Origin of the sequence: Janthinobacterium sp. LS2A (assembly GCF_036543145.1) — a bacterium.
GTDB lineage: Bacteria > Pseudomonadota > Gammaproteobacteria > Burkholderiales > Burkholderiaceae_D > Janthinobacterium > Janthinobacterium aestuarii.
The window spans coordinates 166806-217920 of sequence record NZ_JAZHPB010000011.1 but is presented as its reverse complement, the minus strand read 5'-3'; the positions used below and the strand labels follow the sequence as shown (position 1 = coordinate 217920).

Here is a 51115-nt window from a genome sequence, read left to right as displayed (position 1 = left end):
TTCGCGCAAGACCTGGCGCGGGTGCAGGTAGTTGCCCGGCTCTTTCTTTTGCTCTTCGATCATGTCCAGGCTGTACGCATCTTTTTCGTGCGTCCAGTTCGTCAGCTCCTCTTCCCACGCCGCCTTTTCCGCTTGCACGGTGGCGTAGCGCTCGCCGCGCGTGGCGTCGCAGTCGAGTGCCTTGCCATCGAGGCGAGCCAGGATGGCCTTGGCGGCCGCCTTGGCGTCGCCGCAGATACCCACGGAAATCTTTTTGACCAGGCCCAGCATCTTGTTGTCCGCGTCGATCTGGATGATCTTGGCGTTCTTCGGCCAGTAATCCATACCGTGCTGCGGCAAGGTACCGAACGGGCCCAGGCGCGAGCCTAAAGCGACGACGACGTCGGCCTTGGCGATCAGTTTCATCGCTGCCTTGGAACCTTGGTAGCCGAGCGGACCGCACCACAGCGGATGGCTGGCGGGGAAGGAGTCGTTGTGCAGGTAGCTGTTGACGACGGGGGCACCGAGGCGCTCGGCCAGCGCCTTGCACTCCTCGATGGCTTCACCCATGACGACGCCGCCGCCCGAGATAATCACGGGGAACTTGGCTTTCGCCAGCAGTTCGGCCGCATCGTTGAGGCTTTGTTCGCCGCCGGCACCACGGTCCAGGCGGTTCGGCTTTGGAATTTCGGCCTTGATTTCGCCATAGAAATAGTCGCGCGGGATGTTCAGTTGCGTCGGGCCCATTTCCGACATGGCGCGGTCAAAGCAGCGTCCCGTGAATTCCGCCATGCGGGCAGGATTGGTCACGTGACCCTGGTATTTCGTGAACTCCTCGAACATCGGCAGCTGGTTCGCTTCCTGGAAGCCGCCCAGGCCCATGCTCATGGTGCCCGTTTCCGGCGTGATGATGACGACGGGCGTATGCGCCCAGTAGGCGGCGGCAATCGCCGTCACGCAATTGCTGATGCCGGGACCGTTCTGGCCGATGACGACGCCATGGCGGCCCGAGACGCGGGCATAGCCGTCGGCCATGTGGCCGGCGCCCTGCTCGTGCACGACGGGAATCAGGCGGATGCCGGCCGGGGCGAAGATATCCATCGGGTCCATGAAGGCCGAGCCCATGATGCCGAACATGTCGGTCACGCCATTGGCGGCCAGGGTTTCCACGAACGCTTCGGAAGGCGTCATTTTTTGCGGGCCTACTGGAACGGCAGCGGCGGCGGCTTTTTGGTCGGACAAATCGGTCATGGCTCAGTCTCCTTACGGTTTTATGAAAAATCGGTATATTTTGTTCCGATATTTGAAATACGTGTTCAATTTAACGGTTGCGAAATGTGCTGTCAATGAAAATTCATGAAAAATCGGACTGTTTCATTCCTGAATCCGGAATCCATGCATGTGCACCACTGCTGAAACAACAATGGCGGCTTATCCGCAACAGACAAGCCGCCATCTCTACCCGCGTCGCCGTGCTTAGAACTTCAAACGCATGCCGGCCGTAAAGGCGCTCGAGTTATGCCCAGGCAAGGGCACGCTGCCGCCGCTCGATGCATCGCCGACGAAATTGGTGCCCGCGCCATCGTTGTTGATGCGGCCGTACGAGGTGTACAGATTCGTGCGCTTGGACAAGGCATAGGTGTAGCCGATGGCCAGCTGGCGCCCGCCGCGGCGCGCATTCGTGCGGTCATCCTTCTTGATGTAGGACGCCATCACGCTGCCCGCCGCGCCCACGGGGGCCGACGCGCCCAGCATGTAGCTGCGGAAATCCGTGCCCGCGTCATCCTTGTCCGTCTCATACGCGGCGTGCAGCTTGGCGGGGCCGAAGTCGTAGGTGCCGCCCAGCAAGGTGACCTTGGCCGTGTTCAGCGGCGTGTCCTTGCGGTTGTCGTGGGCCAGGGTCAGCACCAGCGGGCCGTTGGCGTAATCGATGGAAAAGTCGATGGTGCGCCCCAGGGTGTTGCTGTCCGGCTTTTCGCCGAGGCCAACCATCACGGCGGCCGACAAGCCGTTTACCTTCGGCGTCTCGTACATGATCGAGTTTTTCGTGCGCAGGCTGGCCACGCTCATCAGGTTGATCGAGGCGCCCGTCATGCCCGTCTCGAAGGGGTCGATATTGTCCAGCGCGGTAAACAGCGGGTTGTGCTGCAAGCCCAGGTTCACGGCGCCGAAGCCGCCCGACAGGCCCACGTAGGCCTTGCGCCCGAACAGGGCGCCCTGGCGGTTGGCGCCCGTATCCACGTCGAGACCATTTTCCAGCACAAAATTGGCCTTCAGGTTGTTGCCCAGGTCTTCCGTGCCCTTGAAGCCGATGCGGCTGCCCGATTGCACGCCGGTGGCCAGCTTGGTGACGGACCCGTCCGCGCCGCCGTGTTCGGACGTCAGGCCCGCATCGAGCAAGCCGTACACGGTGACGGACGATTGGGCGCTGGCGTTGCCGGCGAAGAAGGAGGCCAGGATGGCTGCCGCTACGAGTGTGTGTTTCATGTCATCTCCAGGTATTGTGGTTTTTATAAACGCTTGAAACGATAGTCAACTACCTTGCTACAAATCGGGCTCAGGCGATCAGCCCGGCCATCGGCGACGACGGCGAGGCGCTCATGACGCCTGCTCTCCGGGGCATGCGTCCGGCCAGATAGGCCTCGCGTCCGCCCTGCACTGCCAGTTTCATGGCGCGCGCCATGCGTACCGGTTCGCGCGCCGCCGCGATGGCGGTATTCATCAGGATGCCGTCGCAACCGAGTTCCATGGCGATGGCCGCGTCCGACGCCGTGCCGACACCGGCGTCGACCAGCACGGGCACACGGGCTTGCTCGATGATCAGGGACAGATTCCACGGATTCAGAATGCCCATGCCCGAGCCGATCAGGGACGCCAGCGGCATGACGGCGATGCAGCCGATGTCTTCCAGCATGCGCGCCTGGATGGGGTCGTCGCTGCAATACACCATCACCTGGAAGCCGTCGCGCACCAGTTCCTGCGCCGCCTTTAACGTTTCCGGCATGTTCGGGAACAGGGTCTTTTCATCGCCGAGCACTTCCAGCTTGCACAGCTGGTGCCCGCCCAGCAGCTCGCGCGCCAGCTGCAAGGTATAGACGGCGTCGCGCGCGTTGTAGCAGCCGCCCGTGTTGGGCAGGATCGTGTATTTCGATGGCGGTATGAAATCGAGCAGGTTCGGCTCACCCTTTTCCTGGCCGATATTCACGCGCCGGATGGTGACGGTGACAATCTCGGCGCCGCTCTCTTCGATGGCCAATCGCGTTTCCTCGAAATCCTTGTATTTACCCGTGCCCACCAGCAGGCGCGACTGGTAGGTGGTACCGGCCAGGGTCAGCCCGGCCGGTGGCTGGCTGGGGGTGGCGTCGTCTCTCATCTTGATCTCCTAAGTTAAAGCTGGGGTCAGTCCCGTCGGGATTGAAATGTGCCCCATTGGGGTACATTTCCCCGGCGGGTCTGACCCCGGAATGCCTCTGCCGCAGACTGCGGTGCCAAACGTTGCCCGCAAAACGCAAAATCGACTTCCGGCCGCCGCCCGGACACGAGGTCGGCGATCGCCCTGCCCGCGCCGCATCCCATGGTCCAGCCCAGGGTGCCGTGGCCCGTGTTGAGGAACAGCTGGCGGTAGCGCGTGGTGCCGATATACGGCACGTTCGATGGCGTGAGCGGGCGCAGGCCGGCCCAGTAGACGGGGTCGCTGTAATCGCAGGCGTGGGGAAACAGCGCTTGCACTCTGCGCGTGATGGCGGCACAGCGCACAGGGTTCAGTTCTCGCGTGTAGCCGTTCAGTTCGCACGTGCCCGCCACACGCAGGCGCTCGCCCAGGCGCGAAAACACCAGTTTGTGCCCATCGTCCGTCAGCGAGACGGTCGGTGCGCTGGCGGGGTCGCGTATCGGATAGGTGGCGGAATACCCTTTGCCCGGATACAGCATCAGGCGGATGCCGAGCGGCTGCAGCAATGGCGCGGAAAAACTGCCCATGGCCACCACCACGGCATCCGCGTATTCCAGGCGGTGGCGGCCTTGCGCATCGATGCATTCCACGCCCGTGATGCGTTCGCCATCCGCCAGCAAGCGCGTCACCGTCGTGCCGTACTGAAAATCCACGCCGGCTGCGGCCGCGCGGGCGGCCAAGGCCGTGGTAAACAAATGCACATCGCCCGACTCGTCGCTGGCCGTAAAATCGCCGCCGACGATGTGCTGGCGGGCATGGGCCAGGGCCGGCTCGATATGGATGACTTCATCGGCGCTGACCGTGTTGCGCGGGCAGCCCAGCTCGCGCAAGAGCGCGGCGCCCGACTGCGATTTGTCGAACTCCTGCTGGTCCGTATAGAAATGCAATATGCCCCGCTCGAGGTGGTCATAGGCTATGCCCGTCTCACGGCGCAAGGCTTGCAGGCTCTGGCGGCTGTACTCGGCCAGGGCGACGATCTGGCGCATATTGCGCGACACGCGCGATGGCAGGCATTCGCGCAGGTAGTGCAAGGCCCACTGCCATTGCAGCGTATCGAGGCGGGGACGGAACAGCAACGGCGCATCGTCCTTGCCCAGCCAGCGCACTACCTTGCACAGGGTGGCGGGATTGGCCCACGGCTCCGCGTGCGAGACGGAAATCTGCCCGCCATTGCCGAAGCTCGTTTCCTGCGCGGCGCCCGCCTGGCGCTCGAGCACGCGCACGTCGTGGCCCGCCTGGCGCAAGTACCAGGCCGATGCCGTGCCGACCACGCCGGCGCCGAGGACAAGGATCTTCATGGCGGGGTCGGCTCGCTCAGCGCGTCAGCAGGACGGCGATGGCAACGAAGGCGGCGATCCACACGGTTTCCATCACCAGCATGATCACGGGGCGCCAGCCCAGCGAGGCCAGCGACTGGAACGACGTTTTGACGCCCAGCGCGGCAATGGCGATGACGAGACAGGCGCGCGAAGCGTTGTTGATCCAGCCATTCACTTCCTGCGGGATCAGGCCCAGGCTGTTCGTGATGACGAGCCAAACAAAACCGATCAGGAAAAAGGGCACGAGCGGCGGCGCATCGACTTCGCTCTTGCCTTCCTTGCGCTTGAACATGATCGACAGGCCCAGCACGACAGGCACGAGGCAAGCCACGCGCGTCAGTTTCACGAAGGTGGCGACGTCGCCCGTATGGTTGCTGACCAGGTAGCCGGCGCCCACCACTTGCGCCACGTCGTGGATGGTACCGCCGATGAACACGCCCGCTTCCGTCGGGTCAAAACCCAGCAGCTTGACCAGCAGCGGGTAGACGATCATGGCCAGGGTGGACAAGGTCGTCACGCCGACCACCGTCAGCAAAGTGAATTTTTCGTTTTCCTTGGTTTGCGGCAGCACGGCGGAAATGGCCAGCGCGGCCGACGCGCTGCAGATGGCGACCGAGCCGCCGGACAATATCCCTTCCGTGATGGGGCGTTTCAGCCACTTGGCCAGCAGATAGCCAAAGCCCAAAGTCGCCACCAGGCCGCCGACGACGATCAGCAACGGCGTCACACCGACCGAGGCGATCTGGTTGAAGGTGATGCGCGCGCCCAGCAGGGCCACGCCCGTGCGCAGCAGCACCTTGCTGCAAAACTCGATGCCGGGCTTGCAGGTGGGGTCCGACGCGAGGAAGTGAAAAGCCAGGCCGAAGAACAGCGCGTACAGCAGTTGCGGCCCACCGTAATTGCTGGAAATGAAGGTGGCCGACAGGGCGATCACCAGCGCGATGGCCACGCCGGGCCAGCTGCGCAGCACGGCGCGGGGACGCCAGATGGCAACGGCGGAAGACAGGTAGGGGATGTTCTTGTCGACAACGCGTGTTATCGCTGAGGAGTTGGTTTTCATGCGGGTCCGCTCATAATGTTTTAAAAATTGGGACATTTCATCTCGTTTTTTAATAATACACGATGAGCTCACGAAGTCCATGCTTTTCCATGAAAATCGAAACGGGATGTTCCGGAAACTGACGTTTTAATGATGTCAGCACCGTAAACGACGAGCGGCGCGGCCCTTTGCAGGGACGCGCCGCTCGCTACTGACGAGTTAAACTTTACTTTTTGTTCATGCGGGTGATCAGGCTGGACGTGTCGTAACGGTTGCCGCCCGCCTGCTGCACTTCGGCATAGAACTGGTCCGTCAAGGTCGTCACGGGCAAGTCGCTGCCGTTGCGCTTGGCTTCAGCGAGGCAGATACCGAGATCCTTGCGCATCAGGTCGACGGCGAAACCGAAGTCGAACTTGCGTTCGATCATGGTCTTGCCCCGGTTTTCCAGCTGCCACGACTGCGCCGCGCCCTTGGAAATCACGTCGACCACCAGCGCCGCATCGAGGCCCGCGTTTTCCGCAAAGGCGATGCCTTCGCTCAAGGCTTGCACGAGACCGGCGATGCAGATCTGGTTGACCATTTTTGTGAGCTGGCCGGAACCGGAGGCGCCCATATAGGTGACGGCGCGCGAGAACAGCGCGATGACGGGCTCGGCGCGCGCGTACGCTTCCGCGTCGCCACCCACCATCACGGTCAGCTTGCCGTTTTCCGCGCCCGCCTGGCCGCCGGACACGGGTGCGTCGAGGAAGAACACGCCCTTTTCTTTTGCCGCCGCGTGGATGGTGCGCGCCGCTTCGGCGGAAGCCGTCGTGTGGTCGATCAGGATGCTGCCCGGCGCCATGGCGGACAGCAGGCCGCCCTCTTCCAGGATCACTTGATACAGGTCGTTATCGTTGCCGATGCAGGTGAAGACGAACTCGGCGCCCGCAGCGGCGGCGGCCGGCGTGGCGGCGCTGCTGCCCTTGTATTGCTCCAGCCAAGCGGCCGCGCGGGCCGGATTGCGGTTGTACACGGTGACGTCGTGCCCGCCCGCCGCCAGATGGCCTGCCATAGGGAAACCCATGACGCCCAAACCGATGAATGCCACTTTTGCCATATTGTCCGTCCTGTCGATGTGTGAATCCGATTATTGTTGCACAAATGTCCCGCGCCAGCAGCATCGTGCCGCCAGGCGCCAACTCAGACCGCCAGGCATTAGCAATTGGCAAACATCAGCGATTTACATATGCAAGATCAAAATTATCATAAATAATTTATGTTGTATTTTTTTCTATTTAATATTACATTGAACTGGCATTACAAATAAGGAAACTTTTTGCCGCATCCTTTTCCCAACCCTCGTTAAGGAGTCGATCTTGCAAACCTCACTTACCCGCATGAAAATCATCAGCGCCGCCGCCCTGCTGTTCGCCGCCAGCGCCGCACACGCCGACATCACGGTCTTTACCAGCCAGTCCGCCTATCTGGCAGCGGCCGGCAATACCGGCGTCGATACCTTTGATGATTTGCCCATCGATGCACTCGATGGTCCGCTGTTCCGCAGCGCCGGCAGCTATGCCTACACGGCAAGCAGCGTTGGCGTCTCGCCCATCCTGTACGGCGCAGGCACGGGCAGCGACAATTGGCTGAGCACCAATAACCGTGACGACAGCGTGGTGTTCTCCAACTTTTCCAGTGCCGTACGCGGTGTGGGGGGATTCTTCTTCGGATCGAACTTTTCCGGCGAATATGCCAGTGCCCAGAGCATCACGCTGACCGCGCGCAATGCGCTGGGCGAGCTGCTCACCTACGAACTGGTATTGCCGACACAGGCATCGTTTGTCGGCTTCCTGTCGACGGGCGCCTTCTCGGACCTGGCCGTCAGCACGGCCGGACAGATCGGCATCTGGCCGACCATCAATAATCTGTCCGTGTCGGCCGTACCGGAGCCAGCCACCTACGGCATGCTGCTGGGCGGCCTGGGCTTGCTGGGCTTCATGGCGCGCCGCCGCCGGTCCAGCCAGCAGTAAGCAAAGTGGCACCTGATACGGCTGCCGGCAGCCGTATCAGGCCTGCCATCACGACAATATCTCGCGCAAGGCCGCCATCAAGGCCGCGCACTCGCCCACGTTGCCGATGCTGATGCGCAAATACTGATTGATACGCGGTGCATTGAAATGGCGCACGATCACGGAACGGGCGCGCAGGCCCGCCGCCAGTTGCGCCGCATCATGCTGCGGGTGGCGCGCAAAGACAAAGTTGGCCACCGACGGCAGCACCTCGAAACCCAGCGCCGCCAGATCCGCCGTCAGCTGTTCGCGGCTGGCAATCACGGCCTGGCGCGTCTGCTGGAAATACGCTTCGTCGTGCAGCGACGCAACGGCACCGGCCAGCGCCAGCCGATCCAGCGGATACGAGTTGAAACTGTTCTTCACCCTTTCCAGTGCCTCGATCAGATCAGGATGCCCGAAGGCACAGCCGACGCGCAAGCCGGCCAGCGAGCGCGATTTCGAGAACGTCTGCACCACCAGCAAGTTCGGATACCGTTCGACCAGGGTCACGGCGCTCTCGCCGCCGAAATCCACATACGCTTCATCGACCACCACCACGGCGTCAGGATGGTCGCGCAGCAAGGTTTCCACATCGGCCAGCGGCAAGTCCACACCCGTCGGCGCGTTGGGATTCGGGAAGATGATGGCGCCGCACGGCTCCTGATAGTCTTGCGGGCGGATGCGCATGGCATCGTCGAGCGCTACCGTGCGGTAATCGATACCGTACAGCTTGCAATACACGGGGTAGAAACTGTAGCTGATGTCCGGAAACAGCAGCGGTGCATCGTGCTTGAGCAAGGCCATGAAGGCCAGCGCCAGCACTTCGTCGGAACCGTTGCCGACGAACACCTGCGCGCTGTTCAGGCCGTGGTAGCCGGCCAGGGTTTGCTTCAGTTCGCTGGCCGTGGGATCGGGGTAGAGGCGCAGGCTGTCGTTACTAGCTTCGCGCAGCGCGGCCAGGACTTGCGGCGATGGGCCGTAGGGGTTTTCGTTGGTGTTGAGTTTGACCAGGTCGGGCAGTTTCGGTTGCTCGCCAGGGATATAGGGGGTCAGCTCGCTGACGATGTTGCTCCAGAATCGGCTCATTGCTTTTATTGGTGGGGTCGGGATGGGAGGGGGTAGATTACCATAGGCTGAGCGGGGTCAAGGTGGGTGGCGACGGCGAGGGGTAGCGTGGACGGCATCGGCATCGGCCGAAGCTGAAGAGGACGCAGCATGAATAGCATGCACAATCTGAGCGATCCGTGGCTGCGGCCTGACGCGCTGGAGCGACAGACACGCCAGCGCAAGATCAATGCATGGCTGCAGGTTGCCGCCAGCCTCAGCGAACAAATCGCTGCCGAATTGCAGACTGCAACAGACCAGCTACAGGGCGAAGGAATGGCCGACCTGCAACGCGCGATGGCACTGGCGCAACGCTTGGCGAGGAATAGCAAGGCCATGCACGATACCCTCGGGACACTGTTTGACAGGGGTGAAAAATGCGAGGAGCATCGAGTGAAAAGCATGGAGGATTGCACCATGGACGAGCAGGTCAATACACTGGCAAAAGACATGGCTGGTGTGAAACTGGATGTTGCTGATTTGAAGGTGGATGTGGCTGGCATCAAGGTGGATGTGGCCGGTCTGAAAACGGATGTGGCTGGCCTCAAGGTGGATGTGGCAGACCTGAAAACGGATGTCGCCGGCCTGAAAACGGATGTCACTGTCCTCACGACGGATGTCAGCAGCTTGAAACTGGACTTGGCGGTGGTGCGCTCCAATTATGCGACCAGATCTGATGTGGCTGAGGCGAAGTCGACTGTCATCCTGTCGTGCGTGGGGACGATGATTGCGCTGGCAGGTGTGGCGTTTGCGGTGGCGCGGCTGGTGCACTAGCTTGCGTTGGTGGGGGTGCTGGCATTCAAAGCTGAATGGAGGAAAAAACGCCTTGCGCTGCGCGCTTTGGGCGGTTTTTCTACCTGCATTGATACGTCGCAGGCTTTTTTGCATCACTAATAAAAAAAGCTCCCTTGCGGGAGCTTCTCTTATGTATTCTGGCGGAGAGGGTGGGATTCGAACCCACGGTACGATTTAACGTACGCTTGATTTCGAGTCAAGTACATTCGACCACTCTGCCACCTCTCCGTTTACTGCGGTCTATTCATTCAAACTGGCGTGCCGGTTTGAACGAGGCGCTATTTTAGCATGGGTGTTGTTGGGTTGGGTAGGGGTTTATTGGTGATTTGCAACTGAGGGCTGGCATTTAGAACCAAACCCAATTTGACGATTCGGGGAGCCTCGCGCAAGTACGCGCTCGTCTTCGAATCCCACGCGTACGCCCCGCAGGGGGCGTACTCCTTTCCGCCGCCACAAATAAAAAAAGCTCCCTTGCGGGAGCTTTCTCTATTTGTTCTGGCGGAGAGGGTGGGATTCGAACCCACGGTACGATTTAACGTACGCTTGATTTCGAGTCAAGTACATTCGACCACTCTGCCACCTCTCCATTTGCTGCGGTCTTTCCCGCATTGCTGCGAGAAGGCAAGATTATAGCAGCCCGCAGCGAAAAGAAAAGGACTATTTTAGGCCTTCAGATGCGTCAGGCCGCCCATGTACGGGCGCAGCACGGCCGGGATCTCGACGCTGCCGTCTGCCTGCTGGTAATTTTCCAGCACGGCGACCAAAGTGCGGCCCACTGCCAGGCCAGAGCCGTTCAGGGTGTGCGCCAGTTCCGGCTTGCCGGCGGCGTTGCGGAAACGCGCCTGCATGCGGCGGGACTGGAAGGCTTCGCAGTTCGACAGGGACGAGATTTCGCGGTAGGTGTTTTGCGCCGGCAGCCACACTTCCAGGTCGAAGGTCTTGGTGGCGCCGAAACCCATGTCGCCCGTGCACAGCGACATCACGCGGTATGGCAGGCCCAGGCGTTGCAGAATCGTTTCCGCGTGGCCGACCATTTCATCGAGCACCTGGTACGAGGTGTCCGGATGCACCACTTGCACCATTTCCACCTTGTCGAACTGGTGCTGGCGGATCATGCCGCGCGTGTCGCGGCCATAGCTGCCCGCTTCCGAACGGAAGCATGGCGTGTGGGCCGTCATTTTCAGTGGCAATTGATCGAGCGCGAGGATTTCATCGCGCGCGATATTCGTCAGCGATACTTCCGACGTCGGGATCAGGTAGAAGGTCTCGCCCTCGCCTTCCGCGCCGCCTTTTTTCACCGAGAACAGATCGGCTTCGAATTTCGGCAGCTGGCCCGTGCCGCGCAAGGAATCGGCGTTGACCATGTACGGCGTATAGCATTCCGTGTAGCCGTGCTCGTCCACGTGGGTGTTGAGCATGAATTGCGCCAGCGCACGGTGCAGACGGGCGATGCCGCCCTTCATGACGGAAAAGCGCGAACCGGTCAGCTTGGTGGCCACTTCGAAATCGAGGCCCAGCGGGCCGCCCACGTCGACGTGATCCTTGACTTCAAAGTCAAAAGTGCGTGGCGTGCCGACCTTGCGCACTTCCACGTTGCCCGACTCGTCCGTGCCCACAGGCGACGATTCGTGCGGCAAATTCGGCACGGCCATGATGAAGTCGCTCAGCTTGGCTTGCACCACGGTCAGGGCCGCTTCATCGGCTTTCAGCTCATCGCCCAGGCCGGCCACTTGCGCCATCACGGCCGAGGTGTCTTCCCCCTTGCCTTTCAGCATGCCGATTTGCTTGGACAGCGCATTGCGCTTGCCCTGCAGCTCTTCGGTGCGCGTCTGGATCGCCTTGCGTTCGGCTTCGAGGGCGGTAAAACCTGCCACGTCGAGCTGGAATTTGCGCGTCGCCAGGCGTTCTGCGACGGTGGCGATGTCTTTACGGAGAAGTTGGATATCTATCATGGGTGGATGGCGGTGCCGATGTATCGAAAGCACTCATTGTACCAAGACCCGTTCAGTTCTTTATGAGTTTTGCACATGGCCGGCCATCGTCATGGCGGCATGGCTGGGCACTCGCGCCCGCTTTACATCCAGCGCTTAGATAAAGGCGGCTTTTTCGGCAGCGGTCAGGCGGCGGGCGCTGACGGTGACGACAGGCATCGTGCTGTCGGCGGCCTGGGCAATCACGGTGGAGGTGGCGCTCACTTCCACGGTGTTCGCGCCGGCGGTGGCGAAGCTGGCGCCGATGGCGATGATGGCGGCGGCGACAAAGGTGATTTCCATGTTTTTCAGTGCGTTCATGATGTGACTCCTGGTTGGTTTGTGTGGTTGACTGCTGCTGGTATGGTGGTACTTTAGCCAACGGCCACAAACAAGGCCACCGGCTTGCGACCAGCGGCGAAAAACAGGGAGCGAACGGTGAAAAACGGGGACTGAAACGTGGAGAATAGTTACAAGGCGTCCTTGACGAGGCGACCAAGGCGGCTGATAGCCTGCTCGATGCGCGGCGTCCACGGATTGCCGCAATTGAGGCGCAGATAATTGCCGAACTTGCCCGAGGCCGAGAACAACTGGCCCGGCATGTACGCCACGCCGTCCGCGATAGCCTGGCCGTGCAGGGCCAGCGCATCGATTTGCGGCGGCATCTGCACCCACAGCACGAAACCGCCCTGCGGCTCGGACAGCATGCAGTCGGCCGGAAAGCTGGCAGCCACGGCGTCGGACATGCGGGCGATGCGCTGCACCAGGGTGCGCCGCATCTTGCGCAGTTGCTGGTCGTAGCTGCTGCCCTCCAGAAAATCGGCGAGCACGGCCTGGAAGAAATGGCTGGTGGCGCCGCTCGACACGGTTTTCAGCAAAGCCACTTCCTGCGCGAAGCGGCCGGCCAGCACGTAGCCGACGCGCGACGCAGGGGTAATCGCCTTGGAAAACGAGGAGCACAGCAGCACATTGCCGCTCGTATCGTAGGCTTTCACGGGCCACGGCCGCTGCGGGGCAAAGCACAGGTCGCCATATACATCGTCTTCCACCAGCGGAATATTGAATTCCGACAGCAGCCCCGCCAGGCGCTTCTTGTTTTCTTCCGGCATCACGCAACCGAGCGGGTTGTTTGCGTTCGGCACGAACAAACACGCTTGCACGAGGCCGGCACGCAGGGCCAGCTCGAGCGCGTCGAGCGACGGCCCCGTCTTCGGGTCGGTGGGAATTTCCAGCGCCTTCATGCCCAGGCTTTCGATCATCTGCAGCAGCACGAAATACGTGGCCGACTCGATGGCAATCGTGTCGCCGGGCTTGGCGACGGCGCGCAGGCACAGGCTGATCGCTTCCGTGCAGGAATTCGTCACGACGATCTCGTGCGGGTCCAGCTTGCCCCAGTCCAGCGCGCGGCGCGTCACCTGGCGCAGGAAATTGCTTTCGCTGACGTCGTAACAGCTGACCTTGCTCAATAAAGCGGGCTCGCGCCGCGCCACGGCGCTGATGGTGCGCTGCATGCGCTTGATGGGCAATATCTCGTCGGGCGGCCAGGCCGTGCCCAGCTGCACGATATCGGGCGCCTCGTTTTCCTTCAGCACGCGCATCAACAGGTTGTTGATGCCGACAAAGGCCGGCTCCTTCAAATGCTGGGCGTCCGCGCTGCACGGGCGGCGCGGCGCGCGGTGGCGCACGAAATAGCCGGACTGGGGCCGCGCATCGACTTGCCCCCGGTCTTCCATCAGGCGCAAGGCTTGCATCACCGTGCTGACGGAAATGCGCTTTTGCTGCGCCAGGTGGCGGATCGATGGCAGGCGGTCGCCGGGCGCGAACACGCGCGAGTCGATCAAGGCGCCCAGTTCGTTGGCCAGGTGCTCGTACAGATTCAAATGCGCGCTCATGTTCATCCCTTCAGTATGCAGCTCGCGCGCGTGGCCGGCACAGATACAGTTGCCGAGTTTTTTGACAAGCACAGTGTACGACAAGGAGTACTGTATGCATCACAATTTCGTTTTCCTGCATCTGTCATGGTTCACGGCAAGCGCCTAAGCTGTTCCTGTCAGCACAACAGGAGCGATGCCATGCATACCGACCACGAATTACGCAGCGAACGGCCTTTGCGCCTGGAAAAAGCGCACGCCAGGGTCATCGAATGCCTGTCCGGCACGGCGTGGATCACGGCCTACGCCCAGTTCGAGGATTGCGTGCTGCGCAGCGGCGAACGCTACACGATACCGAACGACGGCCTGGTGCTCGTCGAAGCCGTGGGTAGCGGACACATCCGTGTGCATGGGACGGCCGCCCCCCGACCTGCCCTGTTGCGCTGGCTGAACCTGGCACTGCCTCACACACTGGTCACAAGGAATACATGACACAAGCTCCACTGCGCGTCCTCGTCACGGGCGCCGCCGGCATCATCGGCACCGCTTTCTGGAAGCGCCGGCACGGGGAATTCTCCCTGCGCCTGGCCGACCTGCACACAGGCAAGCTGGCCGAAGCACCCTGCCCATCCATCAAGCTCGACGTCGCCGACTATGCCGCCTGCCTGGCCGCCTGCGCCGATATTGATGTGGTGCTGCACCTGGCCGGCGTGCCCCACGCCAGCGCCGATTTCGATGCGCAACTGCTGCAGCCGAACATCGTCGGCACGCACAACATCTTCCGCGCGGCACAGGAACAGGGAGTGAAAAGAGTGGTGCTTGCCAGCAGCGCGCAAGCCATCGAGGGTTACCCGCTGGACGTGCAAGTACAGGAAAGCATGCCGGCGCGCCCCGCGAACATGTATGGCGCCAGCAAGGCCTTCGGTGAAGGCGTGGCCTCGGCCTTTGCGCACCAGCACGGCATGACGGCGATCGCCGTGCGCATCGCCAACGTGGCCAACTTTGCGCCAGGTCAACAGCACAGCGCACGCGACATCGCCGCCTTCATCAGCGAACGGGACGTGGTGCAATTGCTGGCCCGCTGCGTGACGGCGGACGTGCCGGCCGGCTACCACGTCGTGCATGGGGTGTCGGACAACCGCTATAAGCGCTTGTCGATCGCAGCGACGCGCCAGCTGGTCGGCTATACGCCGCAGGATGACGGTTTTACCCTGCTGGGACTGTAGCCTCAGCCCTTGCCGGCTGGTTTTCCTGCTTTTCTGTCCAGCTCGCGCAGCCACGCCAATTTATCGGCGATCTTGCTTTCCAGACCGCGCGGCACGGGCTGGTACCAGCCCGGTTCGGCCATGCCGTCCGGGAAGTAGGTTTCACCGGCCGCATACGCATCAGGCTCGTCGTGCGCGTAGCGGTAGGCGTGGCCGTAACCGAGTTCCTTCATCAGCTTCGTCGGTGCATTGCGTAGATGCACGGGCACTTCCTTCGACTTGTCTTTCTTGACAAACGCCATCGCCGTATTGAAGGCGTTATAGCCGGCATTGCTTTTCGCGGCAATCGCCAGGTAAATCACGGCCTGGCCCAGCGCCAGCTCGCCTTCGGGCGAACCGAGGCGCTCATACGTTTCCGCCGCGTCATTGACCATGGTCAAGGCGCGCGGGTCGGCCAGGCCGATGTCTTCCCAGGCCATGCGCACGATGCGCCGCGACAAATAGCGGGGGTCGGCGCCGCCATCGATCATGCGGCAAAACCAGTACAGGGCCGCATCGGGGTTGGAGCCACGCACGGACTTATGCAGCGCGGAAATCTGGTCATAGAAATTGTCGCCACCCTTGTCGAAGCGGCGCGAATTGAGGGTCAGCGCATTGTCGACGAAGGCCGCGTCGATCTTGGTCGTGCCCGTCGAGCTGGCGGCCGTCTCGGCCTGTTCCAGCAAATTCAGGAAACGCCGCGCATCGCCATCCGCATAGCCGATCAGGGTGTCGGCGGCCGCCTCGTCAAACGTCAGGTGCGTCAGCGCCGTGCTTTGCGCCTTGGCCAGCAGCTGCTTCATCTCGTCTTCGTTGAGCGATTTCAACACATACACTTGCGCGCGCGACAGCAACGCCGAGTTCACTTCGAAGCTGGGGTTTTCGGTGGTGGCGCCAATAAACGTCACCAGGCCCGATTCGACAAACGGCAGCAAGGCATCCTGTTGCGATTTATTGAACCTGTGGATCTCGTCGACGAACAACAAGGTGTGCTTGCCGAACTGGTCCAGGCTGTGGCGTGCCTGATCCATGGCCGCGCGGATATCTTTTACCCCAGCAAACACGGCCGACAGGGCGATGAATTCGCTGTCGAAGGCGTTCGCCATCAGCCGTGCCAGGGTCGTCTTGCCCACGCCGGGCGGCCCCCATAAGATCATCGAATGGGCCTTGCCCGCCTCGAACGCGAGGCGCAGCGGCTTGCCCACGCCCAGCAGATGCGTCTGGCCGATGACTTCGTTCAGGGTGGCTGGCCGCAAGGCTTCGGCCAAGGGCTGGCGCGGTGCGGTGGAAAAGAGATCCGCCATATTGAGTTACCTAATAAGAATGCAAAGGCCCCGCATTGCTGCGAGGCCGGCTCATACGCAAGGCGCGACAGTCTTAATTGTTGATGACGTCGGCGCCCTTGGGCATGACAAATTTAAAGTGATCGGCAGATAAGGCCGGATTCTTCTGGAAGTTCTTGAACGCCAGTACCGACGTCTGGCCGAACGAATCGCGCAACTCCATCGCTTCCGGCACGCCATTGCGCAGGCCGATGGTGATTTCGTCGAACGTCGTGTCCTTGGCTTTTGGTGTCGCCTTCAGCCATTCCAGGCCATCGCGCGTGCCCGCTTCGGCCAACGTAAAATTCTTTTCCAGGTCATTGCTGCCGAACAGGATGGCTGCTGGCGAGGAACCGAGCGCGTCGCCCAGTTTCTTGACCGTCACCTGGCTCAAGTCCTTGTCGTAGATGTACAGCTTGTCGCCATCGGCTTGCAGCAGCTGCTCGTACGGCTTCAGATAGGTCCAGATGAACTTGCCTGGGCGGGCAAACTCGAACGTGCCGCTGGCCGGCGTCGACACTTTGGCCTTGCCGCTGGCGTCCGCCTTCTTGACCTGGCGCTGCACGAACTCGCCCTTGGCCGACTTGGTGCCGGCCGCAAAGCTCTTGAATTGCTCGAGCGCACTGGCCGAGGCACTGGCCGCGAACAGCAGGCTGCAGGCAACGCTGGCCGCGCCGATCATCATTTTTGCTGCGAAAGTCGTGTTCTTCATTCTATTTACCCTTGTTCACTACTGGCCGCCGGCACCAGGATTTCCCGGTTGCCATTGGATTGCATGGTTGATACCACCCCGCTCTGCTCCATCTGCTCGAGCAGACGGGCGGCGCGGTTGTAGCCGATGCGCAAATGACGCTGCACCAGCGAAATCGAGGCGCGGCGGTTTTTCAGCACCACCGCCACCGCCTGGTCGTACAGGGCATCGGCCTCGCCGCCGCCCTCGCCAGGCACGCCGCCTTCGGCGCCGTCGCCTTCCAGGGTGCCGCCTTCGAGGATGCCCTCGATGTAATTCGGTTCGCCCTGCAGCTTCAGATGGCTGACAACGCGGTGGACTTCTTCATCGGACACGAACGCGCCGTGCACGCGCATCGGCAAACCGGTGCCGGGCGGCATGTACAGCATGTCGCCCATACCCAGCAGGGTTTCCGCGCCCATCTGGTCGAGAATGGTGCGCGAGTCGATCTTCGACGATACCTGGAAGGCGATACGCGTCGGGATGTTCGCCTTGATCAAGCCCGTGATCACGTCTACAGATGGGCGCTGTGTGGCAAGAATCAAGTGCAGACCGGCGGCGCGCGCCTTTTGCGCGATACGTGCGATCAATTCCTCGACTTTTTTACCCACCACCATCATCAAGTCGGCCAGCTCGTCGATGATGATGACGATGGTCGGCAGTTTTTCCAGCGGCTCCGGCGAATCCGGCGTCAGGCTGAACGGATTCGGGATATGTTCTTCACGCTTTTTCGCGTCGGCAATCTTCGCGTTGTAGCCAGCCAGGTTACGCACGCCCATCTTGCTCATCAGCTTGTAGCGGCGTTCCATCTCGTTCACGGCCCAGTTCAGCGCGTGGCCGGCCTGGCGCATGTCGGTGACGACGGGCGCCAGCAAGTGCGGAATGCCTTCGTAGACGGACATTTCCAGCATCTTCGGATCGATCAAAATCAGCCGTACGTCGAGTGGGTCGGATTTGTACAGCAGCGACAAAATCGTCGCATTGATGCCCACGGATTTACCGGAACCGGTCGTACCGGCCACCAGCAAGTGGGGCATCTTTGCCAGATCGGCCACGACGGGTTTACCCGCGATATCCTTGCCCAGCGCAATCGTCAGGCTGGAGACGCCATCGTTGTAGACCTTGGAACCGAGGATTTCCGTCAGGCGCACGATCTGGCGCTTGGTGTTCGGCAGTTCAAGCGCCATGTAATTCTTGCCGGGAATGGTTTCCACCACCCTGATCGACGTCAGGGACAGTGAACGGGCCAGGTCGCGCGCCAGGCCCACGATCTGGCTGCCCTTGACGCCTGTGGCCGGCTCGATTTCATAGCGCGTGACGACAGGGCCGGGGTAAGCGGCCACTACCTTGGCATCCACGCCAAAGTCCGACAATTTCTTTTCGATCAGGCGGCTCGTGAATTCCAGGGTTTCCACGGAGACCGTTTCCACCACAGGCGGCGCTTCATCGAGCAGCGACAACGGCGGCAGCTTGCCATCGCCCAGGTTCTCGAACAAATGGGCCTGGCGCTCCTTTTCCACGCGCTCCGATTTCACCACCGTCACCACCTGCGGTTCAATCTTCACGGGCGGCGCGGCCACATGTTTCTCTACATGCTTGGCCCGCTCGATGACCACCACTTCGTCGCGGCGCACGGCGGCCACTTCTCCCTGGCGGCGGTCTTCGCGATCCTGGTAGCGCAGTACGAACCAGTTGACGGCGTCTTCGATGGCGCCACCGATGCGTTCGGCCACTTGCAGCCAGGATACGTGGAAGAACAAGCTGAAACCCAGGCCGAACAGCAGCAACAGCAGCAAGGTCGCGCCCGTAAAGCCAAAGGCCACGTGGGCCGAGTGCCCGACCAGCTGGCCCAGCACGCCGCCCGGATCGCGCGGCAGCTGCACGTGCAAGCTTTTTGCCATGCGCAAGTATTCGAGTCCCATGCTGCCGATCAGCATGATGGAGAAGCCGACGATGCGAATCAGCATCTCGACATGGTGCTCGCGCTCCACCTCTTCCTCTTCCAGCAGGAAGCGCTTACTCAGGCGGCGATAGCCATGCCATACCGTGCGCAGCAGCCACACGCACCACCACCAGGCGGAAAAGCCGAAGATATACAGCAGCAAATCGGAAAAGGTCGCACCGAGCTTGCCGCCCAGGTTGGCCACCTTGTCGACATTGGTGGCGTGCGACCAGCCGGGGTCGAGCTTGTTGAAGCTGGCCAGGATCAGCACGAAATACAAGGCAAACGCGGCCAGCGCGAACCAGCGCGCCTCGGACAGCAGCCGCACCAGCCGGTTGGGCAGCGGGCGGCGTTCGACCGGTTTTCGGGTGTAGCTATTTTGATTGGCCTGGGCTGGTTTAGTCATTCTGGGAAGCGCTGCAAGGTGAAAAATGTTTCTGAAAGGGAATTTCCCATAATAAGGAAGTATTCTAAGCCATATATGCCTCGGACGGCCCCACGATTCGTCGCTACAGGCGGCTTGGTCTATAATCGTGGATTGCTTGCGCAAGCGCAATACGCCCTTGTTCTTCGCGCGTATGCCCCCAATTCGGATAGACCCCACTCATAGAGAAGCCTCCCATGACCACTACCAAACACGCCCGCGTTTTGATCCTCGGCTCCGGCCCAGCCGGCTACAGCGCCGCCGTCTACGCCGCCCGCGCCAACCTGAACCCGATGCTGGTCACCGGCGTGGAACAAGGCGGCCAGTTGATGACCACCACCGACGTGGAAAACTGGCCTGGCGACCCGATGGGCGTGCAAGGCCCGGACCTGATGCAGCGCTTGCTGCAGCACGCCGAGCGTTTCAATACGGAAATCGTGTTTGACCACATCCACACCACTTTCCTGAATGAAAAACCGATCCGCCTGAAGGGCGACAGCCACGAATACACGTGCGACACGCTGATCATCGCCACGGGCGCATCCGCGCAATACCTGGGCCTGCCATCGGAAGCGGAATTCATGGGCAAGGGCGTGTCCGCCTGCGCCACCTGCGATGGTTTCTTCTACCGCAACCAGGAAGTGGCCGTCGTCGGCGGTGGCAACACGGCCGTCGAAGAAGCGCTGTACCTGTCGAACATCGCCAATAAAGTCACGCTGATCCACCGCCGCGACAAGTTCCGCGCGGAAGCGATTTTGATCGACCGCCTGAACGCCAAGGTTGCCGAAGGCAAGATTGTGTTGAAATATAACCACACTCTGGACGAAGTGACGGGCAACGAAGGCGGCGTGACGGGTCTGAACATCAAGTCGACCATCGACGGCAAGGTCGAAGCCTTGAGCGTGCATGGCGTGTTCATCGCCATCGGCCACAAGCCGAACACGGGCATCTTCGAAGGCCAGCTGGACATGCACAACGGCTACATCAAGACCAAGACGGGCTTGGAAGGCATGGCCACCGCCACCAGCGCACCGGGCGTGTTTGCCGCCGGCGACGTGCAAGACCATATCTACCGCCAGGCCATCACCAGCGCCGGCACGGGTTGCATGGCAGCACTGGACGCCCAGCGCTACCTGGAAGGCCAGGAGTAAGCGTCGCATGGCGTCGATGAAAGACTTTGCCGACCTGAAAGCGGTCAGCAAGCAGCTCAAGGAGCAGGCCGACGCGCGCGCCCAGGCTGAAGCGGAGCGCGTCAAGCAGGTCAAGGTGCAGGCCGTGGAGAGCAATCTGTTCAAGGCCAGCATCGGCGGCGTCAAGCGCCTGCCCGAGTCGGACCGCTACGTGCCCAGCCTGCCCAAGGCGGGCGCCATGGCGGCCCAGCAGCCGGCGCGCAAGTTGTCTCCGGAAGAGGACGATGCGGCCGTGCTGCGCGAGTCGCTGTCGGACTTGTTCGAAGTCGACCATTACCTGGAAAACGATCCGGCCCTGAACTACGCCCGCCCCGGCGTGGGATCGGACGTGGTCAAGAAGATGCGCAAGGGCCACTGGCCCATCCAGGATGAGCTCGACTTGCACGGCTTGCGCCGCGACGAGGCGCGCGACGGCATCGGCGCCTTTTTGAACCAGGCAACACGGCGCAAGCTGCGCTGCGTGCGGGTCATCCACGGCAAGGGTTTCGGCTCGAAAGGCCAGGAACCGGTCTTGAAATCGATGGTGCACAGCTGGCTCGTGCAAAAGGATGAAGTCATCGCCTTTTGCCAGGCGCGCCGCTCTGAAGGGGGCGATGGCGCGCTGGTCGTATTGCTTTCTTCCGCCCTGCAGCCCATCCGCTGAGCACCGCAGCAAGAAATTACAATTCAGTAACAAGTTAGCTCATGCGCACGGCCCCGTTTGTCACCATTCGGGGCCGTGTCATGTTAACCTGTGACAATTATTTCCTGCTTAGCGTCTCGTGCACGCGCTCCACCCATGATGCCACCCCAATTGCCGCCTGGCTCGCTGATCAAGATCATTGAGGTCATCGCCATCCTGGTGGGCGCGTTTTCCGGCTTCATCGAAGCGCGCCGCAAGCGCATGGACCTGGTCGGCGTGTTCGTGGTGGCCTTCATCACGGCATTTGGCGGGGGCACTTTGCGCGACATCCTGCTCGACAAGCGGCCATTGTTCTGGGTCTCGCACCAGGAATACGCGATTCTCATCTTCGTGCTGGCCCTGACGGCCGCGCCCTTGATCCAGCACTTGCGCCAGATCGTCTCGGAACGCCTGATCGTCATCGCCGACGCCATCGGCCTGGGCATGTTCGCCATCGCGGGCGTGGCCGAAGCGACGCGCGCCGGCATGCCGCTCTTCATCGCATCGATGATGGGGGTGATTACGGGGATTTTTGGCGGCGTGATGCGCGACATCGTCTGCAACGAAGTGCCGATGGTGTTTCGCGACGGCAAACCGTATGCGATCTGCGCGTTCTTCGGCTGCTGGGCTTATCTGCTGCAGATGCACTTCGGCGCCGAGCACGACTTCGCGCTGTGGACCAGCGCCAGCGGCATCACGATTCTGCGCCTGATTTGCTGGAAATTCGATATGCGGCTGGGGCGCTGATGCGCCAACCGGCAACGTTATTGGCGGCGCATGTCGGCTTACGCGCTGGCGCGCTAAGCCGACCTACGGCACGACACCCATTGCTACGCGTAGGTCGGATTAGGCTCAAAGAGCCGTAATCCGACAACATTGCTGGCCCAGACTTACACCGCGTCCGGGCCGGTCTCACCCGTGCGGATGCGGATCACCTGCTCCACATCGCGCACGAAGATCTTGCCATCGCCGATCTTGCCCGTGCGGGCGGCCTTGATGATGGCGTCGACCACCAGTTCCGACACGCTGTCGTCCACCACCACTTCGACTTTCACCTTCGGCAGGAAGTCGACCACGTACTCGGCACCACGGTACAACTCGGTATGGCCCTTCTGGCGGCCAAAGCCCTTCACTTCCGTCACGGTCAAGCCCGTCACGTTCACGTCGGCCAGCGCTTCGCGTACTTCGTCGAGCTTGAATGGTTTGATGATGGCGGTAATCTGTTTCATGGCTACTCCTTAAAATTGTTAGATTGTGGACAGATGGCTGCTTATTCGTAGAACTTCGACGTAATCGGATAACGCCAGTCGCGGCCGAAGCCACGGTGCGTGACGCGGATGCCTACCGGCGACTGGCGCCGCTTGTATTCATTGATCTTGATCAGGCGCGTGATTTTCGCCACGTCGGCCGGCGGGTAGCCAGCCTCGATAATCTCGGCGATCGGCCGGTTTTCTTCCATGTACAGCTGCATGATGCCGTCGAGTACGTCGTATGGCGGCAAGGAATCCTGGTCCAGCTGGTCGGCGCGCAATTCGGCCGACGGTCCGCGCGTCAGGATGCGCTCGGGTATCACGTCCGACACGCTGTTGCGGTACGCGCACAGCCGGTAGACGAGGGTCTTGGCGATATCCTTGATCACGGCAAAGCCGCCCGCCATGTCGCCGTACAGGGTGCAATAACCGACCGCCATCTCGCTCTTGTTGCCCGTCGTTAGCACGATGCTGCCATGCTTGTTCGACAGGGCCATCAGCAAGGTGCCGCGGATACGCGCCTGGATGTTTTCTTCCGTCGCGTCTTCCGCCAGTCCGGCGAACTCGTCAGCCAAGGTGGCGCGGAAGGCGTCGAAGGTGTGCTTGATCGGAATTTCATCGTAGCGCACATTGAGGCGTTTTACCATGTCGCGCGAATCGATCCACGAGATATCGGCCGTAAATTGCGATGGCATCATGACGGCGCGCACCTTGTCGGCGCCAAGCGCATCGACGGCAATCGCCAGGGTCAGGGCGGAATCGACGCCGCCCGACATGCCGATCAGCACGCCAGGGAAACCGTTCTTGCCAATATAGTCGCGCACGCCCAGCACCAGCGCCTGATACACCTGCGCCTCGGTCGTCAACGGCGCGGCCAGCGGCTGCGGCACGGGCGTGGCGCCGTCGAATTCGACCAGTAGCAAGTCGTCCTCGAAGTGACGCAGCTGGGCGCACATCGTGCCGGCCGCATCCATCACGAAGGAGTCGCCGTCGAAAATCAGTTCATCCTGGCCGCCGACGAGGTTGGCGTAGACCAGGGCCATGCCTTGCGCGCTGACGTTCCTGCGCATGGTGTCATAGCGCAGATGCTGCTTGTTCATGTGGTAGGGCGAGCCGTTCGGCACCAGCAGCACTTGCGCGCCGGCCGCGCGGGCGCGCATCGGCGCGTGCTCGAACCACGTGTCTTCGCAAATATTGATGCCGAAACGCACGCCCTTCACGCCAAACACGAATGCCTGGTCCGACGACGTAAAGTAACGCTTTTCATCGAACACGGTCGTGTTCGGCAAATCATGCTTGCGGTAGGTACCCAGTACTTCGCCGTTCAGCAGCACGGAGGCGGCGTTGTGGCGCACGCCTTTCTCGTCTTGCAGGGGCAAGCCCACCACCACGTGCAGATCCTTGAACTGGGCCAGGTCGGCAGCCAGTCCCGCAAACGCTTCCTGCGTTTTTGCGTAGAATGCATTGCGCAGCAATAAGTCCTCGGGTGGATAGCCGACCAGCGACAGTTCCGGCGTGAGCACGATATCGGCGCCCGCTTCAAAGGCGCGGCGGGAAAGGTCGAAGATCTTGGCACGGTTGCCTGCCAGATCGCCGACCGTACTATTCATTTGAGCAATTGCGACTTTGACTGTCATGATGATGATGGATATTTTCGTTCTATTAAACAAGACAGGGGCGCGCAGGCCGGTGGCGGCGCCCCGAGAGTGATGAATGCACACTACAACAATGAATTATCGCACGGCTATCGTCACTACCCTGGCTGAAATTGGCGAAGCGGCCTGGTCTGAACTGCTGGCACGCCAGGCGGAGGCCAATCCCTTCCTTTCCTACGCCTTCTTGCACGCGCTGCACGAGTCCGGCTGCGCCAGCGCGGATACGGGCTGGCAGCCGAATTACCTCGTGCTGTGGCAAGGCGAAACCCTGGCCGCCGCCCTGCCCCTGTACCTCAAAATGCACTCGTATGGCGAATACGTGTTCGACTGGGCCTGGGCCGACGCCTATCGGCAGCATGGCCTTGAATATTACCCGAAACTGCTGTCCGCGATTCCATTCACGCCCGTGAGCGGCACCCGCCTGCTGGCCCGCGATGGTCAGGCCCGCGCCGCCCTGCTGGCCTTTCTGCAGGCGCAGCAGCAAGCGACCGACGTATCGTCCTGCCACATCCTGTTCCCGCCGGAAAGCGAAGCGCGCCAACTGGAGGAAGCTGGCTACCTGATGCGTAGTGGCGTGCAGTTTCACTGGCTCAATCCCGGCTACACGGATTTCGAGCAATTCCTCGCTACCCTCGAGCACAAGAAGCGCAAGAATATCCGCGCCGAGCGGCGCAAGGTGCGGGAAGCAGGCGTCACCATGCGCCAGGTACGCGGAACGGAGGCCACGGACGCGGACTGGAAATTGTTCCACCGCTGCTACAGCAATACCTATGCGGAACACCGCTCCTCGCCCTATCTGTCGCTGGACTTCTTCCGACGCCTGGGCGCGAGCATGCCGGAAAATATCCTGCTGGTAATCGCCGAACACGAAGGACGGGCCATTGCCGCCTCGCTGGTGATCCACACGGCTGACACCCTGTATGGCCGCTACTGGGGCGCGCTCGAGCACGTGCCCTGTCTGCATTTCGAGACGGCGTATTACCAGCCGCTAGAATTTTGCATCGCCAACGGCATCGCCACCTTCGAAGGGGGCGCCCAGGGCGAGCACAAGATGGCGCGCGGCTTCCTGCCGCAAAAGACGTGGTCCGCCCACTGGCTGGCGCACCCGGCCTTTGCCGACGCCGTGCAGCGCTTCCTCGAACGCGAACGGGGCGGCATCGATGCCTACCTCGATGAATTGAACGAGCACAGTCCGTTTCGCGCATAAAAAAACGCTCCCGGCCATGACTGGCGGGGAGCGTTCTTCTTACTCGGTGTTCTTAGGCTTTGGCGGCGTCGGCCTTGAACGCTGCAACGCCGTTCAGGATTTCTTCCTTGGCCACTTCCGGGCCATACCAGCCGTCGATCTTGACCCATTTGCCTTTTTCCAGATCCTTGTAGTGCTCAAAGAAATGCTGGATCTGGCGCAAACGCAGTTCGTTCAAGTCTTCCGGCTTTTGCCAGTGGCTGTAGATCGACAGGACCTTGTCGACTGGCACGGCCAGCACTTTCGCGTCTTCGCCCGACTCGTCGGTCATTTTCAGCACGCCGATAGGACGGCAGCGCACGACCACGCCCGGGATCAGCGGGAACGGGGTGATGACCAGCACGTCAACCGGGTCGCCGTCCGGCGACAGGGTGTTCGGCACGTAGCCGTAGTTGCACGGGTAATGCATGGCGGTACCCATGAAGCGATCGACGAAGATCGCGCCGCTTTCCTTGTCGACTTCGTACTTGATCGGATCGGCATTCATCGGGATTTCGATGACGACGTTGAAATCGTTCGGCAGGTCGCGGCCGGAAGAGACGTTATTCAAACTCATGGGATTCCTCATTAGCGGGTGGTGTTTTAACCGCGCAATTATAGCGAAGTACAGGCCGCTTGTGCGATGCAGCAGCAGCCCGCCGGCGTTTTGCGCGTCCTGCCAGCAACAGTGACGCGCCCGGTTCACTGCACCCCGCAGCCTGCCACCGGGACAATAAACAGGCTGCCGAAAATAATAAGTAGAAACACTTAAGCATTACTACGGTCAGTCACGAATTAATACCGTCAATATCTGCCTATTTTCATTTCAATATCACCATGCGGCAGACATGGTTATTATATTTGATATTGCATTTTATGCAGCCACTTATAACAACAGCGCCAGTCTTATTCTCCCCGCAATGCGGGCGCATGACGACGTCGCCGCGTCAACACACGCCTCCAGCCCGGGAATCTCCTCTTCCAGCATAATATTTGCGCTTATTTGAAGCATTTATTTATTCAAATGCCGAACCTTCCAAAAAATGGCACGACCAGAAGACAATCATCAATTCTGATAAACTGTCACATTCTGGTGTTTCCAAAACTTCGCATACTCTGCAAACAAAGCCTTCGCTAGATTCAATATGGCGCATCACGCGCCACCGATAAATCCTTGCAAAAAGGAATATGATGATTCCCTCTTTCCGGCCCGGGCCTTTATTAAAGGTCACCGGCGTTATTTTCATTCTGTTTGGCCTCGCCCTGCTGGGCGGCGGCATCTGGCTGGCCTCTCTGGGCGGCTCCTGGTACTACCTGCTGGCCGGTATCGGCATGCTCGTTGCCGGCGCGCTGGTCTTCCAGGGCAAGCGCAGCGCGCAACCGTTCATGGCCTTCCTGCTGATCGCCACCCTCATCTGGTCCGTCATTGAAGTCAAATTCGACTGGTGGCAATTGCTGCCGCGCCTCGACATCTGGTTTGCCGCCGCCGTCTGGCTGCTGCTGCCCTTCGTCAACCGCCGCCTGGCGCCAGCCGCCGCGGCGAAACAGGGACAAGCGGGCAAGACGGCGCTTTCCGCCGCCGTGGCCCTGACCGTCATCGCCGGTGTCATCGCCCTGTTCCAGGACTACCATGACCTGCATGGCGACGTGCCTGCCGAAAACATGGCCGCCACCGCCACGGGCGACCTGGCGCCCGGCGTCGAGCACAATGACTGGTCAGCGTATGGCCGTTCCGGCTATGGCGACCGCTATGCCCCGGCCGCGCAAATCACGCCGGCGAATATTTCCGGCCTGAAAGAAGCCTGGACCTACCACACGGGCGACTTCAAGGGACCGAACGACCCGGGCGAGATCGCCAACGAAGTGACGCCGCTGAAGGTCAATGACATGCTGTATTTGTGCACGCCGCACAATATCGTCATCGCCCTGAACCCGGACACGGGCAAGGAAATCTGGCGCCACGATCCGAAGATCAACCGCGACGCGGCCAGCTACCAGCACATGATCTGCCGCGGCGTGGCGTACTGGGACGTGAACGCGGGCCGCGCGAAGAACAATCCCGCCCCCGAAGCTGCCGGCATGGAATGTCCGCGCCGCATCCTGGCGCCCACCATGGATGGCACCATGATCGCCGTCAACGCCGATACGGGCGAGTCGTGCAAGAGCTTTGGCAACAACGGCGTCGTCAACCTGTACAAGAACATGGCGATGATCAAGCGCGGTTTCCTGATGCCGACCTCGCCGCCGGCCGTATCGCAGAAAATGGCCGTGATCGCCGCCAGCGTGACAGACAACCATTCGACGGAAGAGCCATCGGGCGTGATCCGCGGCTACGATCCCGTCACCGGCAAGCTGATGTGGAACTGGGACCCGGCCACGCCGGAAGATACGGCGCCTTTCCCTGAAGGCAAGAACTACACCAACAATTCACCCAATTCGTGGGGCGTGGCCAGCATCGATGAAAAGCTGGGCATGGTCTACATCCCGATGGGCAATGAAACGCCCGATACCTGGGGCGGCAACCGCAACAAGAATGGCGAGAAATTCAACAGCGCCATCGTCGCGCTGGACCTGGCAACGGGCAAGGTGCGCTGGGTCTACCAGACTGTGCACCACGATATCTGGGATATGGATATCGGCGGCCAGCCGAGCCTGGTCGACATCGACACGCCGAAAGGCAAAGTGCCGTCCGTCGTGGCCACCACCAAGCGCGGTGACATCTACGTGATCGACCGCCGCGATGGCAGCCTGGTCGTACCGGCGCCGGAAAAACCCGTGCCGACGAGCAATCCTGCCGCCGGCGACACCCTGTCGCCCACGCAGCCGTTCTCGGCCCTGACGTTCTTGCCTGAGCGCAATATCAGCGAAGCGGACATGTGGGGCACGACGCCGTTCGACCAGCTCGCCTGCCGCATCATCTTCAAGGAGCGCCGCTATGAAGGCCCGTTCACGCCGCAAACGGCTGGCAAGGGCGCCGTCATTTCCCCGGGCCCATTGGGTATCTTCGAATGGGGTGGCGCGGCCATCGATCCCGTGCGCCAGTTGTTGATCGTCAACCCCGACTACATGGGCTTCCTGGAAAAACTCGTACCGCGCGCGGAAACGACGGCCAAGGGCGGCACCGGTGGCGAAATGGGCTTGCAGCCGCAGACGGGCGTCCCGTTCGCCGTGGAAATCAAGGCCTTCTTGTCGCCGCTGGGCTTCCCATGCCAGGCACCGCCATGGGGCTATGTAGCCGCCGTCGACCTGCGCACGATGAAAAAAGTGTGGATGCACAAGAACGGCACCACGCGCGACAGCGGTCCCGTGCCGATCCCGCTGCCACTGGGCGTGCCCAGCCTGGGCGGCATGGTCACCACCGGTGGCGGCGTGACTTTCCTCAGCAGCACGCTCGACTACTACATCCGCGGCTACGACGTCAGCAACGGCAAAGTGATCTGGAAAGCCCGCTTGCCAGCCGGCGGCCAGGCTACGCCGATGAGCTATGTGTCGAACAAGTCGGGACGCCAGTTCGTCGTCGTCATGGCCGGCGGCCACGGTTCGCTGGGCACGAAGATGAGCGATACCCTGGTCGCGTATGCCTTGCCCGAAGGCGCCGCCGCACCGAAGAAGTAAAGTAGCAAGCTAGCAGCGCAAAAAAAAGCCGTTCAGTCTGCACTGAACGGCTTTTTTACGTCTGAAGAAACAAGTGGCTTACAGGATGGTCGCCAAGGCGCACTGCCGGTAATGGGCGGCAGCCTGTTCCGTCTGCTGCAAGGCGTCGTGCATCTGCGCCAGCTTCAGGTGGGCGTCGCGCACCATCTGCGGCTCGTTCGCGTCCGACAAGGCCTGCTCCAGGTGGCGCTGGGCCTTGCCCCACAGTTTTTGCTTGAGGCACAAGGTGCCCAGGGTCAGCGCCAGTTCCGCGTCGAGCGGACGCTGTTTCATCCATTGCTCGCAATGCTCGATCTGCAGCAGCAGGGCCGGCGTGCCGCTTGGCGCCGCCGCTTCGCGGTAGGCGCGCACAACGCGCTCGTCCCAGTCGGCGGCCAGCGACTCTTCGCACACGAGGCGCGCTTCATCGTGCAAGCCGCGCGCATTCAGGGCCGTGGCGGCGCGGCAGGCGATGTACGGCTTGACCCGGTCGCTGCTGGGCACGGTGGACCACACGCGCATCAAGGATTCCGCGTCATGCGACGGGTCAGACAGCAAATGGTCGTATGCCAGCTCGCGCAGGCGCGACGACAGGGCCGGATGCAGGGCGCGGTGCTTGTCGAGCGAACGCACGAGGCGCAGCACTTCCGGCCAGTTCTTCGCCTGCTGCTCGGCCTTGAGCGACCATTGCAGCGCATGGATGTGGCGCGTGCCGCTGGCATTGAGTTCGCGCACGGCAGCCAGGGCCGCTTCCGGCTGGTGGTCGTCGACCAGCAATTCCGTCACCGTCATCAACCGGGCCGTCTTCAGGCTGGCATCGCCTTCGACGCGGGAAAGCCAGCTGTCGCGGCGCTCGGACTGGCGCATGCGGTGCGCGGCGCGCGCGCCGATCAGCGCGGCCAGGCCGGCGTTTTCTTCCAGCTCGGCGGCGCGCAAGGCGGCCTTCTCGGCATGGCCGAAACGGCCTTCGAACAGGGCTTTCAAGGCTTCGCGCAAGCCTTTGTTGCCATCGCGCTCACGCTTGCGCTGGCGGTAGGCCGCCACTTGCGCCGGCATGCGCACGGTGGCGCGCACGGCGCGCACCAGCAGGTACAGCAGCACGAACAGCACGACCTGCAGCAGCAGGAAGAAGTTCAGCGACAAGTCGATGCGGTAAGGCGGATAGAACAGCACCACGTTGCCAGGGTTAAAACGGGCCGTCACGGCGATACCGATCGCCGCGGCCATCAGGGCGAGTAACCAGAGAAATAGACGCATGGGCTCAGGACTTCGCTTTGTAGTTGCGCACAGCCGTCAGGCTGTCGGACAAGGTTGGCATTTCGATGGCCAGGTTGCTGCCCTGCACCTGGCGCAGCAGCGCTTGCGCCGTCTGCGTGCTCTTGGCGCGGGTGTCGAAATACTTGGCCAGCGCATCCTGCGCAGCGATCAAGTCGTTACGGAAAGCCGTTTCATTGCGCGACAACAAGGCCATGCGGGCATTGAGCAGGCGCAGTTTGACGTTTTCACGCAAGAAATACGATTGCGTCGGCGACAGCATCAGCGCTTCCGGCGTATCGACGCGGCGGATGCGGATCAACTGGCGCACGTCGGCCCACATGTCGCCGCTCCAGGTATTGAAGCCGTCGCGTACTTTTTGCAGCATCGGTTCCGGCGCCGGTGGACCCACCAGCTTGCCGGCGGCATCGCGCACGGGCTTGGCCTTGCCCGGCTTTTCCGGCGCGGCCGGCAAGGCCGGCGTTTCGTCGGACAGCATCGGCAAGGAATCGATCTGGGCGATCACGGCGTCGAGGCGCAGGGCTACGCCCGTCGAATCGACGCTAGGCAGGGCCTTGAGTTTTTCCATGTCGCGCCCGATGGCGCGGCGGATGGTGATGAATTGCGGCTTGTCCGAGCGCGACAGGCTGCGGTCCGCATTTTGCAGGGCGATCAGCGCGCCGGGCACGTTGCCGGCCAGTTGCAGCTGCTGGCTGGCCGTCGACAGCACTTGCTCGATTTCCGTCAGCGCCCACTCGTCGCGGTTCTTCGACAAGTCGTTATACAGTTGTTCCAGGGCCAGCTGCTGGCTTTGCGTTTCGCTCTGGCGGTTTTCCAGCGCGCCCACCTTGATTTCCAGCTCTTTCGTGCCTTCTTGCACGTTGCGCGCCAGCACGCCCGTTTCGGCATTGCTGACATCGCCCTTTTGCAGGCGCTTGGCCACTTCTTCGCGCAGGTTGCGGATCTGCTTGCTGGTCGACCAGCTTTGCGCAGCCAGCAGCACGGCCAGCACGATGACGGCGATGCTCATGGGCTTTTGCAGCTGTTCCAGCAAGGTCGGCGCGCGGCCGGCAGGTTGGTCGGCCGCCTGCGGCGCCGTCTTCACGGCGCTGCCAGGCGTTGCATTCGGTTCGGAGAGTGTAGGCATTTCGTTCATGGTCGTGATTGTAACGCGGCGAGCACTCCTGCGTCGCCTGATCCTGTCAGGGTGACACGGGCAAAACCCAGGGCCGCCGCCGTTTGTGCAATGCGGGCGTGCGGCACGATCAGATGCTGCTGTTGCATTTTTACAACAGCCGTCTTTTCAGCATCCATTTCGCCCAGCAGCGCCAGCAAACCGCGCAGCGCTTCCGAGCTGGTGATGATCCAGTCATTATTATGCTGCAACAGATTTTCCAGGGTCGCCCGCAAGGCCGGCGTCAGCGTCGGCACCTTGCGGCGGTAGGCCGTAACGAACTCGACTTCGGCGCCGGCCGCGCGCAAGCCGTCGGCCAGGTAATCACGTCCGCCATCGCCGCGCACGATCAGCACGCGCTTGCCGCGCAGGGCCGGCAAGTCCAGCGCCAGCAATAAATGTTCGGAATCGCTGCGCGCCGTGTCAAACGGACTGGTGATGGCCGCGTTGGCCTCCGTCACGCCATGCGCGGCCAGGGCCATCCGGCTGCCCTCGCCCACGACGGCCAGCGGCACGCCTGGCGGCCAGGCGGGCAAGTGCGCAAAGACGCAATCGATGGCGTTCGGCGAGACGAACGCCACCAGGTCAAAATCGCGCAGGCGCGCCAGCACGGCCTGCAAGTGCGCGCATTCGTCCTCGCCGTCAAGCGCATGGATTTCCAGCAGCGGCAGCAGCTGCACGGGCAAGCCCAGCGCCGCGATGTGGGCGGCCAGCGGCCCCGCTTGCGCCGCAGGCCGCGTGATCACCACGGTGTCAGGCATGCGGCGCCAGGCCTTCATGGTTGTCGGGTGTGACGGCGCACGAGGCGAGGATGCCGGCGGCGTCTTGCCCGCGCAGCAGTTCGGCCACCTGTTCGCCCAGCAGTTCGGGCGCCGCGGCCGGGCCACTGACGTCGGCGCTGGCCATGCGCGCGCCGTCCGGCGTGGCGACCATGGCGCGCAAACGCATCTGCTCGCCCTCGACCGTGGCGAAGGCGGCCAGCGGAATCTGGCAGCTGCCGCCGAAAATCTTCGACACCTTGCGCTCGGCCGTGACGGCTTGCGCCGTGGCCGCGTGGTTCAGCGGCGCCAGCAGGCGCACGAGGTCGGCGCCGTCCGCGCGCCCGCTGCGGATCTCGATCGCCATGGCGCCCTGGCCTGCCGCCGGCAGGCTGTCTTCCGGCGCCAGCACGGCGCGGATGCGCGATTCGAGCCCCAGGCGCTTCAGGCCGGCGGCGGCCAGGATGATGGCGGCGTAGTCGCCACGGTCGAGCTTGCCCAAACGCGTATCGAGGTTGCCGCGCAGGGGCAGGATCGTCAGGTGCGGATAACGGGCGGCGATCAGCGACTGGCGACGCAGGCTGCTGGTGCCGACGACGGCGCCATGCGGCAGCTCGGCCAGGCTGGCGTAATCATTCGACACGAACGCGTCGCGCGGGTCTTCGCGCTCGAGGATGGTGGCCAGGGCAAAGCCTTCAGGCAACTCCATCGGCACGTCTTTCAGCGAATGCACGGCCAGGTCGGCGCGGCCCTCTTCCATCGCCACTTCCAGCTCCTTGACGAACAGGCCCTTGCCGCCTACCTTGGACAAGGCGCGGTCCAGAATCTGGTCGCCGCGTGTGGTCATGCCGAGAATTTCAACGCTACACTGCGGATACAGGGCGGCGAGGCGCGCACGCACGTGTTCGGCTTGCCACATGGCAAGACGGCTCTCGCGCGTGGCGATCACCAGGCGGGCAGGAATATTCAATTCGTTCGGGGTCAATTCGGATGCTTTCAAAACAAGTTCTTTCGCTGTGGCTGTCGTTGTCATTATCGTTGCCATTTCGCCCGTCCGATATCAATTTGTATCGGAATGGCGCCCGGCGTCGCTATAATCGTTATCCCTTGGCCTAGAAGGCCAAGTCAGGCTAGCGTCCATGTTGAAGACCACAAATTTTATCATGCGCCCCCTCCCCTCTGCGGCCAAACGCCCGGTGCGATCCACATTCCCTTGCTTTTACACTTACTTTGGTTCTTTATTATGCTCAATGACGCAGTAGCACCAGAAATAGTTCCAGCGGCCGGCTCCGACAAGGACGCGCCACTGAAAGAAGACATCCGCCTGCTGGGCCGCCTGCTGGGCGACGTGCTGCGGGAACAGGAAGGCGACGCCGTCTTCAATGTGGTGGAAACCATACGCCAGACTTCCGTGCGCTTCCGCCGCGAAGCGGACGCGGACGCGGCCCTGGAACTGGACGCCATGCTCAAGGAACTGAGCCGCGAACAGACGATTTCCGTCGTGCGCGCCTTTTCCTACTTTTCGCACCTGGCCAACATCGCGGAAGACCAGCACCACATCCGCCGCCGCCGCGCCCACCTGCTGGCCGGCTCGCCAGCGCAAAAGGGCAGCGTCAGCTTCGCGCTGAAAAAACTGCGCATGGCCGGCGTGCCGCGCAAGACCGTCGACACCTTCTTCCAGGACGCCCTGATCGCGCCCGTGCTGACGGCCCACCCGACGGAAGTGCAGCGCAAGAGTATCCTCGACGCCGAGCACGACATCGCCCGCCTGCTGGCCGAGCGCGACTTGCCGCAGACGCCAAAAGAACGGCAAGCCAATATGCAGCTGCTGCGCTCGCGTGTCGCCACCCTGTGGCAGACGCGCATGCTGCGCTACTCGAAGCTGACGGTGGCCGACGAGATCGAAAACGCCCTGTCCTACTACCGCATCACCTTTTTGCGCGAACTGCCGGGCCTGTATGACGATATCGAGGAAGACATCGCCGCCGAGTACCCGAACGGCGACGGCACGATAGACCCGATCAACGCCGCCTACGTGCAGATGGGCAGCTGGATCGGCGGCGACCGCGACGGCAACCCGAACGTCAACGCGGGCACCATGCAGCATGCGCTGGCGCGCCACGCCACCACCATCCTCGATTTCTACCTCGACGAAGTGCACGCGCTGGGCGCGGAATTGTCCGTCTCGACCCTGATGGTGGGCGTGAGCGCCGAACTGCAGGCGCTGGCCGACCAGTCGCCGGACGCTTCGCCGCACCGCAGCGACGAACCGTACCGCCGCGCCCTGATCGGCATCTATGCGCGCCTGGCCGCCACGGCCCGCGCGCTGGGCGCCACCAACATCCTGCGCAAGGAAGTGGGCGCGGCGGCCGCCTACCCTGACGCGGCCGCCTTTGTCGCCGACCTGCGCACCATCGTCGCCTCGCTCGAATCGCACCACGGCGCTGCCCTCGTGCGCCCGCGCCTGGCGACCCTGGCGCGCGCGGCCGACATCTTCGGCTTCCACCTGGCGTCGCTCGACATGCGCCAGACCTCGGACGTACACGAGCGCGTGCTGGCCGACCTGTTCGCGAAAAGCGGCGTGGCCGCCGATTACACGTCCCTGTCCGAGGAAGACAAACAAGCGCTGCTGCTGAACGAACTGGCCCAGCCGCGTTTGCTGTACTCGCCCTACATTGCCTACGCCACGGAAACGGATTCCGAGCTGGCGATCCTGCGCGCGGCGCGCGACATCCGCCAGCGCTACGGCGCGCGGGCCATTCGCAACTACATCATCTCGCACACGGAAACCGTGTCCGACTTGCTGGAAGTATTGCTGCTGCAAAAAGAAACAGGCTTGCTGCGCACCGACTGGAAGGCCGGAGGCGACGGCGACAGCACGTGCGAGCTGATGGTCATCCCCCTGTTCGAGACGATCCCCGACCTGCAGCGCGCGGCCGGCATCATGAGCCAGGTCATGGCCTTGCCCCTGGTAAAACAATTGATCGCCAAGCAGGGACAGCTGCAGGAAGTCATGCTCGGCTATTCCGATTCGAACAAGGATGGCGGCTTCCTCACGTCGAACTGGGAGCTGTACAAGGCGGAACTGGCGCTCGTGTCCGACTTTCAAAAGGCCGGCGTCAAGCTGCGCCTGTTCCATGGCCGCGGCGGCACGGTGGGCCGTGGCGGCGGCCCCAGCTACGAAGCCATCCTGGCCCAGCCGCCGGGCACCGTCAACGGCCAGATCCGCCTGACGGAACAAGGCGAGATCATCGCCTCGAAGTTTTCCAACGCGGAAATCGGCCGGCGCAACCTGGAATTGCTGGTCGCCGCCACCCTGGAAGCGAGCCTGGCGCCGCAGGAAGCCAATCCGGCCCGCAACGGCCAGCTGGCGCAGTTCGAAGCCGTGATGGCGCAATTGTCGGACCTCGCCTATCACGCCTACCGCCACCTCGTGTATGAAACGCCAGGCTTTACGGAGTATTTCTTCTCGGCTACGCCGATTGCGGAAATCGCCGAGCTGAACCTCGGTTCGCGCCCCGCCTCGCGCAAGGCCAACCAGCGTATCGAAGACTTGCGCGCCATTCCCTGGGGCTTTTCCTGGGGCCAGTGCCGCTTGCTGCTGCCGGGCTGGTTCGGCTTCGGCAGCGCCATCGAAGCCTGGATCAATCAGGCCGACGGCGATGCGAAAGATGACAGGATCGCCACCCTGCGCGCCATGTACGCCGAATGGCCATTCTTTGCCACCCTGCTGTCGAACATGGACATGGTGCTGGCCAAGACGGACCTGGCGATCGCCTCGCGCTATGCGGAACTGGTGGCGGACCAGGGCTTGCGCGAACGCATCTACAAGCGCATCACGGACGAGCATGGCAACACCTTGCGCTGCCTGGAGCTAATCACCGGCAATACGGAACGGCTGGCGGGCAATCCGCTGCTGGCCCGCTCGATCCAGAACCGCTTCGCCTATCTCGACCCGCTGAACCACTTGCAGGTGGAATTGATCAAGCGCAACCGCACCCTGTCCAACGCCGGTAAAGTCGACGAACGGGTGCACCGCGGTATCCAGCTGTCGATCAATGGCGTGGCGGCAGGCCTGCGCAACACGGGCTGATCACGTCAAACTGCCATCGGCAGGCAGGGGCCGGCACCGCAAGGGCCGGCCCTTTTGCTTGCTCAATGGAAAAATATTCTCAAGAAAGCAACATTTGGTATTACACTAGCGTGGAATATCCTCCCCCCACTCCGGCGCCAGGCGCACCGCAGCGGCCAACCACGACGCCAGGAATGCGGATGAGCAAATGGTCGATTGAAACGCTGGGTGCAGCATGCGCCGCCATCATCCTGGTCGTGCTGGGCTGGCTGGCGGGCGCGGCCTGGCAGGAACTCAACTTCTGGGAACATGTCTGGCTGTCGCTGCTGCTGGCGACCGCTGGCGGCATCGCACTGTGGCTGCTGCGCGTGCTGCGCAACCACCTGGCCGGCACGCGACTGCAGCTCGACGCCAGCGTCATGCGCTACCGCGACCTGAGCGAGACGGCGCAGGACGGGATGTGGCAAACGGACGCGGAAGGCACGATATTGCATCTCAACCAGCGCCTGTGCGACATGCTGGGCATCCCGGCGGAAAAGCTGCTGGGCCACAAGATGAGCGAATTCCACGATGAAGCGACCTTGCTGCGCCTGTGCCCGCTGAGACGCACGCAGGAACACAGCTGCATGGGCGAACTGCAGTACTGGCACAGCGACGGATCGGAACGCTGGGCCATGATCAGCGGCCGCTGCCTGCACGACCAGCTGGGCACCTTGACAGGCGCGCTCGTGCTGGCCAACGACATCACGGAACACAAGCGGGCCGAACACGCGCTCAGCGTCGCCCATGCGGAGCTGGAAAGCCGCGTGGCCCTGCGCACGGCCCAGCTGCTCGACGTGAATCTCCAACTGTCCGCGGAAATCGCCATGCGCGCGCAAACGGAAGCGGCCCTGGCGCGCAGCGAGGAACGGCTGCAGGACATCATTTCCATGATGCCCCTGTCGCTGTTCCTCAAGGATGCCGATTCGCGCATCTTGCTGATGAACCAGGCTTGCGAACAGCAATGGGGCGTGCGCCAGCAGGACATCGCCGAAGGACGCGACCTGCAGCACTTTCCCAGCGATCAGAACGTGGGCTTCCACGCGGCGGACCGGGAAGCGTTTGCCAGCCGCAAGGTGGTGATCCGCGAAGAATTGGTATGGAACGCGCAGTTGCAGGAAAACCGCCTGGTGCAGACGCACAAGAAACCCGTGTTTGACGCCCACGGCCGGCCGCAGATGATCATCGCCATGGCCATCGACATCACCGACAGCAAGCGCAACGAGGAAAACCTGGAACGCACCCTGGCCCAGCTGCGCGAATTGACCGACCACCAGCAAACCATCAAGGAAGAAGAGCGGCGCCGCATCGCGCTCGACATTCATGACGACCTGGGCCAGAACCTGATGGTGCTGCGCATCGATGTGTCGCTGCTGCACGCGCGCACGGCCAAGGGCCATCCGCGCCTGCACCGCCACGCGCAGCGCGTGCTCGACACCATCGATACCACCATCCGCTCCGTGCGCACCATCATCAATGACTTGCATCCCAGTACTCTCGAGCTGGGACTGGGCCCCGCGGCCGAATGGCTGATCCGCCAGATGGAGGGCCGCGGCGCCATCCGCTACCGGCTCAAGCTCGACAGCGAGGCGCCGGACCTGGGCCTGGACCAGCGCCAGACGTCGGCCATCTTCCGCGTGCTGCAGGAATCGCTGTCGAACATCGTGCGCCATGCCCAGGCCAGCGAAGTGGAAGTGGCGCTGGAGCAGGACGCGGACGCCATCGTGCTGCGCATCAGCGACAACGGCATCGGCATGCAGCCGGGCGACCACGGCAAGCGGGCCGCCTTCGGTCTGAAAAGCATACGCGAACGTGTCCACGCGCTGGGCGGCGAACTGCGTATCGACAGCCAGGCCGGCCAGGGCACGGTGCTGGCCATCCACTTGCCGCGGGCCAGGAAAGGCGCGCCAGTCAACCATGACGCAACACAAGAATTGGCAAAAACAGTAGAAAATTAAGTATGTATTTTCGACATTAAAAAGTATAGTAAGTTTTTTCTTTGAGGAAACTATCATGCCGCCACGGTTCTCCCGGCTCCCCGCCCCACTGCTCGGCCTGTGCCTGCTGGCCGCCGTCTCCACCGCCAGCGCCACCATCTATGCCGAACGGGGCTTTGGTGAAAGGGATGGCAATGGCAGCATCGCGTCCGACCTGAACCCGGCGGGCCTGGTGGCCGGCATCATCATGGAGGAAGAAGGACGGCGCCGCGCCGTGACGTACCAGCATGGCCGCATCCGCGAGCTGGGCACCCTGGGCGGCGATGAAGGTTTCACCAAGGCCATCAATATCCATGGCGTGGTGGTCGGTTCGGCGCAGACGGCCAGCGGCGCCTGGCACGCCTTCCGCTACGATGCGGCGGGCGGCATGCGCGACCTGGGCACGCTGGGCGGCACCAGCAGCTACGCCACGGCCATCGCGCGCGGCGGCCAGGTGGCCGGCTATGCCGATACCAGCGGCGGCGATTTCCACGCCTTTGTGACGGAAGCCGACCACACCCTGCAAGACCTGGGCACCCTTGGCGGCGCCAGCAGCTATGCCAGCGGTCTGAACAGCCATGGCGTGGTGGTGGGCACGGCCCAGCGCGGCGATGGCTACCGCCGCGCCTTCGTCTACCGCCCCGGCGCGGGCATGCAGGAAATCGGCACCCTGCCCGGCGGACGCATCAGCTCGGCCACCGCCATCAACGACGCGGGCCTGATCGTGGGCGCCTCGGAAACGGAAAAGCGGCGCTGGCACGCCTTTGCCTGGGACGGCAAGCGCATGCTCGACCTGGGCGCCATGATCGGCCAGGGCGACAGCTACGCCACGGCGGTCAATGCGGCCGGACACGTGGTCGGCAGCGTCAACATCAACGGCTATGAACCGATGACCTTTGTCTACAAGGAAGGCGTGATGACGGTGCGCCGCCGCGACGACGGCCTGTACCTGACCAACAAGATCACGGACGCCGGGCTGGTGGTGGGCGCCGTCTACACGGGGCATAAATTCCAGGCCTTCGCCGTGCCGTCGCAAGCGTCGCCGCCACCGCCGCGCCGCAACCCGCTGGACTGGCTGTTCCTCACCTTCATCCTCGGCGCCAGCGGCGTGGCGCTGTACAAGCTGCAGCGCCATCACCGCGCCGGCCTGCCAGGCCAGCGCACGTATTTTATGTAAGCAACGCTGGGGATGGACGAAAAAAAAGAGGCTTGCGCCTCTTTTTTTTGTGACTGCTTAGTTTTGCGTCAGGAAAGTTTTCAGCTTGTCCGAACGCGAAGGCTGGCGCAGCTTGCTCATGGCTTTCGCCTCGATCTGGCGGATGCGCTCGCGCGTCACGTCGAACTGCTTGCCCACTTCTTCCAAGGTGTGGTCGTTCGACATTTCCACGCCGTAACGCATGCGCAGCACTTTCGCTTCGCGCGGCGTCAGGGAGTCGAGCACTTCCTTGATCACGTTGCGCATCGATGCGTGCAGCGCGGCGTCCAGCGGCGCCAGGGTCGTGTTGTCTTCGATGAAGTCGCCCAGTTGCGAATCGCCATCTTCGCCCATCGGCGTTTCCATGGAAATCGGCTCTTTCGCGATCTTCATGATTTCGCGCACCTTGTTTTCCGGCATTTCCATCTTGACGGCCAGGGTCGCCAGGTCCGGCTCGCTACCCGTTTCCTGCATGATCTGGCGCGAGATGCGGTTCATCTTGTTGATCGTTTCGATCATGTGCACCGGCACGCGGATGGTGCGGGCCATGTCGGCGATCGAACGCGTAATGGCCTGGCGGATCCACCAGGTGGCGTAGGTCGAGAACTTGTAGCCGCGGCGGTATTCGAATTTATCCACGGCCTTCAGCAGACCGATGTTGCCTTCCTGAATCAGATCGAGGAATTGCAAGCCACGGTTGATGTATTTCTTGGCGATCGAAATGACCAGGCGCAAGTTGGCGACCGTCATTTCGCGTTTCGCGTGACGGGCACGCTTTTCGCCGGCAGCCATCTGCTTGTTGATCTTGCGCAAGTCAGCCAGCGGCAAGGCCACGCGCGCTTGCAGGTCGATCATCTTCTTTTGCAGTTCCTTGACGGCAGGCACGTTGCGGCTGAGGATGGCGCTGTACGGATACTTGCAATCGACTTCGCGGTCGACCCATTCCAGGTCACATTCATTGCCCGGGAACACCTTGATGAAGTGGGCGCGCGGCATGCCGCATTTGTTCACGCACAGTTCCAGCACGGCGCGCTCGATGTGGCGCACTTCTTCCATCTGGCCACGCAGAGTGTCGCACAGCTTTTCCACGACCTTGGCCGTGAAGCGGATGCCCAGCAATTCCTGCGAAATGGCTTCCTGCGCCTTGATGTAGGCTTTCGAGTTGTAGCCCTCGGGCGCCTTGCGCATCTTGTCGTACTGCGTCGAAATGACGTTGAATTTCTCCAACGCATTCTTTTTCAGCTGGGCCAATTGTTCGCTCGAGAAACCGGCCGCGCCGCCATTGGCGTCGCCGTCTTCTTCCTCGGCTTCTTCTTCCTCTTCCTCGTCGTCACCGCTGGCGGCGGCAGGCGCGGCGGCAGCGGCTGGCGCCGGGGCATTGCTTTCGTTCAGATCGACGAAGCCGTCGACCACTTCATCGACCTTGATTTCGTCGCGCGCAATTTTTTGCGACAGCGCAACGATTTCACCGATCGTGGTCGGGCAGGCGGAAATGGCCTGGATCATGTCTTTCAAGCCGCCTTCGATGCGCTTGGCGATCTCGATCTCGCCTTCGCGCGTCAGCAGCGCCACGGCGCCCATTTCACGCATGTACATGCGCACGGGGTCGGTGGTGCGGCCGAAGTCGGAGTCCACGGTCGACAAGGCGGTCGCGGCGGCCGCTTCCACTTCATCGTCGCTGGTGACGGTGGCGACGTTGTCAGTCAACAACAGGCTTTCCGCGTCAGGGGCGCGCTCGTAGACGGCGATGCCCATGTCGTTGAAGGTGGCGATGATGCCTTCGATCGCTTCCGGATCGATGATGTTCTCCGGCAATTGGTCATTGATCTCGGCATAGGTGAGGAAACCGCGTTCCTTGCCCATGTTGATCAAGCCCGTGATCTGCTTGCGGCGGCGTTCCAGGTCCGCTGCCGAGGCTTCCGGATCGCCCAATGCGTCCGCCAGGCCGCCCTTGGCCTTGCGGTCGCGCGCTTTCGACACGGCCTTCAGTTCGGCGCGTTCGACGGCGTTCAGTGCTGCCACTTCATCGTTTTCCGGCGTGAATTCGCTTGGTTTGCGGCCACGGCGGCCTGGCACCTTGACGGTTGGCAGGAAGTAATTCGACGTATCGATGGCGGCCAGGGCATCGGCGTCCGTGGTCTTGCTGACCACTTGCGCGCCGGTGATGATGGTCACGGGCGCCGCTTCCGGCTTGGCGCGCACGACTTTCGAACGGGCTGCCGTCACCACTTTGTTCGTGGCGGCGCTTTCGCTGACCTTGCGCGGCGCGGCCGGAGCCTTAGCGCCAGGGGCGATCTTCACGCTTGGCGTCTTCGCCGGGGCGGCTTCAGCGGCCTCGGTCACGTCGGCAACAGCCTCGGCGGCTGGCGCGCTGACGGCCGCTTCCGCAGCTGCATCGGCCGGTGGCACGGCGGCCAGGCGCGAGCGGCTTTTCTTCACCACCGTGACGACGGTCGGCGCCGTCGTGACGGTGGCTTCCGGATTCGCTTGCGCATTATCGATGAAGTAAGATAAAGTCGTTTTGGGTACGGCAAGTGGTGCCGCGGCTGGGCGTGGCGCCTTGGCGGACAACGTTAAAGTTTTTGGCGTATTCTTCATGAGATATCTCTTAATGCGAGACCAGATGGTGTCGGCGCGAAGTGAATGATTCCACCTAAGCCTGCGAAACCGGACTCGATGGAGCGTATTGTTGCGGCTGCCGTGTTAACGGCAGCGGCGCCTGTCTATCGGGACGTTCAAAGCCCGCGCATCCGTCATGCGGAGCGGCGGGGCCGAAGCCGGGTCAGATAAATAAGCGATGTACATTGCGGAATGAAAAAAAGCCCGTACCAGAACGGGCTTGAATCTATTGTTGTTCAGTGAAGACACAGCGGAGAGCAAGATTATGCACGAAGGCCAGTTATCTGGATAATTGATAAGAGGAATATCCGATATCAAAAATACTAATAATTGGGATCCTGTACCGCACTGCTCCTATCCCCTGCACACCTGAGCCAGACCGTCAAAAACGGGGTCCAGTCATCAGCGCAAGCCGACATTATACACATTTCCCGCATTTCGCGCTGCGTCCGCTGTAGCGCGGACCCGCCTATCGCAGCGCAAGTTGCGCGCAAGTTGCCAAAAAAGACAATGCACTTGCCTGTGGCGCGTGCTATGCTCCCCTTTTATAGCCCAACCAATGATGTCGATGACCAGCTCCACGCCAGACCAGCAAGCCACCACTCCTGACACGCCAGTCGATGCAGCCCCAGCGGCGGCACCGGCCGCAGCGACCACGCCGGCGCCTGCCGGCCTGACCGCGCGCGCGCTGCTGAAGCAGTTCCAGGAGCAATTCCCGCCATTCCGCGATTGCCTGCCCTTGTCGATCGGTATCGACAAGCAGATCCTGGCACGCCTGCCGGACCTGGACCGCAAGCTGATGCGCACGGCGCTGGGCATCCACACGGGTTCGCTGCGCTACCTGCGCGTGATGGAAAAAGCCAAGGTACGCTACGACCTCGACGGCACGGCCGGCGCGGAAGTGACGCAAACCCACCGCGACCACGCCACGCAAGTATTGCAGCAGCGCTTCAAGAAGGAAGCCGAGCGCAAGAAAGCCGAGCGCGATGCAGCGGCCGCCGAAGAAGCAAACCGCTTGCGCCTGGAAAAACTGAATCAGCTGACCGCGAAATTCTCGCGCAAAGGCTGATCCGGTTTCATGGACACAGCTGCCGCACCGCCACTGCCCCCGTATCAAGGCATCGCCCTCGACCACGTCAAGCTGGTACGCACCAGCGATGATGCAAAAGCGGCCATGGCCGCGCTGCTGGCAGCGGACGCCATCGGCTTCGATACGGAATCGAAGCCGACGTTCGTCAAGGGCGAGTCTTCCACGGGGCCCCATCTGATCCAGCTGGCCACCGACGACATCGCCTACCTGTTCCAGGTGGGCAGCACGCCGGCGCCGGCCCTGGCCGAACTCAAAGCCATCCTCGAATCGACCACCACCCTGAAAGTGGGCTTTGGCCTGTCCGACGACGTCAAGCGCCTGCGCAACAAGCTCGGCATCGCGCCAGCCCAGGTGCTCGACCTGTCCGTCGCCCTGCGCGGCGGCCAGCGCAACGACCTGGGCGCGAAGACGGCCGTGGCCAAGTTCTTCGGCCTGCACCTGCAGAAATCGAAAAAAATCTCCACCACAAACTGGGCCACCTCGCGCCTGACGGAAAAGCAGATACTGTACGCGGCCGACGATGCGCAAGTGGCCCTGCGCGTGTACCGCCGCTGGATCGCCGAAGGCGGCAAGGTCACGCCGCAAAAAGCCCCGCGCGCCAGCACGCCACCAGCCACGCCGCCCGCTCCCGCCTGAAACTGGCGCCTTCCTGCAGCATGAACAAGAACAAGTCCATCGGCACCACGCTTGAGGCGATCGCCGCCGCCGAACAGGCGCTGGAGCGAGCGCTGCCCGCGTCCTACGTGCAATGGTTGTTGGAGAACAATGGCCGCGCGCTGGGCGCCTTGAGCATATTTCCCGTCTACGACGCGGCCAATGCGCGCAAGACGTGGGAATCAATCGAGCGCCACTACAACACGGGCTGGCAGGAATGGCTGAGGAATGTGGGTGGCGGCAACGAGGCCAGCGCCCTGCTGCCCTTCGCCCAGTTCGGCACGGGCGATTACTATTGTTTTGACTATGCGCAAACGGGGCCATCGGGCGAGCCCGTGGTCGTGCTGTGGTCGCATGAAACAGGCGCCACCAGCACGGTGGCACCCGACTTTGCGTCATTCCTGATACTGCCCGGCCGGCCGGGCTGAAACCCGGCGGCCGGCGCAGCCTTATTTGACCAGGCGCAAGGTCAGCGGATAGCGGTAAGTGAAGCCATTGCTGGCCTTGACGGCCGCGACGATCGAGCACACCAGGTTGGCCAGCGCCACGATCCAGAACAGGAACAGGCCGATCAGCACGAACGACAGGATGAAGCAGGCGAAATACCAGATGATCAGGGTGATCTGGAAATTGAGCGCTTCGCGGGCGTTCTCGGCCGAGAATTTATCCGCATCATCTTTCTTGATCAGGTAAATGATCAGCGGCGCCACCCAGCTGGTGAACAGGCCGCCAACATGGGACAGAATGGCCATCGTCGTATCTTGCGTACGGCCCACTTCCGGCTGCGTGTTATCCATTATCATTCCCATCATTAGTTATAGATACATCAATATAGCAGCAATATTTCCTTTTGGAATGAAACACTTGCTACCGCAAGGGACTTTTTTCATGTGCCGCTTGCCGCCGCCTGCGCCAGCCGCCCCAGGGTGGCAATCGCCTCTTCCAGTTGCGGACTCCACGGGTGGCCGTAATTGAGGCGAATGCAGTGGCGAAACGCGCGCGTGGCGGAAAAGATGGGGCCGGGCGCAATGCTGATGCCGGCCGCCAGCGCGCTGCGGTGCAAGGCCAGCGCATCGATACCCACGGGCATTTCCACCCAGACAAAATAGCCGCCTTGCGGCCGCGTCACACGCGTGCCGGGCGGAAAATGCACGGCGATGGCTTGCAGCATGGTGTTTTGCTGCGCAGCCAGGGTCAGCCGCAGCTGGCGCAAGTGACGATCGTAGCCGCCCTGCGCCAGGTAGTCGGCCAGCGCCATCTGCAGGGGGATGGGCGCCGACAGGCTGGTCGTCAGTTTCAGGCGCTCGACCTGGCGCGCATAGCGGCCCGCCACGGCCCAGCCCAAACGAAAACCGGGTGCCAGGGTCTTGGAAAACGAGCTGCAATGCATCACCAAGCCCGCGCTGTCGTGGCTTTTCGTCAGGCCGGGGCGCTGCTTGCCAAAGTACAGCTCGCCATACACGTCATCCTCGATCAGCGGCACGTCGTGGCGCGCCAGCAATTCGACCAGCGCGCGCTTCTTTTCCGGCGGCATCAGGCTTCCCAGCGGATTCTGGAAACTCGTCATCAGCCAACACGCCTTGGGCTGGTGGCGCTGCAACAGCTCTTCCAGCGCGGCCAGGTCGACACCATCGCGGGGGCTGGTGGCGATCTCGACGGCCTTGAGTTCCAGCCGCTGCAGCGCCTGCAAACAGGCATAGAAGCTGGGCGACTCGATCAGCACCGTGTCGCCGGGCCGAGTGACGGCTTGCAGGCACAGGTTCAGCGCTTCCAGCGCGCCATTCGTGATGACGATGTCGTCGCTGGAAACGGGCACGCCGTCGAGCTGGTAGCGCAGCGCGATCTGGCGGCGCAGTTCCGCATTGCCCAAGGACAAATCCGTGACGGTGCTCCACGGGTCGAGACGGCGCATGCTGGCAGACACGGCCCGCGCCAGCCGTTCCATGGGAAACAGATGCGGGCTGGGAAACGCCGAGCCGAAGGGCACGATATCGCGCGCGCCCACGGCGCCCAGCACTTCGAACACGAGGTCGCTGACGTCAACCGTGGTGCTGGCGGCCAGCGGATGGGAACTGTCCGGCTCGGGCGCCAGCGCGGCGCGCTGCGGCGCCACGTAATAGCCGGAGCGGGGACGCGAGACGATCATGCCGCGCGCTTCGAGCAAATAATAGGCCTGGAACACCGTCGACGGGCTGACGCCCCTGCGCGCATGCTGCTGGCGCACGGACGGTAACTTATCGCCAGGCAGCAACATCTGCGCGCTGATCATGGCGGCGACTTCTTCCGCCAACTCCTCATATCGTTTCAACCCTGCTCCTCAAACTGATCCGTAGTTTTATTGCACAACTGATCCTGTCACAGTAACAGCACCCGGTATATGCTAGGCTCATAAAAATTAGCCGGGCAGCAACACCGGTACACAATATCGACCGACGAGACAGGCTATTTTCCATGCAACTCTCCATGCTACCGCATTCCCTCTCCATGCTGGCCCTGGCCCTCGTGCTGCCCGGCATGGCATTGGCCGCGCCCGCTGCCATCTCCGCCAGCCACGACAGCCTGGAGCAACGCATCAAGGCGTGCACGTCCTGCCATGCGCAAGAGGAAAAGCACGATGCCTTCTTTCCCCGCATCGCCGGCAAGCCTGCCGGCTACCTGTACAACCAGTTGCTGAACTTTCGCGAGGGGCGGCGCCAGTATCCGCTGATGAACTACATGGTCGAACACTTGTCTGACGATTACCTGCGCGAAATTGCCGAGTATTTTGCGGCACAACACCCTGCCCCGCCGCCGGCCCAGCCCAGCGGCGCCGGCGCGGTCGCTCTGGCGCGGGGACAGCAACTGGTGCTGCGCGGTGACGCCGGCAAAAAGATTCCCGCCTGTATCGCCTGCCACGGCCAGCAGCTGGCCGGCGTGGCACCCGCCATCCCCGGCTTGCTGGGCTTGCCGCGCGACTATATCAATGCCCAGCTGGGCGCGTGGAAGAACGGCATCCGCCGCGCCCACTCACCGGACTGCATGGCGCAAGTGGCGCAGCGCCTGTCCGACGCGGATGTGGGCGCCGTCTCGGCCTGGCTGGGCACGCAGGTGGCCAGCGCCGATGCGCGCCCCGCCAGCGGCATCACCGTGTCCTTGCCGCTGCATTGCGGCGGCGTGCCCGGTTCCAGCGCGCAGGTGGCGCCATGAAAAAATGGATGATCGCGCTTGCCGGCGTCGCCATCGTTGCGGCCGGCGCCAAATTCCTCCTGTGGCCGGCGGACGACATGGGGCCGCCCGCCGTAGCCAGCACCCTGAGCCAGGAACAGCTGGTCGCGCGCGGCGCCTACCTGGCCAAGGCGGGCGACTGCATGGCTTGCCACACGACGCGCGGCGGCGTGCCCTACGCGGGCGGACGGGCCTTGCAGACGCCGTTCGGCAAGGTGCTCTCGCCCAACATCACGGCGGACAAGGAAACGGGCATCGGCAGCTGGACGGCCGACGATTTCTGGCGCGCCATCCATAACGGCAAATCAAAAGATGGCCGGCTGCTGTATCCGGCCTTTCCCTACACCAGCTACACCAAGGTGCGGCGCGAAGACAGCGACGCCCTGTACGCGTATTTCCAGAGCGTGCCACCGCACAAACAAGCGAACGCGCCGCACGCGCTGCGCTTTCCCTACAACCAGCAGATCGCGCTGGCCGCCTGGCGCGCCCTGTATTTCAAGCCGGGCGTGTACCAGCCGCTCACAAACAAAAGCATGGAATGGAACCGCGGCGCCTACCTGGTACAGGGCCTGGGCCACTGCAGCGCCTGCCATAGCAGCCGCACGACCCTGGGCGGCAGCGACGACGGCCTGTCGGGCGGCCTGATCCCCGTGCTGGGCTGGTACGCGCCGTCGCTGACGTCGGATGCGGAAGCGGGCCTGGGCGACTGGGACACGGCGCATATCGTGGAATTGCTGAAAACGGGCGTGTCGCCGCGCGCCACCGTCTTCGGCCCCATGGCCGAAGTCGTGCGGCAAAGCTTGCAGCACATGAGCAACGCCGACGTGCAGGCGATGGCCGTCTATCTGAAAAGCCTGCCCGGTCCCGCGCAGCCCGCACAACGGGCGCCACGCGACACGTCGGAGCAAGCCAGGCAGCAACTGGCGCTGGGCGCGAAACTGTATGAGGCGCAATGCGCGAGCTGCCACCAGGCCGACGGCAAGGGCGTGCCGCCCGGCTACCCGCCGCTGGCCGGCAACCGCGCGCTGACGACGCAGTCGGCCGTCAACGCCATCCGCCTCGTGCTCAACGGTGGCTTCGCGCCCGGCACCCGCGGCAACCCGCGTCCCTACGGCATGCCGCCGTTCGGCCCCGTCATGGATGATGCAGAAGTGGCAGCCGTGGTCACGTATCTGCGGGCGTCGTGGGGCAATGATGCGCCGGCGGTTTCTGCGCTGGAAGTCAATAAATACCGCAGCGTGCCGCTGGAATAGGAGACATGAAAAAGCCGGCTTGCGCCGGCTTTTTCATGAACCACAGCAATCCTCAGCGGAACTTGCTCTTGTGCCCCGTCTTCAAGTCCAGCGCATAACGCACGCCATTGTCTGTCAGCATGACTTCATCGGGCGGCTCTTCGCCGGCCAGGGCGCCGTCGATCAAAGGCAAGCCTTCACCCTTGCGCATCAGGTCGTCGCAGCGCTCGTACACGTTCGCGCAACCGGTGGACGCCATCAGCGATTGCACGATGGCCACTTTCCACGCGTCGACGCCGCCGGCGTTGAATTCGCAGATCAGATAGCCTTGCACGCCGCCGAACAGCTGCACCACCAGGCCCGGCAAGCCCTCGTCCTCGCCCTTGATCAGGGTCAGCAGCTGGTTTTCGCCCGCCTTCTTGATGGCCGGCAGTTTTTTCTCGATGGCGGCCTTGACCCTGCGCTTGATCAGCGCGTGGTCGACCGGTTCGTCTTCCTTGAAGCTCCAGATGCGCGCGCGGATCTGCGACTTCGAATTGTAGGCGGCGCGGGCGATGAACTGCTTCGACGAGCTTTGCACGATGGCGGTCGAGCCGGGCTTCATTTTTTCCTGCGGCTTGCCTTCGACTTTTTCAATCGCGGATGCGTAAATCCACGATTGGCCCAGCAAGCTCTTTTCCTTGCCCTGTTTGATGGTGATGATCAGCATGTAATTCCAGTAGTGTGAGCGGCGCGTGCCGCTCGTCGTATGTCCCACCGACATAATACCTCATGCCATCCTGTCGCAGCCTCCTGCATTCCATGCCGCTGCTGGCGCAGTCTGTCGCAGGACGGTACGCAGACGCGGCCGGCTGGCATACCATGCTCTCATACCAATTCCAACAGGGAACAAGAATGACACCGATACTTTTCCACCGCAGCCACGCCAGCGCCGCGACCGCCCTGCTGCTGGCCGCCTGCGCGCTGGCCATCCCTGCCGCGCCGGCGCTGGCGTCGCCGCTCGACTGGATTTCCGGCAACAGCATCCAGGGCAGCGGCAAGCTGCAAAAGCAGACGCGCGACGTGGGCAGTTTCCATGCCGTGGCGCTGAACGTGCCGGGTACGGTCGAACTGCGCATCGGCAACACGGACAGCGTCACCATCGAAGCGGACGACAATATTCTGCCGCTGATCGATACGGCCGTGGAAAACGGCACCCTGCGCATCCGGCCCGCCAAGCGCAACGCCAACTTCCGCCAGAGCAGCCTGACCATCGTCATCCAGGCGCGCCAGGTGGAGCGCGTCAGCGTGGGCGGCTCGGGCAACATCACCGCAACGGGCTTGCGCGCCGAGAACCTGCGCTTCGACGTGGGCGGTTCCGGCGCCATCCACGCGCGCGACCTCGACAGCCGCCAGGTGTCCATCGCCATCGGCGGCAGCGGCAGCTTCAAGGCCAGCGGCAAGACGGAGCAGCTGACGGCGTCGATCGGCGGCTCGGGCAATATCGAGGCGGGCCACCTGGCCGCGCGCGAAGTGCAGGTGAGCATCGGCGGCTCGGGCGAAGCCACCGTGTGGGCCAAGCAAGACTTGGCCATCAGCATCGGCGGTTCTGGCGAAGTGAGCTACTACGGCGACCCGCGCATCAGCCGCAGCATGCAGCGTTCGAGCAGCATCCGCCGCCTGGGCAGCGCGCCGAATTAATCAACCGCAATGCAAAAAGCCCGGATCGCTCCGGGCTTTTTGCGTTTCAAACAGTCAAATCAGCGGGCCGGCTTGACCGGTTCGCGGTCGATCAGGACCGTGTTGACGCTGTCCGTCAGCCAGATCTGGCCATCCTGGATCGTGCATTGCAGTTGCATGTTGCGCTGCGCCAGCTTGCTCATGTCTTGCGCCGCCTCGGATGGCAGGTTGATCACGGTCAGGTTCTTCGCCCGCTCCAGTTTATTCGCGATCTGCTTCCACCAGATGTGGCTGGTTGCGCCATAGCTGTAGACGATGACCTGTTCCGAACGTCCGCACGCCTTGAGGATGCGCTTTTCGTCGGGCTGGCCCACTTCGATCCACAGCTGGATGGCGCCCGTCAAGTCTTTCTGCCACAGGTCGGGCTCTTCCGTGTCGAACAGGCCCTTGGTAAACGTCAGCGCCTCGTCGGCATGGATGGCGAACGCCAGCAGGCGCACCATCATGCGCTCGTCCGTCTCGGACGGATGGCGCGCCAGGGTCAGCGCATGATCCTGGTAGTAATTGCGGTCCATGTCGGCGATCTGCAGATCGGCTTTGAAAATTGTTGCTTTGAGGGCCATCGTGTTTCTGTCTCGGTAAAGTGAATAGTGAAGTCGGTATCAGCGGAAAACCACCGTCTTGTCGCCATTTTTCAGGATGCGGTGCTCGACGAACCATTTCACGGCGCGCGCCAGCACCACGCACTCGACGTCGCGGCCGATGGCCGTCAGGGTTTCCGCATCCATCGCATGGTCGACGCGCTCGACGTCCTGCTCGATGATCGGGCCTTCGTCCAGGTCGCCCGTGACGAAATGGGCCGTCGCGCCGATCAGCTTGACGCCGCGGTGATGCGCCTGCGCATACGGCTTGGCGCCCTTGAAGCTGGGCAGGAAGGAGTGGTGGATATTGATGGCGCGGCCATCGAGCGCCTGGCACAGGCCCGGCGACAGGATTTGCATGTAGCGCGCCAGCACTACCAGGTCGATCTTGTGCGTGTCCATGAGGTCGATGATCTTCGCTTCCTGCGCCAGCTTGGCCGCTTCCGGCGCGCCGGTGGCCAGCGGCAGGTGGTGGAAGGGAATATTGTAGCTGGCCGCCAGTTGGTAGAACTCCATGTGGTTCGACACGATGGCGGGAATTTCCACGTTCAGCAAGCCGCTCTTGTAGCGGAACAGCAAATCGTTCAGACAGTGGCCGATCTTCGACACCATCAGCATGACGCGCGGCTTGACGCGCGCATCGTGCAATTGGCCATGGAAAGCGCCGTTCAGCTGCATGGCTTGCGACAGGTCGGCGAAGTCGCTGCGCAACTG

44 protein-coding genes and 2 tRNA genes (1 of these 46 running past the window's edge) are annotated in these 51115 nt (G+C 62.4%); 18 read left to right on the top strand and 28 right to left on the bottom strand.

Annotation, left to right across the window (positions count from 1 at the left end; genetic code table 11):
* The 6 genes from xsc to V3C40_RS25770 all read right to left on the bottom strand — a co-directional run.
* Window positions 1-1230 (bottom strand): sulfoacetaldehyde acetyltransferase (gene xsc / locus V3C40_RS25795; RefSeq protein ID WP_331778873.1); only part of this gene is annotated, 1230 nt, incomplete at its 3' end.
* 225 nt (window positions 1231-1455) lie between these two features.
* Window positions 1456-2466 (bottom strand): porin, encoded by a 1011-nt coding sequence (locus tag V3C40_RS25790; protein WP_331778872.1) that lies wholly within the window; start codon window positions 2464-2466, stop codon window positions 1456-1458.
* 70 nt (window positions 2467-2536) lie between these two features.
* Complete coding sequence (locus tag V3C40_RS25785) at window positions 2537-3352, bottom strand: thiazole synthase (protein ID WP_034758622.1); 816 nt, start codon at window positions 3350-3352, stop codon at window positions 2537-2539.
* A gap of 26 nt (window positions 3353-3378) precedes the next feature.
* Entirely contained in the window at window positions 3379-4728 is a 1350-nt protein-coding gene (locus V3C40_RS25780) for a D-amino acid dehydrogenase (RefSeq protein ID WP_331778871.1), read from the bottom strand.
* 16 nt (window positions 4729-4744) lie between these two features.
* Window positions 4745-5809: a YeiH family protein gene (locus V3C40_RS25775; protein WP_331778870.1), complete on the bottom strand. Its 1065-nt coding sequence runs from the start codon at window positions 5807-5809 to the stop codon at window positions 4745-4747.
* Window positions 5810-6014: 205 nt separating this feature from the next.
* Window positions 6015-6884: an NAD(P)-dependent oxidoreductase gene (locus V3C40_RS25770; RefSeq protein WP_331778869.1), complete on the bottom strand. Its 870-nt coding sequence runs from the start codon at window positions 6882-6884 to the stop codon at window positions 6015-6017.
* Window positions 6885-7143: 259 nt separating this feature from the next.
* Between V3C40_RS25770 and V3C40_RS25765 the strand changes: the two genes are divergently transcribed.
* Entirely contained in the window at window positions 7144-7797 is a 654-nt protein-coding gene (locus V3C40_RS25765; RefSeq protein WP_331778868.1) for an FxDxF family PEP-CTERM protein, read from the top strand.
* Between the two features lie 48 nt (window positions 7798-7845).
* Here the strand turns inward: V3C40_RS25765 and hisC are convergent, their stop codons facing one another.
* A complete protein-coding gene (gene hisC / locus V3C40_RS25760; RefSeq protein ID WP_331778867.1) occupies window positions 7846-8904 on the bottom strand; it encodes a histidinol-phosphate transaminase in 1059 nt (352 codons plus the stop codon).
* A 129-nt stretch (window positions 8905-9033) separates the two neighbouring features.
* Here hisC and V3C40_RS25755 point away from each other — a divergent pair, with 129 nt between their 5' ends.
* A complete protein-coding gene (locus tag V3C40_RS25755) occupies window positions 9034-9696 on the top strand; it encodes a hypothetical protein (protein WP_331778866.1) in 663 nt (220 codons plus the stop codon).
* A gap of 159 nt (window positions 9697-9855) precedes the next feature.
* Here the strand turns inward: V3C40_RS25755 and V3C40_RS25750 are convergent.
* The 5 genes from V3C40_RS25750 to V3C40_RS25730 form a co-directional block, all read right to left on the bottom strand.
* Window positions 9856-9945 (bottom strand) — tRNA-Ser (locus tag V3C40_RS25750).
* A gap of 268 nt (window positions 9946-10213) precedes the next feature.
* Window positions 10214-10303, bottom strand: a tRNA-Ser gene (locus tag V3C40_RS25745).
* A 76-nt stretch (window positions 10304-10379) separates the two neighbouring features.
* A complete protein-coding gene (gene serS, locus V3C40_RS25740) occupies window positions 10380-11669 on the bottom strand; it encodes a serine--tRNA ligase (protein WP_331778865.1) in 1290 nt (429 codons plus the stop codon).
* A 135-nt stretch (window positions 11670-11804) separates the two neighbouring features.
* Entirely contained in the window at window positions 11805-12008 is a 204-nt protein-coding gene (locus tag V3C40_RS25735) for a hypothetical protein (RefSeq protein ID WP_151093744.1), read from the bottom strand.
* Between the two features lie 149 nt (window positions 12009-12157).
* On the bottom strand, window positions 12158-13579 hold the full coding sequence (locus V3C40_RS25730) for an aminotransferase-like domain-containing protein (RefSeq protein ID WP_331778864.1): 1422 nt from the start codon (window positions 13577-13579) through the stop codon (window positions 12158-12160).
* 180 nt (window positions 13580-13759) lie between these two features.
* Here V3C40_RS25730 and V3C40_RS25725 point away from each other — a divergent pair, with 180 nt between their 5' ends.
* Together V3C40_RS25725 and V3C40_RS25720 are read left to right on the top strand one after the other, a co-directional pair.
* Window positions 13760-14050: a DUF2917 domain-containing protein gene (locus tag V3C40_RS25725; protein ID WP_331778863.1), complete on the top strand. Its 291-nt coding sequence runs from the start codon at window positions 13760-13762 to the stop codon at window positions 14048-14050.
* Window positions 14047-14784, top strand: coding sequence for an NAD-dependent epimerase/dehydratase family protein (locus V3C40_RS25720; RefSeq protein ID WP_331778862.1), 738 nt, complete (start codon window positions 14047-14049; stop codon window positions 14782-14784). The genes V3C40_RS25725 and V3C40_RS25720 overlap by 4 nt, the downstream gene beginning before the upstream one ends.
* Window positions 14785-14786: 2 nt before the next feature.
* Here V3C40_RS25720 and V3C40_RS25715 read toward each other — a convergent pair whose 3' ends face one another.
* The 3 genes from V3C40_RS25715 to V3C40_RS25705 form a co-directional block, all read right to left on the bottom strand.
* On the bottom strand, window positions 14787-16106 hold the full coding sequence (locus V3C40_RS25715) for a replication-associated recombination protein A (RefSeq protein WP_034758659.1): 1320 nt from the start codon (window positions 16104-16106) through the stop codon (window positions 14787-14789).
* A gap of 73 nt (window positions 16107-16179) precedes the next feature.
* On the bottom strand, window positions 16180-16836 hold the full coding sequence (gene lolA / locus V3C40_RS25710; protein WP_257620488.1) for an outer membrane lipoprotein chaperone LolA: 657 nt from the start codon (window positions 16834-16836) through the stop codon (window positions 16180-16182).
* 5 nt (window positions 16837-16841) lie between these two features.
* Window positions 16842-19202, bottom strand: coding sequence for a DNA translocase FtsK (locus V3C40_RS25705; protein WP_070304042.1), 2361 nt, complete (start codon window positions 19200-19202; stop codon window positions 16842-16844).
* A 215-nt stretch (window positions 19203-19417) separates the two neighbouring features.
* On the opposite strand from V3C40_RS25705, the gene trxB reads away from it, so the two are divergent.
* From trxB to V3C40_RS25690, 3 genes are all read left to right on the top strand, one after another.
* Window positions 19418-20371, top strand: a complete 954-nt coding sequence (gene trxB / locus V3C40_RS25700; protein ID WP_034758671.1) for a thioredoxin-disulfide reductase — start codon at window positions 19418-19420, stop codon at window positions 20369-20371.
* Between the two features lie 7 nt (window positions 20372-20378).
* A complete protein-coding gene (locus V3C40_RS25695; protein WP_034758675.1) occupies window positions 20379-21053 on the top strand; it encodes a Smr/MutS family protein in 675 nt (224 codons plus the stop codon).
* Between the two features lie 135 nt (window positions 21054-21188).
* Window positions 21189-21818, top strand: a complete 630-nt coding sequence (locus tag V3C40_RS25690) for a trimeric intracellular cation channel family protein (RefSeq protein WP_034758680.1) — start codon at window positions 21189-21191, stop codon at window positions 21816-21818.
* Between the two features lie 143 nt (window positions 21819-21961).
* Here the strand turns inward: V3C40_RS25690 and V3C40_RS25685 are convergent, their stop codons facing one another.
* Both V3C40_RS25685 and V3C40_RS25680 read right to left on the bottom strand, forming a co-directional pair.
* Window positions 21962-22300, bottom strand: coding sequence for a P-II family nitrogen regulator (locus V3C40_RS25685; protein ID WP_034758685.1), 339 nt, complete (start codon window positions 22298-22300; stop codon window positions 21962-21964).
* Window positions 22301-22341: 41 nt separating this feature from the next.
* Entirely contained in the window at window positions 22342-23958 is a 1617-nt protein-coding gene (locus V3C40_RS25680) for an NAD+ synthase (RefSeq protein WP_331778861.1), read from the bottom strand.
* A gap of 91 nt (window positions 23959-24049) precedes the next feature.
* On the opposite strand from V3C40_RS25680, the gene V3C40_RS25675 reads away from it, so the two are divergent.
* Window positions 24050-25183: a GNAT family N-acetyltransferase gene (locus V3C40_RS25675; RefSeq protein WP_331778882.1), complete on the top strand. Its 1134-nt coding sequence runs from the start codon at window positions 24050-24052 to the stop codon at window positions 25181-25183.
* Between the two features lie 52 nt (window positions 25184-25235).
* On the opposite strand, the gene ppa is transcribed toward V3C40_RS25675, so the two are convergent.
* Window positions 25236-25778 (bottom strand): inorganic diphosphatase, encoded by a 543-nt coding sequence (gene ppa / locus V3C40_RS25670; protein ID WP_034758697.1) that lies wholly within the window; start codon window positions 25776-25778, stop codon window positions 25236-25238.
* 611 nt (window positions 25779-26389) lie between these two features.
* Here ppa and V3C40_RS25665 point away from each other — a divergent pair.
* Entirely contained in the window at window positions 26390-28816 is a 2427-nt protein-coding gene (locus V3C40_RS25665) for a membrane-bound PQQ-dependent dehydrogenase, glucose/quinate/shikimate family (protein ID WP_331778860.1), read from the top strand.
* Between the two features lie 78 nt (window positions 28817-28894).
* On the opposite strand, the gene V3C40_RS25660 is transcribed toward V3C40_RS25665, so the two are convergent.
* From V3C40_RS25660 to hemC, 4 genes are read right to left on the bottom strand one after another with little or no spacing between them, the layout of a single operon-like run.
* Window positions 28895-30091 carry a heme biosynthesis protein HemY gene (locus tag V3C40_RS25660; protein ID WP_080698801.1) on the bottom strand — a complete coding sequence of 399 codons (1197 nt, stop codon included), beginning with the start codon at window positions 30089-30091 and terminating at the stop codon, window positions 28895-28897.
* Between the two features lie 4 nt (window positions 30092-30095).
* Entirely contained in the window at window positions 30096-31244 is a 1149-nt protein-coding gene (locus V3C40_RS25655) for a uroporphyrinogen-III C-methyltransferase (protein WP_058049383.1), read from the bottom strand.
* A complete protein-coding gene (locus V3C40_RS25650) occupies window positions 31241-32023 on the bottom strand; it encodes a uroporphyrinogen-III synthase (protein WP_331778859.1) in 783 nt (260 codons plus the stop codon). Before V3C40_RS25650 ends, V3C40_RS25655 begins: the two co-directional genes overlap by 4 nt.
* Entirely contained in the window at window positions 32016-33020 is a 1005-nt protein-coding gene (gene hemC / locus V3C40_RS25645) for a hydroxymethylbilane synthase (protein WP_331778858.1), read from the bottom strand. The genes V3C40_RS25650 and hemC overlap by 8 nt, the downstream gene beginning before the upstream one ends.
* Before the next feature lie 243 nt (window positions 33021-33263).
* Between hemC and ppc the strand changes: the two genes are divergently transcribed.
* The 3 genes from ppc to V3C40_RS25630 all read left to right on the top strand — a co-directional run bounded on the left by ppc (window position 33264) and on the right by V3C40_RS25630 (window position 39284).
* Entirely contained in the window at window positions 33264-36113 is a 2850-nt protein-coding gene (gene ppc, locus V3C40_RS25640) for a phosphoenolpyruvate carboxylase (RefSeq protein WP_331778857.1), read from the top strand.
* Between the two features lie 179 nt (window positions 36114-36292).
* Window positions 36293-38089 carry a PAS domain S-box protein gene (locus V3C40_RS25635; protein ID WP_331778856.1) on the top strand — a complete coding sequence of 599 codons (1797 nt, stop codon included), beginning with the start codon at window positions 36293-36295 and terminating at the stop codon, window positions 38087-38089.
* 55 nt (window positions 38090-38144) lie between these two features.
* The gene (locus V3C40_RS25630) at window positions 38145-39284 is read left to right on the top strand and encodes an HAF repeat-containing protein (protein WP_331778855.1); all 1140 of its coding nucleotides are present in this window, start codon (window positions 38145-38147) and stop codon (window positions 39282-39284) included.
* Between the two features lie 57 nt (window positions 39285-39341).
* On the opposite strand, the gene rpoD is transcribed toward V3C40_RS25630, so the two are convergent.
* A complete protein-coding gene (gene rpoD, locus V3C40_RS25625; protein WP_331778854.1) occupies window positions 39342-41900 on the bottom strand; it encodes an RNA polymerase sigma factor RpoD in 2559 nt (852 codons plus the stop codon).
* A 580-nt stretch (window positions 41901-42480) separates the two neighbouring features.
* On the opposite strand from rpoD, the gene V3C40_RS25620 reads away from it, so the two are divergent.
* From V3C40_RS25620 to V3C40_RS25610, 3 genes are read left to right on the top strand one after another with little or no spacing between them, the layout of a single operon-like run.
* On the top strand, window positions 42481-42990 hold the full coding sequence (locus V3C40_RS25620; RefSeq protein ID WP_034758713.1) for a ProQ/FINO family protein: 510 nt from the start codon (window positions 42481-42483) through the stop codon (window positions 42988-42990).
* Between the two features lie 9 nt (window positions 42991-42999).
* Window positions 43000-43647, top strand: a complete 648-nt coding sequence (locus V3C40_RS25615; protein ID WP_034758726.1) for a 3'-5' exonuclease — start codon at window positions 43000-43002, stop codon at window positions 43645-43647.
* 20 nt (window positions 43648-43667) lie between these two features.
* Window positions 43668-44093, top strand: a complete 426-nt coding sequence (locus tag V3C40_RS25610; protein WP_070304053.1) for an SMI1/KNR4 family protein — start codon at window positions 43668-43670, stop codon at window positions 44091-44093.
* Window positions 44094-44114: 21 nt separating this feature from the next.
* Here V3C40_RS25610 and V3C40_RS25605 read toward each other — a convergent pair whose 3' ends face one another.
* On the bottom strand, window positions 44115-44462 hold the full coding sequence (locus tag V3C40_RS25605) for a DUF4870 domain-containing protein (protein ID WP_331778853.1): 348 nt from the start codon (window positions 44460-44462) through the stop codon (window positions 44115-44117).
* Window positions 44463-44551: 89 nt separating this feature from the next.
* A complete protein-coding gene (locus tag V3C40_RS25600) occupies window positions 44552-45973 on the bottom strand; it encodes an aminotransferase-like domain-containing protein (protein ID WP_331778852.1) in 1422 nt (473 codons plus the stop codon).
* A gap of 155 nt (window positions 45974-46128) precedes the next feature.
* Between V3C40_RS25600 and V3C40_RS25595 the strand changes: the two genes are divergently transcribed.
* Both V3C40_RS25595 and V3C40_RS25590 read left to right on the top strand, forming a co-directional pair.
* Window positions 46129-46851 carry a c-type cytochrome gene (locus V3C40_RS25595; RefSeq protein WP_442907316.1) on the top strand — a complete coding sequence of 241 codons (723 nt, stop codon included), beginning with the start codon at window positions 46129-46131 and terminating at the stop codon, window positions 46849-46851.
* The gene (locus V3C40_RS25590; RefSeq protein WP_070304056.1) at window positions 46848-48122 is read left to right on the top strand and encodes a cytochrome c; all 1275 of its coding nucleotides are present in this window, start codon (window positions 46848-46850) and stop codon (window positions 48120-48122) included. The genes V3C40_RS25595 and V3C40_RS25590 overlap by 4 nt, the downstream gene beginning before the upstream one ends.
* Before the next feature lie 52 nt (window positions 48123-48174).
* Here V3C40_RS25590 and V3C40_RS25585 read toward each other — a convergent pair whose 3' ends face one another.
* Window positions 48175-48810, bottom strand: coding sequence for an SAM-dependent methyltransferase (locus tag V3C40_RS25585; protein ID WP_034758744.1), 636 nt, complete (start codon window positions 48808-48810; stop codon window positions 48175-48177).
* A gap of 185 nt (window positions 48811-48995) precedes the next feature.
* Between V3C40_RS25585 and V3C40_RS25580 the strand changes: the two genes are divergently transcribed.
* Window positions 48996-49781: a head GIN domain-containing protein gene (locus V3C40_RS25580; protein ID WP_331778851.1), complete on the top strand. Its 786-nt coding sequence runs from the start codon at window positions 48996-48998 to the stop codon at window positions 49779-49781.
* Window positions 49782-49840: 59 nt separating this feature from the next.
* On the opposite strand, the gene V3C40_RS25575 is transcribed toward V3C40_RS25580, so the two are convergent.
* Entirely contained in the window at window positions 49841-50383 is a 543-nt protein-coding gene (locus V3C40_RS25575) for a YaeQ family protein (protein WP_034758748.1), read from the bottom strand.
* A gap of 39 nt (window positions 50384-50422) precedes the next feature.
* Window positions 50423-51115, bottom strand: the 3' portion of a protein-coding gene (purU, locus tag V3C40_RS25570; protein WP_034758753.1) for a formyltetrahydrofolate deformylase. The gene runs 189 nt beyond the window's last position; the window shows 693 of its 882 coding nt (coding positions 190-882); the start codon falls outside the window, past its right edge; the stop codon is at window positions 50423-50425.

Coding starts and splice junctions, on each gene's coding strand:
- V3C40_RS25790 (WP_331778872.1), bottom strand. CDS start 2,466: ATGAAACACACACTCGTAGCGGCAGCCATCCTGGCCTCCTTCTTCGCC.
- V3C40_RS25785 (WP_034758622.1), bottom strand. CDS start 3,352: ATGAGAGACGACGCCACCCCCAGCCAGCCACCGGCCGGGCTGACCCTG.
- V3C40_RS25780 (WP_331778871.1), bottom strand. CDS start 4,728: ATGAAGATCCTTGTCCTCGGCGCCGGCGTGGTCGGCACGGCATCGGCC.
- V3C40_RS25775 (WP_331778870.1), bottom strand. CDS start 5,809: ATGAAAACCAACTCCTCAGCGATAACACGCGTTGTCGACAAGAACATC.
- V3C40_RS25770 (WP_331778869.1), bottom strand. CDS start 6,884: ATGGCAAAAGTGGCATTCATCGGTTTGGGCGTCATGGGTTTCCCTATG.
- hisC (WP_331778867.1), bottom strand. CDS start 8,904: ATGAGCCGATTCTGGAGCAACATCGTCAGCGAGCTGACCCCCTATATC.
- V3C40_RS25755 (WP_331778866.1), top strand. CDS start 9,034: ATGAATAGCATGCACAATCTGAGCGATCCGTGGCTGCGGCCTGACGCG.
- serS (WP_331778865.1), bottom strand. CDS start 11,669: ATGATAGATATCCAACTTCTCCGTAAAGACATCGCCACCGTCGCAGAA.
- V3C40_RS25735 (WP_151093744.1), bottom strand. CDS start 12,008: ATGAACGCACTGAAAAACATGGAAATCACCTTTGTCGCCGCCGCCATC.
- V3C40_RS25730 (WP_331778864.1), bottom strand. CDS start 13,579: ATGAGCGCGCATTTGAATCTGTACGAGCACCTGGCCAACGAACTGGGC.
- V3C40_RS25725 (WP_331778863.1), top strand. CDS start 13,760: ATGCATACCGACCACGAATTACGCAGCGAACGGCCTTTGCGCCTGGAA.
- V3C40_RS25720 (WP_331778862.1), top strand. CDS start 14,047: ATGACACAAGCTCCACTGCGCGTCCTCGTCACGGGCGCCGCCGGCATC.
- V3C40_RS25715 (WP_034758659.1), bottom strand. CDS start 16,106: ATGGCGGATCTCTTTTCCACCGCACCGCGCCAGCCCTTGGCCGAAGCC.
- lolA (WP_257620488.1), bottom strand. CDS start 16,836: ATGAAGAACACGACTTTCGCAGCAAAAATGATGATCGGCGCGGCCAGC.
- V3C40_RS25705 (WP_070304042.1), bottom strand. CDS start 19,202: ATGACTAAACCAGCCCAGGCCAATCAAAATAGCTACACCCGAAAACCG.
- trxB (WP_034758671.1), top strand. CDS start 19,418: ATGACCACTACCAAACACGCCCGCGTTTTGATCCTCGGCTCCGGCCCA.
- V3C40_RS25695 (WP_034758675.1), top strand. CDS start 20,379: ATGGCGTCGATGAAAGACTTTGCCGACCTGAAAGCGGTCAGCAAGCAG.
- V3C40_RS25690 (WP_034758680.1), top strand. CDS start 21,189: ATGATGCCACCCCAATTGCCGCCTGGCTCGCTGATCAAGATCATTGAG.
- V3C40_RS25685 (WP_034758685.1), bottom strand. CDS start 22,300: ATGAAACAGATTACCGCCATCATCAAACCATTCAAGCTCGACGAAGTA.
- V3C40_RS25680 (WP_331778861.1), bottom strand. CDS start 23,958: ATGACAGTCAAAGTCGCAATTGCTCAAATGAATAGTACGGTCGGCGAT.
- V3C40_RS25675 (WP_331778882.1), top strand. CDS start 24,050: ATGAATTATCGCACGGCTATCGTCACTACCCTGGCTGAAATTGGCGAA.
- ppa (WP_034758697.1), bottom strand. CDS start 25,778: ATGAGTTTGAATAACGTCTCTTCCGGCCGCGACCTGCCGAACGATTTC.
- V3C40_RS25665 (WP_331778860.1), top strand. CDS start 26,390: ATGATGATTCCCTCTTTCCGGCCCGGGCCTTTATTAAAGGTCACCGGC.
- V3C40_RS25660 (WP_080698801.1), bottom strand. CDS start 30,091: ATGCGTCTATTTCTCTGGTTACTCGCCCTGATGGCCGCGGCGATCGGT.
- V3C40_RS25655 (WP_058049383.1), bottom strand. CDS start 31,244: ATGAACGAAATGCCTACACTCTCCGAACCGAATGCAACGCCTGGCAGC.
- V3C40_RS25650 (WP_331778859.1), bottom strand. CDS start 32,023: ATGCCTGACACCGTGGTGATCACGCGGCCTGCGGCGCAAGCGGGGCCG.
- ppc (WP_331778857.1), top strand. CDS start 33,264: ATGCTCAATGACGCAGTAGCACCAGAAATAGTTCCAGCGGCCGGCTCC.
- V3C40_RS25635 (WP_331778856.1), top strand. CDS start 36,293: ATGAGCAAATGGTCGATTGAAACGCTGGGTGCAGCATGCGCCGCCATC.
- V3C40_RS25630 (WP_331778855.1), top strand. CDS start 38,145: ATGCCGCCACGGTTCTCCCGGCTCCCCGCCCCACTGCTCGGCCTGTGC.
- rpoD (WP_331778854.1), bottom strand. CDS start 41,900: ATGAAGAATACGCCAAAAACTTTAACGTTGTCCGCCAAGGCGCCACGC.
- V3C40_RS25620 (WP_034758713.1), top strand. CDS start 42,481: ATGATGTCGATGACCAGCTCCACGCCAGACCAGCAAGCCACCACTCCT.
- V3C40_RS25615 (WP_034758726.1), top strand. CDS start 43,000: ATGGACACAGCTGCCGCACCGCCACTGCCCCCGTATCAAGGCATCGCC.
- V3C40_RS25610 (WP_070304053.1), top strand. CDS start 43,668: ATGAACAAGAACAAGTCCATCGGCACCACGCTTGAGGCGATCGCCGCC.
- V3C40_RS25605 (WP_331778853.1), bottom strand. CDS start 44,462: ATGGATAACACGCAGCCGGAAGTGGGCCGTACGCAAGATACGACGATG.
- V3C40_RS25595 (WP_442907316.1), top strand. CDS start 46,129: ATGCTACCGCATTCCCTCTCCATGCTGGCCCTGGCCCTCGTGCTGCCC.
- V3C40_RS25590 (WP_070304056.1), top strand. CDS start 46,848: ATGAAAAAATGGATGATCGCGCTTGCCGGCGTCGCCATCGTTGCGGCC.
- V3C40_RS25585 (WP_034758744.1), bottom strand. CDS start 48,810: ATGCTGATCATCACCATCAAACAGGGCAAGGAAAAGAGCTTGCTGGGC.
- V3C40_RS25580 (WP_331778851.1), top strand. CDS start 48,996: ATGACACCGATACTTTTCCACCGCAGCCACGCCAGCGCCGCGACCGCC.
- V3C40_RS25575 (WP_034758748.1), bottom strand. CDS start 50,383: ATGGCCCTCAAAGCAACAATTTTCAAAGCCGATCTGCAGATCGCCGAC.